Here is a 49,214-nt window from a genome sequence, read left to right on the forward strand (position 1 = left end):
CGTGATCACCTCCCCCATGTTCGAGAAGGTCGAGATCCGGCCCGAGCATGGGCGCAGGATCGCCATCGAGGCTCCCGGCGCCGACGCGTCGAAGCTCCAGTACGTGGCTTCCGTGCGCACGGGGAAGGGCGCGCTGCGCCAGAGCTGGCTGTCCCACAAGGACCTCCTCCACGCCGACACGATCAACATCAAGCTCTCTGATCAGCCGACGAGTTGGGGCGTCGACGCTGCCCCGCCCGCGATGAACCAGGGCTGAGGTTGTTGTCCTGCGGTCCCCTCATCGAGGGGACCGCAGGACACTATCGCTGTCGCGCGCACGTCGGCCGCCCCGCCACCTCTCACGGCTTCAGACCGAAGAGCGCGGCGACCCGCTCGGTCAGTTCGTCCTCGCTGAGCGACCCGTCGACCTCGATGCCCTGGAGCCCGAGTTGCTCGACCTCCTCGGCCACTCGCTCGGTGAACAGCCGATCGCGCTCCAGCAGATTGGCCAGGGCCCGCTGTGGATCACTGGTGTGCTGAGCGATGCTCCAGGTCGATCCGCGGCTCTCAAGGGCGGCGACGCGGAACTCGGGTGTGGGCAACAGCCATACGGCATGGCCGGGGGCGTCCAGCAGCGGCTTGACCAGGTGCGGCAGCAGCCGGAACCCTTCGGCCACCAGCGGCGGCCTCGGATCCGGCTGCAGCAGGTCGTCCGCGATGAGGTGGAACCCCTCGCCGCGAAACCAGTGGAAGGTCTCGAGCATGGTCCGTGGGTCGCGGTCGAGCCACCGCTCGTCCATGTCCATCGCCATGAACCGGTGCAGGAACGGGCTGTCCTGCGGTGTGCTGCGCCTGGTGTGGTCGGACATGGCGGCATCGGTGTCGTAGATCCGCAGCCCGTAGCGGTGATGCAGGTGGCGGGCGATGGTGGACTTGCCGCCCCCGCTCCCCCCGGCGATCCAGTAGACCTGGCTCAAGCTTCGTCCGCCGCCTGGCATGTGGGTTCCGCCCCTCCTGATATTGCCCGGTGACCAAGGCGGACAGGTTCTGACCTCGATGCGAGTTAGCGTCGTGGCATGCCGACACGCATCGTGAGCTGGTCCGGGGCGAACGCCCGCCGTATCGAGCGCCAGGGTCTGGCCACACCTGTCGCCCTCTCTCCTTCTGCTGTCCCTGAACTCGCCGGCGTCATGCTGGGCGCGCACGCCCAGGTGCTGTCGGCGGCCGAACTCTCCCTCGGGCTGCGTACCGAGGGAGGGACGCGTGTCGACGTGCGTCGTGCGCTGTGGGAGGAACGGTCGCTGGTCAAGACGTTCGGCCCGCGCGGCACGGTACACCTGCTGGCTGCTGTCGACGTACCGATGTGGACCGGCGCGTTCTCCGCCATGCCGGCACGAGTCGGTCAGCAGGCCAAGGAGATCCGACTCACCGCCGCACAGACGGACGCGGTCGTCGCGGCCGCCGGGGAGGCCCTGTCCGGTGCGGAGTTGACCGCAGACGAGCTGACGGAGGCGATCGTGGCGCGTACCGGGGCGTGGGCCGGCGACCTCGTCGTCCCCGCCTTCCAGGGAATGTGGCCTCGCTGGCGGCAGGCACTGCACACGGCGGCGCATCGCGGTGTGCTGTCCTTCGGACCGAACCGCGGGCAGAAGGTGACCTATACGAATCCCGGTGTGGTGCCGATGGAGCAGGACGCGGCGCTCTCCGAACTCGTACGCCGCTACCTCTACGCCTACGGCCCGGCCACACCCCAGCATTTCGCCAAGTGGCTTGCGGTGAACAATGGTTGGACGACCGCACTGTTCGGGGAACTGGCCGCGGGCGGGGAGATCGAGCAGGTCGAATTCGAGGAGGTCGGGGCGGCATGGGTGGCAGCCGGGGACACCGATTTCCCGGCTCCAGGAGCGCAGGCTGAAGGAGTGCGGCTCCTTCCCTACTTCGACGCGTTCGGAATCGCTTCTCAGGCGCGCGAACTGCTCTTTCCGGGGCGGGCCTTCGAGCGCGCTCTGGCTGGCGGCCAGGCCGGGAACTTTCCGTTGCTGCTCATGGACGGGGTGGTGGCCGGGGTATGGCACCAGCGCCGCTCGGGAAAGCGCATCGCGGTCACGGTCGAACCGCTGGAGAAGTTGTCGGGAGGGCAGCTGAAGGAGCTGGAGCGGCAGGCGGAACGCATCGGTGAAGTGGGCGAAGGAGTCGCGGAGTTGACGGTCGGCACGGTGACGGTGGGGGCGCACGCCTAGGCATTGATGCGTTGGTCGGCGGACGAGCCCGCTACTTCTCAGAGCCGAGCAGACTGGCGGGACCGGATGTGGCCTGTCCCAGGCCCCGGCGCATCGTGATCTCCACGGGTGAGTACACGCCGTCGGCCCGCTCCAGTTCGTACGGCGCGGCCGGCATCAGCGGCGGCTGGGCCATGAAGCGCGGGCGCGCCCCGTGGTGCGGCTGCGCTGCGTGCACCACGAACGGATGGCACAGGAAGACGTCGCCCGGGGAACCGGTGGCGAGGGCGAGCGGCCGGTGGGCGGATGCCGCTACGAGGTCCGGCGCGATGGCCAGGCCGCTCGCGCCCTCCTCCCCGTACGGCTCCAGCACCTTAGGCACGTCGAGGTGGGAGCCGACCCTGATCCGGGTCGGGACGTCTTCCTCCCCCACGTCGCTGAAGAGAAAGAGCATCAGCAGGGCCCGGCCGCGTGAGCGGAGATTGGTGAAGGGCCAGGCCTCGCCCTCCACCGCATAGCTGCCCTCGATGTGCCAGCCCGCGTCGTCCGGCTCTTCCGCGTGCGGAAAGCGCAGCGGGAAGGTGCCGAGCGAGTAGCGCGGCTCCCAGCGTCCAGGGCCGGCCAGCAGGTCGTACGCCCTGTGCAAGGCCGGGGAGTTGGGTGCGGCGGCGAACGGGCCCTGGGCCATCCCGCCGACCCAGTGCACGGGCTGCGTCCAGGTCTCCGGGTCGCAGCCCGTCTCCTGCCACAGCAACCGCGCACAGCTCGCGGCCACGCGGGGCGCTACGGCACCTTCCAGCTTGACGAAGCCGTCGCGGAGGAAGCGGGAAACCAAGGTCGTGTCGTCCATGCCTCCATCGTGCGGCGCCGCACGTCCCGGTCACCCGACACTTGCCGCACCGCTTTTCTCGGGTGCGGTGTTCAGGGCCGCAGCTGATTGAATCGATGGACTGGATCTTGGAGGCGAGCGTGCTGGACCGGCTCAATCTGGCCATGGAGCACATCGAGCGGCAGCTCGACAGCTCCGTCGACGTGGGCGAGCTGGCGCAGGTCGCGGCCACGTCGGAGTATCACCTGCGGCGGATGTTCTCGGCGCTCGCAGGGATGCCGCTGTCGGAGTACATCAGGCGCCGGCGGCTGACCGTGGCGGGCGCGGAGGTACTGGCCGACGAGCGGACGCTGCTGGAGATCGCGGTGCGGTACGGATACGGCTCGGGAGAGGCGTTCGCGCGGGCGTTCCGCGCGGTGCACGGCGTGGGGCCCGGCGAGGCGCGGCGCACCAGAGCGGCGCTCAATTCCCAGCCCCGGATGACCTTCCGTCTCATCGTCGACGGGAGCAGCAGCATGCGCTACCGCGTCGTGCGCAAGCCGGAGTTCAGCGTCGTCGGGGCGAAAGCCCGGGTGCCGCTCGTGCACTCGGGGCCGAACCAGGCGATCATCGATTTCGTCCGCGGGACCGGTGAGCGGACAAGGAAGGTGCTGGAGAAGCTGTCCGACCAGGAGCCGCACGGCATCGTCGCGGTCTGCGACGACCTGGATCCCAGCCGGGCCGAGGGCACCGAACTCGACTACTACTACGGGGTCGTCACCTCGGAGTCCGCGCCGGAGAACATGGCCACGCTGCCCGTGCCGGCCGGGACGTGGGCGGTCTTCACCACCTCGGGACCTGCGCCGGAGGCGATCCAGGTGTTGTGGCGTGATGTGTTCACCGAGTGGTTCCCGTCGAACCCGTACCGAAGCCGCCCCGGGCCGGAGATCTTGCGCATGCGCATGTCGGCGGACGGCAGCGAGGCCGATGCCGAGCTGTGGCTGCCGGTGGAACGGGAGACGTCGAGCCGGACGGCACGTCACGCGGGCAGTGCCCCGGCCAGGTGACCGTGTTCCCGGCCGCATGCCCACCGGGCTCTTCTCGCGGTCTCAGGTGCCCCCTTGTTCCACGCGAGTGCAGTGGTGGCTGCACCGGGTGCGGCGCAGCCACCACCGTGTCGTGGCGTCGGTCAGGACGGGCAGCCGGAGTCGGCGACCACGAGGTAACCGGGTGAGGTTTCCTCCAGGGTGTGGGTGACGAAGAGGTTGTACAGGCCCATGTTCTGGTTGGAGCCGTTGGCGTAGACCGTCCCGAGGCTCTGATGGGCTCGTCCGGCGGCCACTTGGTTGTAGTTGTTGTCGGTGTAGCACTGGTGGGCGGCGCCTGTGGTCGCCGCCTGCACCGCCGCCGAGGGCGCCCCGACCGCTCCGGAACCGTCCACGGCGGCAACGGTGTAGCTGTAGGTCGTACCCGAGGCGAGCCCGCTGTCGGTGAAGGTGGTCGCGGTCGGCGAGCCGACCTCGGTGCCACCGCGGTGGACCCGGTACGACGCGGCACCGGCGACGGCGTTCCAGGAGAGGGACACCGATGTGCCGGTGGAAGCGGTGGCGGCGAGGCCGGTCGGGGCGGGCAGCGAGCCGCCGCCGTCGGTGGAGGTCAGGCCCCAGTCCTGGCCGATCTGGTACGAGGCGCAGATGTTCGCGTCCGGCAGGTACTGGCTCGCCGTGCCGCACTGGGCCGGGCCTGTCCCCGGATCCACCGGCTGGCCGTGGCTCATGCCCGTGATGCTGTACGACTCGACCGCCGGGTGGCCGGCGGAGTCCTGGTAGACCTTGTGCGGGTAGCCCTGCACGGAGTCGCTGACATCGGCCGCGGCGTCCGTACCGTGGACGTCGGTCCATTGCTGTACGAGCTCGGTCATGTTCATCGGGGCCACCGTGGTGTCCTGCGAGCCCTGCCACACGGACACGGTCGGATACGAGCCGCTGTAGCCCGAGTCGGCCGCGCGGACCTTGTCGCCCCACTGCTTGGGGGTGAGGTCCTTGCCGGGGCTCATACAGCTGAGCGCGTCGGTGACGGAGCGCGCGCAGTCGAAGGGAAGGCCCGCGACGACCGCGGCCCCGGAGAACACCTCCGGATAGGCGGCGGCCATCGCGGAGGTCATCGCACCGCCGGCGGACAGGCCGGTGACGTAGACGCGCGAGGGGGCCGTTCCGTAGTCCGCCGCCATCTTGTCGACCATCTGTTTGATGGACAGCGCCTCGCCCTGTCCGCGCGAGAAGTCGGACGCCTGGAACCAGTTGAAGCACGCGTTCGCGTTGTTGGCGCTCTTCTGCTGGGGCAGCACCAGGGCGAAGCCCCAGGCGGATGCCCACTTGGTCCAGCCGGTCTCGTCGTCGAACGCGGACGCCGACTGGGTGCATCCGTGCAGCGCGACGACAAGGGGGCGCCCGGTGGGCAGTCCGTCGGGAACGTAGCGGAACATCTGGAGGTTGCCCGGGTTCGAGCCGAAGCCTGTCACCTCCTGCAGGGTCGCGGCCGACGCCGGGGTCGGGGTCAGCAGCCCCAGAGCCAGGGCGATCAGCGACAGGACCAGCGCTATGGAGGCCCCGGAACGGCGCCTTGGGGAGAGGGAAGAAGCAGGATGCATCGTGCCACCTTGGCGATCGCGAGGGGTGGGGGAAGAGATCGCACCCGGCACGCTTCGCACCAGCACCGATGCATGGCCCGGGAGTTACGGGGAAGTTTCGTGCGACCGTCCGGCGGCGGTAATGGTGACGGGCCCCACCCCGACGGGGCGTCCCCTGTGCGTCGTCACCGTTGTGACACGGAGGGAGGCGCTCCGTGGGCCCGTCGGTGCAGGTGCGAAAAGAGCTTGAGCGGCTCAAGCCCCCGCTGATAGCTTCCAGTTCGCCGTGACACCGTCCGAGGAGGTGAGACCCATGAACGCTGTATCGATGTGGGTGCTCCCCCTCGCCGTCACGGCCGGGCGACTGATGTAAGCGTCGCCGGGGGCGCCTCGACCACAAGGCACTCCCGAAGGGCACCATCATGCATTCCTTGAATTTCACCTCCGAGTCGTCGTCGCATGGCATCACCGAGCGCGACTTCACCGTCGGCGACGTCCCCGGAGTTCTCTGGTCACCGGCTTCCGGCGCCGGCCGTGCACCTCTGATCCTGATGGGCCACGGTGGCGGCAACCACAAGAAACATCCCGCGATGGCCGGCCGCGCCCGCCTGCTCGTGAACGGCTGCGGCTTCCATGTCGCCGTCATCGACGCGCCCGGTCACGGCGACCGGCCTCGCTCCCCGTATGACGAGCAGGAGATCGCCGAGTTGTTCCGGGCGAGAGCGGCGGGTGAGCCGGAGGGCCCGATCGTCGTCCGCTACAACGCGCACCTGGCCGAGCTTGCCGTCCCCGAGTGGCGGGCGACCCTGGACGCGCTCCAGCGGCTCCCGCAGATCGGCGCCGACGGTCCGGTCGGTTACTACGGCATCAACATGGGCACTGCGATCGGTGTGCCGTTCGTGGCGGGCGAGCCCAGGATCGCCGCCGCGGTCTTCGGCCAGCACTGGCCGGAGGTCCTGGCCGGGCAGGCGAGCCGGATCACCATCCCGATCGAGTTCGACATGCAGTGGGACGACGAGCACATCCCGCGCGCGTCCGGTCTCGCGCTGTTCGACGCCTTCGCCTCGAAGGAGAAGACGTTGCATGCGAACTCGGGCAGGCACAAGGAGCTGCCCAGGTTCGAAGCCGACAGTGCGGTTCTGTTCTTCGCCCGGCACTTCGGCCGGGCGGTCACCGCTCAGATCTGACAGGGGCGGTGGTGTAACTCAGGTCGTTCGCGATCAGCGAGTCCGGGGTCAGCCGCAGCCAGGTCGTGCCGCGTTCGGTCGCGTCGTCGTGCAGATAGTGGGTGAAGCGCGCATCCCAGTGGCTCTCGTCCGGGCCCAGGTATCGGGCGAGCTTGCGTCGGCCACGGGGGACGTCGAAGGTGACGAGCTCGGCGCGTCCACGCGCGATGACCTGTTGGACCACGCCTGTTGCGATGTCGCACACGTCGACCACGACCGCCACCTGCGGATCGGCTGTGACCCGGTCGAAGAGTTTGGCCCACGGCCCGGTCAGGATCCAGAAGGCTCCCTCCTCCCACAGGAACCAGACCGGGCGCACGGTCGGCCCGGCCGTCGCGATGCGGGCGGTGAGCGGCTCGGCGAGGAAGGCGTCGATGTCGAAGGCAGGCGAGGTCATGCAGCGATTGTCGTTCGCGCGGGCGCCGCCGGACAGCGACTCTTGATCTAGGACCTGCGGCCTACGTCTGTCCTGTCGGGGCTTGTGGCTCCGGTGAGTTCCAGGCTCATGCGCCACAGATGCAGCCGGGCTTCGTCCTCGTACGCCTGGGAGTGGGCGCGCGTCTCGCGCGTCCGGTCGTAGAAGCGTCCGGTGGTGCGGGCGAGTTCCGGAGCGGTGATCAGCCGGTGGGTGGCGGCCACTCCTTCCTCCAGGGTGTCGATGCTGTGCCCGACCTCGGCGAGGACGATCTTGGTGGGCATGTAGGTGGCGGGGTGCAGGCTGTTGACCGTGATCTCGTCGGCGGGAAGGCGTGCGGCGAGTTCGAAGCCGGATGTGATCTGGGCGAGTTTGCTCTGGCCGTACGCCCGGACACCGGTGTAGCCGCGCTCGATCATCAGGTCGTCGAAGTCGAGCGGGTGCTGGCCGATGGAGGCGACGTTCACGATGCGGGCCGGAGCCGACGCACGCAGCAGGGGCAGCAGTTCGAGGGTGAGCAGGAAGCCGGCGAGGTAGTTGACGGCAAAGCGCAGCTCGTGGCCCTGCGCGCTGGTACGGCGGCTGCGGCCGTCCGGTTCGCCGGCGCCGATGCCCGCGTTGTTCACCAGTACGTCCAGGCTGTCGGTCGCCGTGCGAAGGTCGTCGGCCATGCGGCGGACCTGGTCGAGGTCGGCGAGGTCCGCCGTCACGGTGCGGGGCTTGGTGGCGCCCCGGGCCGCGAGATCGTCCGCGAGACGGTCGAGTTTGGCCTGGTCGCGGCCGTGCAGGATCACGTCGGCGCCTTCGGCCGCCAGGCGTTCGGCGAGCGCCCGGCCGAGGCCGTCCGTGGCGCCGGTGATGAGGATGGTGCGGTGGCTGGTCATCGCTGGTCTCCTGAGTCGCTCGAAGTGTCGGGTGCAGGGGGCGGGGTCCGGGTGAGGGTCGTCGTGAGCTCGTCGACGAGCTCGGCGTCGACGGGTTGCCGGGTGGCCAGGAGGCGGTACCAAAGTGTGCCGAACACGATGTCCAGGACGGTGGCCGCGGTGGGGTGGCGCGGTAGGTCGCCCCGGCTCCGGGCCCGGTCGAGTACGACGTGGAGCGCATCGCGCCGGCCCTGCAGGAACGCGGTGCGGAAGAGCTGTCCGAAGTCGGTGTTGATCTGAGCCTCTGCCATAAGCGCGCACAGGATCTCGGCGATGAGCGGCCGCCGGCCGAGGCGGAAGGTGTCTTCGAGGAATGCCCGTAGGTCGTGCGCGTAGGAGCCGTGGTCGGCGTTCGTGACGTTCAGCTCGGCTTTGAGCGCGAGCGCCTCGAGGAGGACGTGAGCCTTGGAGGGCCACCAGCGGTAGATCGTCTGCTTGCCGCATCGGGCACGGTGGGCGATTCCTTCGATCGTCAGGGCCGCGTAGCCGACTTCGCCGATCAGCTCGAATGCAGCGGCCAGGATCGCGGCGCGGCTCTCCTCGCTGCGTTTGCGTCCCGGGCGCACCAACTCGTCCTGGTGAGAACGCGGTTGCCTGTCCATGACGATGCAGGCTAGCTCAATCCGAGACGCTGCGGTTCGAAATAGGAGGATGCGCTTGCCGTACCTCGTGATCACCGAAGCGTCCGGATACGGTACGAAGTACTTTGTGAACGAACAGATTCGGCCTGCGACCACTCGCGTGTTCATCGCGCTGGCCCCGCCCGACGACGCGAAGGAAGAACTGGCGCAGGCGCTGAGACCGGCCTACGACACGTACCCGCGTATGCGGTGGAATCGCATCGAGGACTGGCACATCACGCTGGCGTTCCTCGGGGAGCTCCCCGTCGCAACCGTTCCGCTGCTGTGTCCGCCGCTGGCGGACCTCGCCTCCGCCCGTCGGCCCCTGGCGCTGGAGTTGCGCGGCGGCGGGCACTTCGACGAGCGGGTGGTGTGGAGCGGGGTCGACGGCGAGCTGGAAGGTCTGCAGCTGCTGGCCGCCGAGGTACGTACCGTGGTCAGGGCCTGCGGTGTCCCGTTCGAGGACCGGCCGTTGCGGCCCCATCTGACGCTGGCCCGCGCCCGCCGGGACGCCCCCGCATCGGCGGTCGACGTGGCCGCCGGGCTGGCGGGGTTCACCGGCCGCCGCTGGCGGGCGGAGCGTCTTCATCTGGTCGGCAGCAACTTCGGCCGCGGGCCGGGGCCGATCCGCTATCGCGACATCGACGCGTGGAATTTCAGCGGGATCTAGTGCCGGATCAGGAAACTTTGGCCTTGCTCCGGATGAGATGCTCACTCGGTCGTCGGTGGGCTGATGGTTTCGGACCGGACGGGGAGGTACCGAGATGACCGCTGGTGGGCCTTGGACCGGCGATGATCGAGAGCACAACGATGACTGCCATGCGCGGTGGCACGCGTCATTGCATCGCTCCACCGCGCAGCACGACTACCAGGACGACTGGTACGACGCGCAGTGCGGAGGCTGCCGCTTCTGGATCGCTCTGATCAGACCGTCCGGTGTCGCCCAGCACAGCAACTGGGCGACACGTCACGACAGGGCGAACGTTGCCCGATGCGGCATCAGGGGGTGGCCAGGGCCGGTTCAGGTTGCCGCACCGGTGCGAGTTTCGGGTCCCACGACTTGGTGGTCCATACGTAACCCTGGATCACCGAGGCCAACGCCAGGATGAGCAGGGGCCCGAATATCCACGGGTGGCCGGCCATCTCCACCGAGAGGTAGCGGTACATCAGCAGGAGCAGGGTGAAGACCGTCGTGCCGTAGACGACCAGCCGGGTCGCCGACGCGTCCCAGCCGCGGTCCAGCGCGCGCATCCCTGCCTCGATGGTGACCGCGAACACCACACCGGCGACGAGATCCGCCCCGTAGTGGTAGCCGAATCCCAGCGTGGCGACGAGGGTGGCGACGAGCCAGAACGTGCCGGCGAAGCGCAGCACCCGTGAACCCTTGCGGGAGTGGATGAAGATCGTGGTAGCCCACGCCGTGTGCAGGCTGGGCATGCAGTTGCGCGGGGTGATCACGTCGAACGGCATGGTGTGCGGGGAGTTGACCGGGGTGAACGTCTCCGGCCACAGGTTGGCCACCGCCCAGTGACTGCCGTCGGCTCCGTAGGCGAAGATCGGTCCGACCACCGGGAAGATCATGTAGATGGCCGGTCCCAGCAGACCGATGACCAGGAAAGTGCGCACCAGGTGGTGGCCGGGGAAGCGGCGCTCGATGGCGACGTTACGGAGCTGGTAGAGCGCGACGAGGGCGGCCGCCAGCGGGAGCTGGCCGTAGACGAAGTGGAGTATGTGGGAGCCGGTCGCGCCGGTGGCGTTGACGACCTGGCCTACGAGCCATGACGGGTTGCCCAGGGCGTGGTCGGCGGTCGCCACGTACTGGTCGTAGACCATTGGGCGGGTCTTGGACGTGATGAGCAGCCAGGTGTCGCCGGTCTTGTGGCCGGCCACCAGGAGCAGGCCGAGCCCGACGCCCTTCAGCAGGAGCATGCGCTCCTTGCCGACGCGGCGCGTGAGGGCAATGACCGTGCAGCCGATCATGACCCACAGTGCGCCGTTGCCGAAGGTCAGCCTGGCGTCGGCCAACCAGCGGAAGAACAGGAAGACGAGGTCGATGCCGATCGCGGTACCGAGCGCGATGAACCGCTGGCGCCAGGTGAGCACCACCATCATCAGCGCCAGGCCGGCGTAGAGCAGCGGTCCTGTGCGCGGGGCGAAGATGACCTCGCGCGCCTGGTTGACGATCGGTCCCGGCAGGCCGTAGTGGCGTGCGGAGATCTCCAGCGCGATGAGGAATCCGAGTGTCGCCACACCGGCCGTGGCCCACAGCATCGCGCGCGGCCGGCGCGCAACGGACGTGAGCCTGTGGCGTATTCGGGGAAATATTCGCGACATTACAGATATCAATTTTCTGACCGATTTGTTAGTTTTTGATTAAGCACCTCCCCCTTCGCACTAGATGAGATTAATTTCTAGTGAAGGATGGCGATCGGAACGACCCCCATGGGTTCGATCATGTTATAGGAGGCCGCCGTCGAACTGGCACCTTCAGTCGATCTGGGGCATCGGACTGGAACCAAACTGACAAAAATCGGTCGAAGTCGCCCTGCGGGGACGGGCGCTGTCGTCGCGCGCCCGTCCCCGCCGTCCCTCACGCCCCAGCCTTGACGGGCACGCCCGCCGGCGCCTGCTCTCCCACGACGCGGCGGCGCCGGGTCGGCATCGCGAGCATCGGGTTGGCGACGGCCCAGGCCGCGCCCTTGCAGACCAGCTCCTTGTAGAGCGCGGCGCACCTGCCGGTCAGCGCCGCGCTGACGGCTCGGTCGTCGGCGGTCACGTACTGGATCACACCCTCCTTGCGGCCCAGCGAGATGCACTGGTTGAAGTAGCGGATCGACACCGCGGGGAGCTTGCCGCCGGTCAGGCGTGCCGCGATCGAGTCGGCGGCCTGCCAGGCGGTGGGGGTGCCCGAGGCGCACGACATACGAAGCGGCTTGTCGCCGGGGCCCATCACCATGGCCGCGTCACCGATCGCGTACACGTCGGGGTGCGAGAGCGAGCACATCGTCTTGTCGACCACGATCTGCCCGGCCCCCGTGACCTCCAGGCCGGTGGCCTCCGCGATCGGGTGGACCGCGAAGCCTGTGGTCCACACGGTGACCGCCGCCGGGATGCGCACGCCCTCGGCGGTGATGACGTGGTCCGCCTCCACGCCGGTGATCGCGGCACCTTCATGCACGGTGATGCCCAGGTTGCCGAAGACCTTCCTCAGGTGGCTGCCGCCCTTGTCCGAGAGCCAGTCGCCGAGCCCGCCGCGGGCGGCGAGCGCCACGTCGAGGTCCGGGCGGGCTTCGGCGATCTCGGTCGCGGCCTCGACGCCGGTCAGGCCGCCTCCGACGATCACCACGGACTCACCGGCGTCGAGGCCGGCCAGCCGCTCGCGCAGCCGGAGCGCTCCGGGACGGCTTGCGATCTCGTGGGCGTGCTCGGCGGTGCCGGCGACACCCTGGTCGTTCCAGGCGCTGCCGAGGGCGTAGACCAGGCTGTCGTACTCCAGCTCCGCGGCACCGTTCGCGTCCAGGACGGCGACGGTCTTGCGGTCGACGTCGATGCCGGTGACCTTCCCCAGCTTCAGCTCCACGCCGGTGCCCGCGAACATCTCGCGGAACGGGCGGGGCCTGAGCTCCTGGCCGACCGCCAGCTGGTGCATCCGGACGCGCTCGACGAAGTCGGGCTCGGCGTTGACGAGGGTGATGGTGACGTCTTCGCGGCGCAGCCGCTTGGCGAGGCGTCCGGCGGCGATGGCGCCTGCGTAGCCGGCTCCGAGGACGACGATTCGGTGCTGCATGTCCTTGCTCCTGTCTCGCTGGTCTGCGGTTTCGCTACTTGAACCGGGCAGCCCGGCGTTTCCTGACAGGGGTGGGGTGTGATGCACGTCACATAGGCATCAGAAGGCGATGAGCAGGGGTTCTCCGTGGTCCGAGGCCGCCCACTGCTGCGTTGCACGCTCCAATTTGTCGGGATTGACCTGGTTACGGAACGAGGCGATGCCCTCGGCGGTGACTTCCAGGCACAGGATGCCGATGACATGGCCGTCGAGGACCGCAACGATGGCGGGGTCGCCGTTGGCGGTCGTTGCGTAGACCCCGGGTGAACCGCCGACCAGCACGCGCTTGGCCTGGCTGGGCTTGAACAGACCCCGCATGAACTTCGCCACCGCGACGGCGCCCTCGAACGCCTTCGTCCGGGCCGGGATCTTCCCACCTCCGTCGCCGATCGCCGTGGCGTCCGCGGTGAGCAGCCGTACGAGCGGCTCGGTTCGGCCCGTGGTGGCGGCCGCCAGGAACTCCTCGACGATCCGCTTGGCCTCGGCCTCGTCGATCTCGGTGCGTGCCTTGCCGTCCGCGATGTGCTTCTTGGCGCGGTGGAAGATCTGCTGGCAGGCCGACTCGGTGATGTCGAGGATCTCGGCGATCTCCCGGTGCCCGTAGGCGAAGGCCTCCCGCAGGACGTACACCGCCCGCTCGTTGGGGGACAGCCGCTCCATGAGGGTGAGGACCGCGTACGAGACCGATTCGCGCTGCTCGGCTGTGCCGGCGGGGCCGAGCATCGGATCCCCGGCGAGCAGCGGTTCCGGGAGCCACTGCCCCACATACGTCTCGCGCCGGGCGCGGGCCGAGGTGAGCTGGTTGAGGCACAGGTTCGTGAGGACCTTCGTCAGCCAGGCCACCGGGACCTCGATGCCGTCCACATCCGCGGCCTGCCAGCGCAGGTACGTGTCCTGCACCGCGTCCTCGGCCTCGCTCGCCGAGCCGAGGAGGCGATAGGCGATGGCCTCCAGGCGGGGCCTGGAGGCCTCGAACAGGTCCACGTCGTCCATGGTCAGGGGCATGGACCGGATCCTATCCGGCGCTGTGCGCCGGGGAGTTGGGTGCCAACCCGCTCAGTGGCCCAGTTCCGCCCGCAGTTCAGGCGGCAGGAGGTCGCCGTGGGCGCGTACGAGGTCGTCGCACAGGTCCCAGATCCGCTCCACCGGCAGGGCCGCGGCCGTCGCGGGGTCGGTCATGGCGGCGTGCCGGATGTGGCGCGGCTCGCCGTCCGTGGCCGCGCGTACGACCAGGTCGTTCACGCTGGTGTACGTACGGTTGAGGGCGGCGCACTGCGGCGGGAGCGCCCCGACGCGGGTGGGCTGGACGCCCAGGGAGTCGGCCAGGCAGGGCACTTCGACGACCGCGTCGGCGGGCAGGTTGTCGATCAGGCCCCGGTTGGGGACGTTGCCGTAGACCGTGCGCGGGGTGCCCGTGACGATGCTGTGGATGATCTGCGGGGCGTATTCCATGCTGGCGTCGACGGGCAGCGGGGCGCCCGCTGTCAGGGCCTCGCGGGTCTTCTCGTAACTGGCCACGTTCTCCTCGATGATGTCCAGGTACGCCCCGACCGGCAGGCGCAGCCGCTCGATCTCGCTGTCGTGGTGCAGATACCAGGGGACGTATTCGGAGGAGTGCTCGCTGGTCTCGGTGGGGTAGTGCCCGAGCCTGCGGTACATGTCCACGCGTACGCGGCGCAGCAGTTCGGGGTCCTTGGCGATGGCCTCGTCGAGGAGCGGATAGAGGCTTTTGCCGGCGCGTTCGAAGCGCAGGACCCAGGCCTGGTGGTTGACGCCCGCGGCGAGGTAGGAGACCTCGTCGAAGGGGACGCCGACCAGCTCGGCGAGGTCGTGCATGGTCCAGTAGACCGAGTGGCACAGGCCGACGGTGCGCAGCTGGGGTGCGATGCGGCTCAGGTAGAGGACGTTCATCGCCATGGGGTTGGTGTAGTTCAACAGCCAGGCGTCCGGGCAGAGTTCGGTCATGTCGTCGGCGAGGGACCGCAGCAGCGGGAAGGTGCGCAGTGCGCGGAAGATGCCGCCGATTCCCAGGGTGTCGCCAATGGTCTGGCGCAGGCCGTAGCGGGCGGGGACGGCGAAGTCCGTACGGGTGGCCTCGTTCATGCCGACCTGGACCATGTTGATGACGAAGGTGGCGCCCTCCAGTGCGCTGCGCCGGTCGGGGTGCGCCGTGATCGTCGGTTCTGCTCCGCGCTCGGCCGCGATCCGGCGGGCAGCGCCTTCGGCGGTGGCCAGCCGTTCGGCGTCGATGTCGTGCAGGGCGATATGTACGCGGGTGAGCTCGGGGAAGGCGAACAGGTCGGCCAGGAGTCCCTGGGTGAAGACGACGCTGCCTGCGCCGACGAACACGATCTTCGTAAGGGTCATGAGGAAACCTCCTGGTTCAAGGTGGCGGCTCGGGCCTCGTCCCAGGTGGGCTGGGTCGCGGTGCCGCCGTGGCCGCGGGTGGACAGCGAGCCGCAGGTCGCGGCGACGGCCAGGGCGGCCTCGGTGTCCAGGCCGCGCAGGATCGCGGTGATGAATCCGGCGTCGAAGCTGTCGCCCGCGCCAACGGTGTCGAGCGGCTCGACCGGCACTGCCGCGGTGCGCAGGGGCGGGTGGGCGCCGTCGTGGGCGAGGGCGCCTTCGGCCCCGTCCTTGACGACGACGAGCGGGCCGCGTCGGGCCAACTCGGCGGCCGCGTCCAGCAGTTCGGCCGTGCCTGCGAGTGCGCGGGCCTCGGACGCGTTCGGCAGCAGAATGTCGGTGCCCCGCAGGGCCGGGTCGAGCAGTCCGCGGTCCCACCGCCCGCTCGGATCGTCATTCGTGTCGAGCGAGGTGCTCGCGCCATGGGAGCGCGCCGCGGCGAATATCCGGGGAAGCGACCGGGCCAGCTGAGGCATCAGGAAGAAGGAGGCCGCGTGTACGTGCCGTACCGAGGCGAGCAGCGCTTCGGGCACATCGTCGAGGCCGGTCGCGGCAAGGCATCCGGGCGCGGTGAGGATGGTCCGGTCCCCGTCGTCGGTCGTGAGGATCGCCGTGAGGGGTGTGGGCAGGTGGGGATCGGTGACCAGGGCGGTGAGATCGACACCGCGCCCGGCCAGTGCGGAGCGTACGAAGTCGCCCGCAGGATCGTCGCCGACCCGGCCGGCGAAGGCCACGCGCAGTCCCAGGCGCGCGGCCCCGCAGGCCATGATCGCGGCGGAGCCGCCGAGTACCAGCCCTGCGTGGCCGACGAGTTGTTCGCGCTGGCCGAAGGCGAGGCGGTGCGGCACGGGGCCGAGGACCACATCGGGATTGGCGTCGCCGATCACGAGCAGGTCGAAGGGGGGAGACATGGTGGTTCCTTGCATTCGGATGCGTACGGGAAGAACGGATCTAGCCCTTGAGTCCGCTCGAAGTCAGCGACTGGATGAAGGTCTTCTGGGCGAAGAGGAAGGCCAACAGGACCGGCAGGACGGTGATGAGATTGCCCGCCATCACCGCCGACCACCTGGTGTGATGCAGGCCCTGGAAGGTGGTCAGCCCCAGCTGCAGCGTGTACTGGGTGTCGTGGTTGATCGCGATGAGCGGCCACGACAGGTCGTTCCAGGTGGCCAGGAACGTCAGGACGGCCACGGTGGCGAGCGCGGGTCGCGCCAGCGGCATGACGATGGAGAACAGCACCCGCAGCCGTGAACAGCCGTCGATCCAGGCCGCCTCCTCGATCTCCCTGGGCAGTGCGAGAAAGAACTGCCGGAACAGGAAGACGGCGAACGGTGTGACCAGCGAGGGCACGATCAGCGCGCCCAGCGTGTCGATGAGCCCGAGCTCCTTCATCACCAGGAACGTCGGGATCATGGTCAGTTGGAACGGGATGACCATCGTCGCCAGCATCAGCGCGAGCAGCAGCCGCGACCCGGCGAAGCGCATGCGGGCGAAGGCGTAGCCGCCCAGCGCCCCGAGCAGCAGGTTCGAGAGCACCGATACGCCCGCCACGATGAGGGAGTTGGCGAACCAGCGCGGGAACATGGCGTTGCCCAGGACGTATCGGTATCCCCCGAGGTCGATGCCGTGCGGCCACAGCGCGGGCGGGAACCGGTTGATCTCGGCATTGCTCATCACCGAGCTGAGCACCAGCCACAGCAGGGGCAGCGCGAAGCCCAGCGACAGGGGCGCGAGCAGCAGGTGCCAGGCGCTGAAGGGCAGCCGCCGGCGTCGCAGTCGGCCCGCCGCGGCGGGGGCGGCGGTCCGGTGCACCTCGCGCGCAGCCGTGGATGTGGTCGCGGTCATCGGGCGACTCCTTCCGTACGGTTGTGGCTGCGCCGGTACAGGTGGAGCACGGCGCCGGCCAGGAGCAGGGCGAGCGCGAGCACGTAGGCGGCCGATGCCCCGTATCCGGCGGTGAACATCTGGAAGGCCTGTTCCCAGACGAAGTAGACGATGACGGTGGTCGATCCGAGCGGACCGCCCTTTGTGGTGACGTAGACCAGGTCGAAGACCTGCAGGGCGGCGATCAGCTGCCACAGCAGCAGAAAGACCGTGACCGGGGTGAGCGTCGGCAGGGTGATGTGGCGCAGCACCATCCAGCGGCCCGCGCCGTCGAGGCGGGCGGACTCGACGAGTTCGGGCGGTACGTCCTGCAGCGCGGCGAGATAGACGATGACGCAGAAGCCGACGCCGCTCCACAGCGAGATGATCACGAGCAGGTAGAGCGCCTGGCCAGGGTCGGACAGAAAGCCCTGCGGGGAGATGCCGAGCTTGTGCAACAGCGAGTTGGCGACGCCGAATTCGGGGTCGAGGATGAAGGAGAAGAGCACGCCCTGGGCCGCGGCCGAGACCACGAACGGGATGAAGATCAGGGTGCGGTAGATGCCGATGAATTTGATCCGGCGGTTCAGCGCCAGTGCCAGGGCCAGTCCGCCCACCAGGCTCAGCGGCACATAGAGCGCCGCGTACAGGAGCGTATTGCCCACGGCGGTATGGAAGTTGGGGTCCTGCGCGAGTGCGCGGTAGTTGTCCAGGCCGACCCAGCGGCCCGGGGTGACCAGGTCGTCGGCCCGGAACGACAGCAGCAGGGACCAGATGACGGGGACGATGCTCAGTCCGAGGATGACGATCACCGACGGGCTGATGAAGGCCCAGGCGGTGGCGGATTCCCGGCGCGCCCGGCGGCGGCTCGCCCTGGGGCGGGCCACCTTGATGCGGTCGGCCGGAGCGAGGGTGAGCGCTCGCGGGGTCTGCGACATGTCGGCCTTCCTCATCTGGGTATCAGCAGGGCCGCGTTGGCCTTGTCGGCACAGGTGCGCAGGGCTTGCGCCGGGGATCGGCGGCCCAGGAGTACGGAGACGATGGCCTCGCCCAGCGCCATCGAGATCTGCGGGTACGCCGCGTGGATGGGTCTGACCCGGGCGGAGTCGAGCGCGTCGGTGAACACCTTGAGTCCGGCCGTCGCCGCCGAGTGCTGCTTCCATTCCGGGCGCTGCGCGGTGGCGGAGCTCAGCGGGAGGCTGCCGGCCTGGATGTCCCAGCGCACGTCGTGTTCGGGCTGGATCATCCAGCTGACGAACTCGACGGCGGCGCGGGAGCGTGCCGAGCCGTTGTCGAAGACCGTCCAGGTATCGGGGCCTGAGATGGTGACGGGGTGCCCGTGGTAGGTGGGCAGCGGCACCACGCCGTAGTCGATCTTCGCGTCGATGACGTCGGGGAGCTGCCAGGGTCCGGTGGCCACCATGCCCATCCGGCCGCTCAGAAAGACCTTGTAGAGCTGCTCGCTGCCTGGCTTGAAGTCGATGTAGACGCTCTTGTCCTCGGCCAGTTGCGCGAGGGTGCCCAGCGCCTGCTCGCCCTGGTCCGCGAAGCCGATGCTGTGCCCGTTGTCGGCGACGACATCGCCGCCCAGGTCCCAGATCATCGGCCACAGCCGCCAGGTGGTGTCCTCGTCGCCGACTCCGGGCCAGCCCGTCCCGAAGACCCCACGGCCCTTGTCGGTCAACTTGGCCGCGGTGTCCAGGAATTCGTCCCAGCTCCAGCCCGCCTCGGGAAACGGGATGCCGGCCCGGCGGAACAACTCCTTGTTGTAGACGACGGCCAGCGAGTCGAGCACCGCAGGGGCGGCTCGCACCTTGCCGTTGAGGGTGAGTGCCTGGCGCACCGGAGCCCAGTAGTTCGTCCACGGTGTCGCGCCGCCGCGCAGTTGCGACGTCAGGTCGACGACGCGGGGACTGCGGGCGACGCTGGCCAGGTCGGAGCCGAAGATGTAGGCGATGTCCGGGTAGGAGCCCGAGGCCAGCGCGGCCGTCACCTTCTGCAGCATGGCGTCCGCGAGCACCCCGCCGCCGCCCGCGTCCACCCGTATCTTCGGATGGGTGCGGTTGAACTCCGCGACCAGCGCCTCGATCGCCTTCCTGCCGGTGTCGCTCTGGCCGTGCCAGAGCTCGACCGTGACCGTGCCGTCGGCGCTCACGCCGCCGGCTTCGGAGTCCGCGCAGCCTCCGACGAGGGCCGCACCCGCGGTGCCTGCGGCCAACGCCGCCCCGCCGCGCAGCAGCCTGCGGCGGGCCAGTGGTGTGGGGGCACCGCGGATACGGGTCATGACGTACTCCTTGCAGACGTGCGGGAAAGGGAGCGGACGAACAGCGGCGCGGGTGCCGGAGGGAGTGGAGCGTCAGCAGGTCTTGCGGACGTATCCGGAGCTGCCCGGGGTGGTCACGTCCACGTCGCGGCGCACGATGCTGAGCTTGCTGCCCCAGCCCGCGCAGGCCTTCTTCAGACCGCCGGCCGTGTACTCGATGACGATGACGTGATCGCCGAAGGCGGCGGTGTAGTCGCCGCACTCGTCGTACTGCCCGCATTCCTCGGCGACCGCGAAGTCGAGGCCCGTCTGGGTTCTGCTGCCCGCGAGTTCCGAGGTGTTCTTCTGGCCGATGGCCAGGTTCCTGGAGTGTGCGTGCGCGGAGAGGAGCGTGATGAAGGCTTTGGCGTTGCTCGCGGTGAGCAGGCCCTTCGAGCGGGTGTAACTGTCGTAGTTGTCGGGCTCGATGGCGTTGAAGCCCTTGTCGGCGCAGCCGTCGGTCCACTGGTTGACCTGGGCGGCGACCCGGTCGCGCTTGGCCGACGTACGGATGTCGAGCAGCGCCTCGCCCCAGTCCGGGTCCATCACGACGTCGCCGTTGGCGTCCCGCAGCAGGAGGTCGGAGGGCCACTGACTCTGCTCGCCGGGCTGGACCTGGAAGGCGTTGACGTAACAGATGTTGTACAGGCCTGCCGCAGGGGAGGCAGTGCGGTCACGGCTGACGACCTTGACGCCGGAGGGCGGGGTGTAGGCGCCGCCGATCTGGTAGTCGAAGCCCGCGTGGGCCGGGGGCAGGTTCACGGTGGCGGCACCGGCCTGCGGGGCGGCGCCTGCCGTGAGCGCGGCGGCCGCGCTCACGGTGGCCAGGGCGGCGGCCGCCCACCGGAGGCGGATACGGGAAACGGTATTGACGGGCATGGGGAGCTCCATCAATCGCGGGTACGACCCCGCCTCGGACGCTTCAGCGATCCTGGCGACTTTGGCCGGGCTTCGGACTCGCATCCGCTACCGGCTGGGCGCACCTCTGGGTGCCGGGCTGCACGCCCGGGGCACTTGGCAGGATCAAATCGCGTGAGAATGCTCGCGTCAAGGGCACGAGCTGCGCTGAAATTGCAGTTCTGCGCAGAACTGCTCAGATATACGCTGGACTTATGCTCAAGTCGGACCGGCTGAACCGCATCATCGATCACGTCTCCGCCGCGGGCAGCGCGGACATCCACGCACTGGTGGAACTGCTCGGCGTATCCGGCGCCACCGTACGCCGTGACCTGCAACTCCTGCATGAACAAGGGCTCTTGCAGCGCACCCACGGCGGCGCGGTGACGGCCGAGCGGGAACTGCCGCTGCGCCACCGGGCCGGCAGGCAGCAGGACCAGAAGCGGCGCATCGCCGCCGCGGCGGCGGCACTGGTGCCCGACGGCGCCGTGGTGGGAATGACGGGTGGCACCACGGTCACCGAGGTCGCCCGGGTGCTCGCGGGGCGCGGCGGCCTCACGGTGGTGACCAACGCGGTCAACATCGCGGCGGATCTGGTCGTACGGCCCGCCGTCCAGCTCGTCGTCATCGGGGGCAACGCCCGCTCCGAGAGCTACGAACTGGTCGGTCCTGGCGCCGAGCGGATGCTGGACGAGTACCACCTGGACATCAGCTTCATCGGCGTCGACGGCCTCATGGTCGGGCACGGCTGCAGTACGCACGACCAGATGGAGGCGCACACCGACCGGGCCTTCCTCCGCAACAGCACCCGGACCGTCGTGGTCGCGGACGGCACCAAGATCGGCAAGGTCACGTTCGCCAAGATCTGCCCGCTCGCGGAGATCAGCGCGGTGGTGACCGACATTGGCGCGGACGAGGCGGAGCTCGCTGCCGTACGCGCGCTGGGGATCGAGGTCCTCACCGTATGACCTGCGCCCCGCTCGCCGGGGAAAACGGACCAGCGATCAGCGGGCGGAGCGGATCGCTCGCGGGGACGCACCCAGCTCGCGTCGGCACGCCTTGTTGAACGCCTGCAGATCGGCGATGCCGACCGAGGCCGCGACGGCCGGGATCGACAGCGTCGACTCGCGGAGCAGGTGGCGGGCCTGCTCCATCCTGCGACGCCGGATGTACGCGACCACCGTGACCCCCTGCTCCGCCCGGAACAGCCGGATGAGGTGGTTGTGCGAAACCCCCGCGGCACGAGCCACCTCGGGGACCGACAGCTGCTCCGCCAGATGCCCTTCGACGTGCGCCACGGCTGCGGCGACGGGACCGGCGCCGCGATCGGCGTCCTCACCGGGCACCGACAGCTCGGCCACCCGCCACAGCGCGGCCCAGACCTCCGCCGATGCCTGGGCGTGGCTGCGTGGCGCCGCCGCGACGGCCCGCCGCAGCAGCTCGGTCAGCATCGGCTCCCGGGCGCCCGCGTTCTGCATGACGGGGACGTTCAGCTGCTCGCCGGAGCGCGGAAGGTCGAGGTGCGCGTAGAGATGCTCGGAGCGGCCGCGGTAGCGGTATTGCACCCGCGCTCCGGGTGGAGCCAGGCTCACGTGCCCCGGTCTGATCGCGTGCACCGTTCCGTCGACGGTGAGCTCGCCCTCGTACCGGTACAGATGCAGCTGCCACAGATCCGGCAGGCAGAACTCCTCGCGCAGACGCGAGGTCCCGTGCACGCCGATGCCCACGCTCGCCACCCGGGGCGGCTCGTCCAGGCAGATCCGGACGAAGGAATCGGTGATGTCGGCTTCCGTGCTCACGTCGAAAATTTACCAGTGAGGTCAGGGCTGCCGTCCCCTTCCAGGCGCGCCCTCCCGCCTGACCACGGAAGGGCGATATAGCCCTGTTCATGGTCTTCTGTTACTTATGAGTGAAGCCCGAGAGCCCGCCGCTGCCGCCATTCCCGCAGGTCAGGCAGGGGAGCCGGACAGCCGACGGTGGTGGGGCCTCGCCGTCATCGCACTCGCCCAGCTCATGGTGGTCCTCGACGCGACCATCGTGAACATCGCCCTGCCGTCCGCGCAGAAGGATCTGGGCCTCACCGACGGCAACCGCCAGTGGGTCATCACCGCCTACACCCTGGCCTTCGGCGGGCTCCTGCTGCTGGGCGGCCGCATCGCCGACATGGTCGGACGCAAGCGGACCTTCATCATCGGGCTCATCGGCTTCGCGGGCGCCTCCGCGATCGGCGGCGCCGCCACCGGCCCCGAAATGCTCTTCGCGTCCCGCGCCCTGCAAGGCGTCTTCGCCGCCGTACTCGCGCCCTCCGCGCTGTCGCTCCTCACCACCACCTTCACCATCGGCAAGGAACGTGCGAAGGCTTTCGGCATCTACGGGGCCATCGCGGGCGCGGGCGGCGCGCTCGGCCTGCTGCTCGGCGGAATCCTCACCCAGTACCTCGACTGGCGCTGGTGCCTCTACGTCAACGTGCCCATCGCGGTGATCGCCGTCTTCGGCGCCGTCTCGCTGCTCCACGACCGCGCCGGCCACAAGGAGGCCCGTCTGGACATTCCCGGCGTGCTCCTCGGCTGCGGCGGGCTCGTCGCCGTCGTGTACGGACTCAGCGAGGCCGAGTCGAGGGGCTGGACATCGCCCATGGTGCTCGGTCTGCTCATCGGCGGACTGGTCCTGCTGGCCGCGTTCACCTGGTGGCAGTCCCGGGCGGCGAACCCTCTGCTGCCCCTGCACATCGTCAAGAACCGCAATCGCGGCGGCTCGATGCTCACCATGGGGCTGGCGACCATCGGCATGTTCGGTCTTTTCCTGTTCATGACGTACTACCTCCAGAACATCCTGGGCTACACCCCCCTGAAGACCGGATTCGCGTTCCTCCCGATGTCCGTGGCGATCATCATCGGCTCCACACAGATCTCCGCCCGGCTGCTCCACCACGTACCGCCGCGGCTCCTGATGGGTCCCGGGCTGCTGCTCGGTGCGGCCGGGCTCTTCACACTGACCTTCCTCGACACGCACTCCAGTTACGCCGCGCATGTCATGCCGGGGATGCTGATGCTGGGCCTGGGCATGGGTCTCACCTTCATGCCGGTGATGGCGACGGCGACGGCAGGCGTCGCCCCGCAGGACGCGGGCGTCACTTCGGCGACCGTCAACACCGCCCAGCAGGTGGGCGGTTCCGTCGGTACGGCGCTGCTCAACACCATCGCGACGACGACCACCGCCACCTACCTCACCAGCCACCTCGGAGCCGCGGCGCGCACCGGGGAGCTCACCCCGGCGAGCAAGGCCGCGATCACCGACACCGGCGTGGTGCACGGTTTCACGGTCGCCACGGGCTGGGCCGCACTGATCATGCTCGCCGCCTCGGTGGTCGCCATGCTGCTGGTCACCGCCCCTGCGCCCCGTGACCACGAGGAGAGCGCTGCCGCAGTCCCGGAAGTCACGTCGATCTGAGACACCCTCAGCCACACCTCATGAACGGGCATCTCTACAGGTGGGCGTCAACTCCGCTTGTCTCTTGAAGAGTTGAAGCCATGAGTGATCGGACGAGGTAGGGCGTCGAGATCCGGCCACAAACCCCTACAGGACCTTTAAGCATTCCCTGCACGACCCTTGACCCCGGCAGTCCGCGCGCGTCAGCATCTGGCCACTGGAGAGCGCTCTCCAGGTATGTTCCTCCCCCAACTGAGGAGAACAGGCCCATGCGCCCCGCTCCCGCACAGCTCGCGCCCTCGCCCCACGGACGCCACAGACCCTCCCCCACCCCGCGCCGGGGCATCGCCGGCGCCATGGTCACCGCACTGGTCGCCGCACTCCTGCTCTTCGTCCCCGCCGCCGCGTCGCACGCGGCGGCTCCCGCCCTCCTCTCCCAGGGCAAGACCGCCACCGCCTCGTCCCTGGAGGGCGCGGGCTACCCCGCCTCCGCGGCCGTCGACGGCAACCTCACGGGCACCCGCTGGGCCAGCGCCTTCTCCGACCCGCAGTGGATCCAGATCGACCTCGGCGCCTCTGCCGACGTGAGCCAGATCGTGCTCCGCTGGGAGGCCGCCTACGCGAAGGCCTACCGCATCGAGTTCTCCGCCAACGGCACCTCCTGGACCACCGCGTACTCGACGACCACAGGCGCCGGCGGCACCGAGACCCTGAACGTCTCGGGCTCCGCCCGCTACGTCCGCATGTACGGCACGGCGCGCGCGACCGGATACGGGTACTCCCTGTGGGAGTTCCAGGTGTACGGCACCGCCGGCGACGGCGGCGGACCGACCATTCCCGGCGGCGGCGACCTCGGCCCGAACGTCCTGGTCTTCGATCCCTCGACGCCCAACATCCAGGCCACCGTGGACGACGTCTTCCACCAGCAGGAGTCGGCCCAGTTCGGCACAGCCCGCAAGGCGCTGCTCTTCAAGCCGGGCACGTACAACAACATCAATGCCCAGATCGGCTTCTACACCTCCATCGCCGGTCTCGGCCTCAACCCCGACGACACGACCTTCAACGGTGATGTGACCGTCGACGCGGGCTGGTTCAACGGCAACGCCACCCAGAACTTCTGGCGCTCCGCCGAGAACCTGGCGCTCAACCCGGTCAGCGGGACCGACCGCTGGGCCGTCTCCCAGGCCGCCCCCTTCCGCCGTATGCACGTCAAGGGCGGACTGAACCTGGCGCCCGACGGATACGGCTGGGCGAGCGGCGGCTACATCGCCGACAGCAAGATCGACGGCTACGTCGGCAACTACTCGCAGCAGCAGTGGTACACCCGCGACAGCTCGATCGGCGGCTTCTCCAACGGCGTCTGGAACCAGGTGTTCTCCGGCGTCCAGGGCGCACCCGCCCAGGCCTTCCCGAACCCGCCTTACACGACACTCGACTCCACCCCGGTCTCCCGCGAGAAGCCGTTCCTGTACCTGGACGGCAACGACTACAAGGTGTTCGTCCCCGCCAAGCGCACGAACGCGCGCGGCGTCTCGTGGGGCGGCACACCGCAGGGCACGTCGATCCCGCTGAGCCAGTTCTACGTCGTCAAGGCGGGCGCCACCGCGGCCACCATCAACGCCGCACTGGCCCAGGGCCTCAACCTGCTCTTCACGCCCGGTGTCTACCACGTCGACCAGACGATCAATGTGAACCGCGCCAACACCGTCGTCCTGGGCCTCGGCCTCGCGACGATCGTCCCGGACAATGGCGTGACGGCCATGAAGGTCGCCGACGTCGACGGTGTGAAGCTGGCCGGTTTCCTCATCGACGCCGGCCCGGTCAACTCCACCACCCTGCTCCAGGTCGGCCCCGCGGGTTCGTCCGCAAGCCACGCCGACAACCCGACCACCGTGCAGGACGTCTTCGTCCGCATCGGCGGCGCGGGCGCGGGCAAGGCCACCACGAGCATGGAGATCAACAGCAACAACACGATCATCGACCACACCTGGCTGTGGCGCGCCGACCACGGCACCGGCGTCGGCTGGGACACCAACCGCGCGGACTACGGACTCACCGTGAACGGCAACGACGTCCTGGCCACCGGCCTGTTCGTCGAGCACTTCAACAAGTACGACGTCCAGTGGAACGGTGAGCGCGGCCGCACGATCTTCTTCCAGAACGAGAAGTCGTACGACGCCCCGAACCAGGCGGCCGTCCAGAACGGCGGCACCCGTGGCTTCGCCGCCTACAAGGTCGCCGACTCGGTCACCACCCATGAGGGCTGGGGCCTTGGCAGTTACTGCTACTACAACGTGGCCCCCGGCATCATCCAGGACCACGGCTTCGAGGCGCCGGTCAAGGCCGGGGTGAAGTTCCACGACCTGCTCGTGGTCTCGCTCGGCGGCAACGGACAGTACGCGCACGTCATCAACAACACCGGTGCGCCCACCTCGGGCACCGGGACGACCCCGTCGAACGTGGTCTCTTTCCCCTGACCGCCCGCCGCTGACGGCGCACCACGCCCTTCCGCACATCCACGGAACACCTTCGTCTCCCCACGGGGGAGAGCGCTCTCCCGCCGCTCGGCGCGAGGGTGCCTCTCCCCCGCTTCTCCGCCAGGAGTCCTTGTGTACAGACCACCCGCACTGCTTTCCGCACGTCCACGGACCGTCCCTCTGATGCTCGCCCTCGGCGCCCTGCTGGCATCGATGCTCACGTTCATGGCCGCTCCCCGCGCGGCAGCGGCCGACGCGCTGATCTCCCAGGGCAGGCCCGCCACCGCCTCCTCGACGGAAGGCGCGGGCTACGCGGCGTCGGCCGCCGTCGACGGCAATCTCACCGGCACCCGCTGGGCCAGCGCCTGGTCGGACCCGCAGTGGATCCAGATCGACCTCGGCCAGAGCTTCAATCTCAGCCGTACCGTGCTCACTTGGGAGGGCGCCTACGGCAAGGGCTACCAGATCCAGGCCTCCGACAACGGCACGGACTGGCGCACGCTGACCACCGTGACCAACGGCGACGGCGGCACCGACGACCTCGCCCTCTCCGGCTCCGGACGCTATGTGCGGATGTACGGGACCGCCCGCCCCGGCGGATACGGCTACTCCCTCTGGGAGTTCCAGGTCTACGGCTCCGCCGGCGGCACCACTCCCCCGCCCACCGGCGCGGTCGCCGTCACCGGCACCCAGGGCAACTGGCAGCTCAAGGTGGGCGGACAGCCGTACACCGTCAAGGGCCTCACCTGGGGTCCCTCGGTCTACGACGCCCCGAACTACATGCCTGACGTGAAGTCGATGGGCGCCAACACCATCCGCACCTGGGGCACCGACGGTTCCACCAAGCCCCTGCTCGACACGGCGGCCGCCAACGGCATCAAGGTCATCAACGGCTTCTGGCTGCAGCCCGGCGGCGGCCCCGGCAGCGGCGGCTGCGTCAACTACGTCACGGACACCACGTACAAGAACAACTCGCTGACCGAGTTCGCCAAGTGGGTCGACGCCTACAAGAGCCACACCGCGACGCTGATGTGGAACGTCGGCAACGAGTCGGTCCTCGGCCTCCAGAACTGCTACAGCGGAACCGAGCTGGAGAACCAGCGCAACGCCTACACCTCCTTCGTCAACGACGTCGCGAAGAAGATCCACTCGATCGACCCCGACCACCCGGTCACCTCGACCGACGCCTGGACGGGCGCCTGGCCGTACTACAAGCGCAACGCCCCGGACCTCGACCTGTACTCGATGAACTCCTACAACAAGGTCTGCGACGTCCAGAACGACTGGAAGGCGGGCGGCTACACCAAGCCGTACATCATCACCGAGACCGGTCCTCCCGGTGAGTGGGAGGTGCCCAACGACGTCAACGGCATCCCCGACGAGCCGACCGACGTCCAGAAGGCCGCCGGCTACACCAAGGCGTGGAACTGCATCACCGCTCATGCCGGTGTCGCACTGGGCGGGACGCTCTTCCACTACGGCACCGAGCACGACTTCGGCGGCGTCTGGTTCAACCTCGTCTCCGGCAACGTGCGCCGGCTGTCGTACTACGCGGTGAAGAAGGCCTACACGGGCTCGAACGCCGGCGACAACACCCCGCCGGTGATCTCCAACATGACGGTCTCGCCCGCCACTTCGGCCCCGGCCGGCAAGGAGTTCACGGTCCAGGCGAACATCAGCGACCCCAACAACGACACGATCACCAACAAGATCTTCCTCAGCGGCAACTACGCCACCGGCGACAAGGCACTGGTTCCCGCCACCTACCGCTCCACCGGCAACGGCACCTTCGCGGTGACCGCACCGGAGAAGCTGGGCGTCTGGAAGGTCTACATCCAGTCGGAGGACGGACACGGCAACGCCGGCATCGAGACGAAGTCGGTGAAGGTCGTCGCACCTCCCGTGTCGGGCACCGATCTCGCGCTCGGCCGCCCGACCACCGCGTCCTCGTACCAGACGGATCCCACGGGCGGCTGCCCGTGCACTCCGGCGATGGCCACGGACGGCAGCGGCTCCACCCGCTGGGCCAGCGACTGGAGCGACCCGCAGTGGATCCAGGTCGACCTCGGCTCCTCCAAGCCGATCAGACAGCTCCAACTGGTCTGGGATCCGGCCTACGCCAAGTCGTACGAAGTGCAGGTCTCGGACGACGGAACCACCTGGCGCTCCGCCTACACCACCACGACCGGCAACGGTGACGTCGACTCGCTCGCCGTCAACGCCACGGGACGGTATGTACGGCTGAACCTCACAGCACGCGGCACCGCATGGGGCTATTCGCTCTATCAGTTCGGTGTCTACAGCTGACGCACCGGACCTCCGGTGCGCAGACGGAGCCGTCGCCCGGCGGCGACGGCTCCGTACCCGCGCAGGCGGTCAGGCCTCGACCGTGGCCTGCTCGGGGGCGGGGCTGGTGTCCCCCTTCTCGCCGGCGGCCGCGGCGCGGCGCACGGCCGGAATGCCGGCCGCGATCGCCGCGGCGACCAGGGCGACGCCGCAGCCGATCATCAGTCCCGTTCGGAAGCCCTTCTCGGAGGTGAAGCTGAATCCGCCGACGGTGGTGTTCATATGGGAGAGGACCACCCCGATCACCGCGGCGCCGATCGACGTACCGAGCGCACGCATCAGGGTGTTGAAGCCGTTGGCCGCGGCGGTCTCCGAGATCGGGACCGCGCTCATGATGAGTGCGGGCATCGCGCCGTAGGCCAGCCCGACACCGCCGCTGATCACCATGGTGACCAGCATCAGGCCCCACGCCGAACCCATCAGCCCCAGCGACAGGCCGTAGCCGCCCGCGATGACGAGGACGCCTGCGATCAGGGTGAACTTCGGGCCGCGGGCGTCGGTGAGCTTCCCGCCGAGCGGGGAGATGATCATCATCATGAGCCCGCCGGGCGCCATCCAGAGGCCGGCCGCGAGCATCGACTGGCCCAGGCCGTAGCCGGTCGCGGCGGGGAACTGCAGCAGCTGAGGCGTGATCAGCATGCTGGCGTACATACCGAAGCCGACGAAGACCGAGGCGAGGTTGGTCATCAGTACGCGGGGGCGGGCGGTGGTGCGCAGGTCCACCAGGGGGTCACGGGTCCGCAGTTCCCACACGCCCCAGGCGGCCAGCACCAGGACCGCGGCGGCGAAGAGACCGAGCGTGGTGGCCGAACCCCAGCCCCAGTCGGCGCCCTTGGAGACCGCGAGCAGCAGACAGACCAGACCCGCGCCGAGGCCGAGCGCCCCGAGCAGGTCGAAGCGCTGCCCCTTGGCACCGGCCGGCACGTCGGGGACCACGAACCAGATCAGCAGCGCGACCACCACCGCCAGACCCGCCGAGCCCCAGAACAGCACCCGCCAGCTCGCGTACTGGGCGACCGCCGCGGCGATCGGCAGGCCGAGCGCGCCCCCGATGCCCATGGAGGCGCTGACCAGTGCGATGGAAGAGCTGAGCTTCTCCGCCGGGACCACGTCGCGCAGCAGGGCGATGCCCAGGGGAACCATCCCCATGCCCATCCCCTGCAGGCCGCGCCCGACGATCATGGGGACGACCGAGGAGGAGAGCGCACACACCACAGAACCGGCCACCAGCGGGACGGCGCACACCAGAAGCATGCGGCGCTTGCCGAGCATGTCGCCGAGCCGTCCGGAGACGGGCACGCAGACGGCCGACACCAGCAGCGTCGCGGTGATCACCCACGCCGCGTTCGAGGACGAGGTGTTCAGGAGCTGTGGCAGCTCCGCGATGAGCGGGGTGACCAGGGTCTGCATGATCGCCGCCGTGGTGCCGGCGAATGCCAGCACCGCGACTATGCGTCCTGAACTGGCTGATAGCTGGGGGGTTCCCATCCGGGACTCCTCGGGTGTTCGTCGGAACAAGCTCATGCATCGTACATGTCGTGTGCATAGCGCACATCACATGTCCGTTACACAACCTTGTGAGAGGATCAGGCCAGGCCGGAGCGATGCAGGGCGAAGGACCGAACGGACGGCAGGAGACGGCAGGCGCATGATCAGGCCCACGCATGAGGTCGAGTACGAACAGATGCTCCTCAGCCGCCACGGCCTGCTGCAGAACAAGGGCGGGCGCCGCAAGGACGGCCTGATGGACCGCAGCGCCTACATCCTGCTGAGCCGCGTACGCGTCCAGGGGCCGATGTCGATCGGCGAACTCAGCGACGCTTTCGGCCTGGACGCCTCCACCCTCAACCGGCAGACCGCGGCGGCCATGCGCGCCGGGCTCGTGGAGCGCATCCCCGACCCGGAAGGCGGCATGGCACGGAAGTTCCGGATCACCGGCGAGGGTGCGCGGATGCTCGACGAGGAGCGCGAGGGCCTCGTCCGCTCCCTGGAGGACGTCATGGCCCACTGGTCGGACGAGGACATCGCCGGCTTCGCCTCCTACCTGAGGCGCTTCAACACCGACATCGAACGGCTCGGCGGCCGGCCCTGGCCGCGCCCGTAGCTCCGTGCGCACGCCCGCGCAGCCACGTCCAGATGCGTGCTCCCGGTCGACACGAAAAGGTGGTTTGACCCATGCACGCCACCCGGCCGGTCACACGTCCCTCAGGAACGTGGCAAGGAGCTGAACCATGAGCGAGCGATGCGAAGGCGTCGTGGAGTACTTCAACCGTGAAGAGGGCTACGGATTCATCGTCCCCTTCGAGCGCGAGGACGCGCTGTATGTGAGACGCGAGGACATCGAAGGGTCCACGAAAACCCTCTCCGAGGGGCAGCACGTCTCGTTCACCGTGGAGCTGGGCCCGGGGCGCTGGGAAGCACGCATCGTACGCACATGAATGCCGGCAACCCGACTATTCTGCTTGCTACTTGAGGTGGCACCAGACGTTGGGCGGGGGCGCCATGGCGCAGGAAGCGCAGCACGGGCAGCTCATCGGAGGCCGCTACCGCCTCGTCCGCACGCTGGGGACCGGCGGCATGGGACGCGTCTGGAGGGCGCACGACGAACAGCTCGACACCCAGGTCGCCATCAAGGAGCTGTTTCTGCCACCGGTGATGTCGTCCGCCGACCGCTCCGACCGGCTGGAGCGCGCCTTACGGGAGGCCCGCAACGCGGCGCGGCTGCGCGACCACCCGAACATCGTCACCGTCCATGACGTCCTCACCGTCGACGGGATGCCGTGGATCGTGATGCAGCTCGTCACCGGAGTCACGCTGCAGGAACATCTGCGCAAGCACGGCAGGCTGTCCGTGGACGCCACCGCGGAGGTCGCCGACGCGCTCCTGCGGGCACTTCAGGCCGCCCACCGGGAAGGCATCGTGCACCGCGACGTCAAACCGGCCAATGTGATGGTGACCGAGGACCACAGAATCCTGCTCACCGACTTCGGGATCGCGGTCAACGAGGCCGATGCGGGACTGACAGGTGCGGGGGTCGTCATCGGGTCGCCGTCGTATCTGGCACCGGAGCGGGCACGTGGCGGGAAGGGCGACGCGTCGAGCGATCTGTTCTCCCTGGGAACGACGTTGTACGAGGCCGTGGAAGGCGTCTCCCCCTTCCGCCGGGCGACGCAGGCAGGTTCGCAGTACGCCGTGGTGCACGAGCCCGCCCCTCCGGTGCGCCACGCGGGCCGGCTCGCGCCCCTGATCGCCGAATTGCTGAGCAAGGAGCCGGGCGACCGCCCGACGATCCCCCGGGCCCTGGGCCTGCTCGTGCCCGTATCCCCTCCGCCGATGCCCCGGTTCGCACCGGAGCCGAGCACCGTGCAACCCGCTCCTGCCGCCGGGCCGGCCACCACGGCCCCCGTGCCACTACCGCCCGCGACCGCCGGCGGACGCCGCCGCCCGAGGCCCGCCGTGGCGGTGGTGGTCGCCGCCGTGCTGGCCTTCGTGGTCGCCGGCGGCTTGTACGGCGGCTACCGGTGGACCCAGACGCAGTACTACGTCGGAGCCAGCGGTGCGCATGTCGCCCTGTACGGGGGTGTGAAGCAGAAACCCCTCGGGATCTCGCTCTCGAAGGTGCGGAGGGACCACCCCGAGATCGAGCTCAAGTACCTGCCGCCGTACCAGCAGAAGCAGGTCAGGGCGACCATCGCCTCGGACGGCCTCGGCGAGGCACAGTCGAAGATCGAGCTGCTCGGCGCGCAGGCGTCGGCCTGCAAGAAGGCCGAGCAGCGCAGATCGACGGAGGGCGACGGCACGGCCGCGCCGCGCCTTTCCTTGCAGGAACAGAGGTTGGTCTCGCTGTGTGCGTCCCCGTAGGCGCTCACGGAACAAGGGTTTTCCCCGATGCCGTGCATGACGGGTGAGGGCCACTCTGTCGGGCACGCCGGTGCTTCTCCGGCGCACCCCCGCGAAAGGGTCTCCTCCCCATGATCCGTACAGTCGGCTCCCGGCTCCCCTGGATGCGCTGGCGCCCGTTGGCCGCAGGTGCTGCCGCAGCGCTGGTGCTCGGCGGGCCCGCCACGTCCGTTGCCGGTGCCTCACAGAGCGATGGCTCCTCCCCTGGGCCTGCCCCGCTCGTCGCCGCCATGCAGATTGACATGCACCTGACCCACAAGCAGGCGCAGGCCAGGCTCGCGCTCGAAGACCGGGCGACGCGGGTCGCCGCCGCGCTGGACGGGTCCCTCGGCCACCGCGTCACCAGCATGTGGTTCGACGCCGGCAGCGGAAAGCTCAACGCCGCGGTGACCACCGCGGCCGACGCCCGCGCGGCCGAGAAGGCGGGCGCCGAAGCCCACCGGGTGCCGTACAGCAGATCCGATCTCGAGGCGGTCGCCCGGACCGTGGGCGTGCAGGCGCACACCGTGCCGGGGGTGGTCGGCTGGGGCGTCCAGGCGCGTACGAGCCGCGTGGAAGTGGTCATCGACCAGGCGCGGCGCACCGGAGCCACCGACGAATTCATACGCCGCATCCGCGAGTTGGGCGACCGTGTGACCATCACGAGCACGTCCGACGCGCCGGTGCAGCAGCAGGGCGATGTGGTCGGCGGCGAGAAGTGGACACCGGGCAGCGAGAGCCCCTGCTCCGTGGGCTTCTCGGTCAACGCGGCAGGCGGGGCGAAGGGTTTCCTCACCGCCGGGCACTGCACCAATGACGTGAACCAGCCCGCGTACGGGAAGGACGGAACCCGCCTGGGCACCTCCAACCAGGGTGGTACGCACAGCATCAACGCCCGTGAGGGCGACTTCGGGCTCGTCTCCGTCGACCAGGCCGGCTGGAACGTGGCTCCCAGGGTCTCCGGCTACGGCAGCGGCGATGTGACCGTGACCGGCTCGGCGGACGGTCTCGTCGGCCAGACGGTCTGCCGTTCCGGCCAGACCAGCGGCTGGCACTGCGGTGAGATCACCAAGGTCGACCAGAGCGTCGACTACGGCAATGTGGTCATCGACGGACTCTCGTGGACCAACACCTGTTCGTCCGGCGGGGATTCGGGCGGCTCCTACGTCTCCGCGACCGGCGGCAAAGCGGTGGGCGTCCACTCCGGGGGCGGCAGTGTCGTCTGCGGACAGAGCGGCGAGACCAACACCATCTTCCAGCCCGTCGGCGAAGCGCTCCAGAAGTGGGGTCTGAGTCTGGCGACGAGCTCCCCGCAGCCGGGTGAGGTGACGGTCACCGCCGTCGCCGCGCAGAGCAGCACCGTGGGCCAGAAGGTCACGCTCGCCAACAGCGCCCAAGGCGGCACGGCCCCCTACAAGTGGAGTGCGACAGGCCTGCCTTCGGGGCTCACCATCGACAGCGCCTCGGGCACCGTCAGCGGCACGACCACCACCGGGGGCGCCAACTCGGTGACCGTCACGGCCACCGACGCCGCCGGCAAGACCGGCTCCACCACCTTCGCCTGGACCGTCGGTGACAGCGGCGGCGGAACGCTGTCCCTGGCCAACCCCGGCGGGCAGACCGTCTACACCGGTCGCCCCTTCACCCTGGCGCTGAAGGCGACCGGCGGAACCGGCGCCCGTACATTCACCGCCACAGGGCTGCCCGCCGGACTGTCCGTCGACCGGACCACGGGCGTGATCGCCGGCACTCCCACCACCTGGGGTCTGGCCAACAGCCGCATCACCGTGACCGACGGTGCCGGCAAGAGCACCTCGATTTCCCTCTCCTGGAGCGTGTTCAGCTGACGCCCCGGGCGGCATGACGGGGGCGATGGGGGAGGCAGCCGCAGGACGGCGTCCTCCCCCATCGGCCGTCGAAGCCGTGCTCGACGATGCGGTTGCGGAGAAGCGGGGCCGGCTGGGCTGTTGACGCGGATCAGGCCTGTACGCGCAGCCATGTGTCGCCTGTACGGAGCCAGAGGGAGCCGTCGCGTCCTTGGCCGCAGCGCAGGACGACGCGGCCGGGCACCCGGAGGCGGCGTCGGCTCGTCACCGCCCAGGTGGTGCCGGTGAGTTCGGCACGTATGAGCTCGACGGACCGCTGGTTGTGGTGCCGGCGGGTGAGGACGGCCCGGTTGTCGCGGACCGCGAGTCCGTCCGGTCCGGGGACGGGACTGGGGTAGCTGGTCACATCGCCGGTGGAGGGGGTGATCCGGGTCAGGAAGGTGGCGCCTCCGCTGCCGCCCGAGGACCAGGCGAACCAGGTCCGGTCGTTCTCGGTCGCGGCGGTACAGCCGTGCAGCGGGTGGTCGGGCAGCCGCCCCTCGGGCGTCCAGATCGGTTCACCCCGGGTGTTCCAGCCCGCGATACCCGCTGCCGACTCGGGGTGGCCGCCGTAGATCCCTTCATCTCCGTAAGCGGTCCAGATGTTTCCGTCGACGTCGGTGATCAATGCAGGGATGTCGTCGCCGATACAGAACTCGGCTTCCGGTACGCCCGATGCGGAGAACACCACAGCGTTGTCCGTCCAGAGGTCCTCGGCACCGTTTCGGAACGTGCGGCCACTCACCGGTGAAAGGGATGCCCGGCCGCGGCCCGACCCACCCCCTGGGATAACGCTGGCGGTCCAGGTAACGCCGGTGGACCAGCAGTACCGCGAGCTCCCCGGCGGGGCCGACGCTCCACCACAGAGCTCGATACCCCCGCACGGAGTCGACAGCGGGAAGCCGCCACACGTGATGTATCGCGGAGTCGGAACGAGCAGTCGCGGAGCGGGGATTCATCGGCAGTCGCCTTTGGGACTCCGGGAAGCGGGCTGCCCGAAGATTCCTACCCTACCGGCCGCCGGCGTGGGACGGATCAGCGGTTGAAGGGGTGCAGAACCGGCTCAGGCGGGACGGAGCACCGCGGCCAACTGGCTCCTGGAGCGCACGTCGAGTTTGCGGTAGACGCGGCTGAGGGTGGCCTCGACGGTCTTGACCGACAGGAAGAGGCGTTGCGCGGCTTCCTTGTTGGAGGCGCCGGAGATGACCACGTCCGCGACTCTGCGTTCCGTGACCGTGAGCGCGGCAGGCCCGCCCTGCGGGGCGCCGATCTCCTCGGCGGCGTACAGAAACGTGTGGACCAGGGCGGTCCAGGGACGGGCACCCGCGTCCTCGAACAGGGTCATCGCCCGTTCCCCGGCACTGCGCGCCGCCGCACCTCTGCGACGGCCGCGCTCGATGCGCCCGCGCGTCAGATGGGTGCGACCCTCTTCGAGGCGCAGCCCGAGTTCATGGAAGTGCTCTCCCGCGCGTTCAAGGAGTACGACCGCCTCCTGTCTCCTGTTCAGGTGCGCGAGAAGGACGGCCTCGGACCGGTCCAGGCCCGCACCCCATCCGGTCGCCAGGGCCTGGGCGGAGGCGGTGCGGCGCAGTGCGTTCAGCAGGTGCGCGGCCGGCTCCTGTTGGCCGGTGGCCGCAAGCGCCTCCACGCGCTCGGGCTGCCAGCGCAGCATCGTCACATCGCGTACGTGCTGCAGCTGTTCGAGGTCCGCCACCTTGCCGAGGTTCGCCGCCGCCCGGCCGGGCTCGCCCGTGACCAGTTCGACGGTGCCCAGGGCCAGCAGATTGCGCGAGGTGAAGACCAGGTCCCGCGCTTCACGGGAGACCAGCACGCCCAGGCGTGCGAAGCGAGCGGCTTCGTCGAAGGAGCTGCCGGCCATCGCCGTCATCGCGCACGTGTACCAGGCAGGGCCGAGCGACAGGCCCGCGGCGCGGCCCACGGAGAGGGCGCGCTCGCTCCACTGCAGGGCGCGGGCGCAGTTTCCGCTGCGTATCTCCAGCTCCGCCAGGCTGCGCAGTATCTCTTGAAGGTCCTCGGCCGAGCCGGACGCCTCGGCCAGGGGAAGCAGGCCTGTCAGAGCCGTGCGCGCTTCGTCGAGGCGGTCGTCGAACAGCGCGTGCCGGACGGCCAGGTACTGCGGGGTGTCGCGCAAGGGCAGCGGGAGGCCCGACTGGGGTACGGCGAGGGCGAGTTGGAGCGTACGTCCCGCGCCGGGGTGCGCGGTGATCCGCTCGATGCGCGCCTGCATCGTCAGCGCTGCGGCCTTCAAGGCGGGCAGTCGTGCGGTGGACGCCTCCCGGACCGCGCTCAGGGCCGCCTGACGTGCCTCGCCCGGGCGGCCGCCGAGGTTGTGGCGGATGGCGCTGCGCATGTCGACGGCCGCGAGCAGTGCGGCATCGCCCCGGGCGAGCCGACGGGCGCGCAGCAGGAGTTGGTCCAGGTCGGCCAGTTCCTGTCCGCTGGCGTCGACAACGGCCAGGAGCGCGACAGCCTCGGCCGCCCCGGCACGGGTCGCGGACAGTGCGTCGGCCGCCCGCAGGGCCAGATCGGCGCGGCCCGCCGCGCCCGCGTCCTCGGCTGCGGCGACCAGGCGGCGCAACCGGGTGGGGCGTTGGCCGTTCGAGGTGCGAGCCGCCGCTGCGAGCAGGATGTCGGCGGCCAGGGCCCGGTCACCCCCGGCCCGCGCCTGCGCGGCCGCCTCGTCGGCCCGGTCGAGTACGTCCGGTGAAGGCCGGTCCTCGCCGAGGAGTTGGTGGCGAGCGGCGCGGACAGGGTCGGGGGTGGTCCCGGCGAGTGCCCGGTGTGCGGCAGCGATGCGGAAAGCTGTTCCGCTGCCGGCCGCTTCGGACTGGAGCGCCCGGGCGGCGAAGACGATGCGGTCGCCGGCGAGCGGCTTGAGGATCCCTGCCTCCAGAGCCGCCGCCAGGTGCGCGTCGGTGCGGTCCGGCCACGTTCGGCGCACCTGGAGTCGGGTGGGGTCGTGCGCGAGCGCGAGTAGCGCCAGGGTCTCCCGTACCTCCTCGTCCACGGTGGCGAGCCAGGAAGCGGCGAGTTCCCGTGCCGTACGGCCCGGCGCATCAGGTGTCGGCGGGGCGGCCAACGCCTGGACGAGCAGGGGATGTCCACCGCTGTCGCGGTGTACGGGCACGGCGGTGGCGGCCCGCTCTCCCATGCTCTCCAGATAGTGGACCGTTTCCTCCAGGGTGAGCATGCCGATGCCGATCCGCGGCGCGTGTTCGGTCATGGCCCGGTGGCCGGACGCCGGTTGGTGGGCTGTCCGTACGGTGACGGCAGTACGGAACCGGCCCGGCGCGAGCGCGCCCGCGAGATGCTGGACGACGTCGGCGCTCGCGGCGTCCAGCCACTGCGCGTCGTCCACGGCGAGCAGCCACCGGGTGTCGTCGTCGGAGGCCAGCAGCGCGGTGGTGGCCAGCCGTACGGCCAGGACGTCGTGCGGGAATGCCGGTGCCAGGTCCCCTTGCATGACGTGGTGCAGCACCGACTGCTGCGCCGGGTGCAGGGACGCCGGCAGGTTCCGCGGCAGGGTGGCCAGCATGTGGGCCAGTCCGCTCATGGCTCGTCGCTCGTCCCCCGGGCCGGGCGACAGCCGGATGACCGACGCACCCTGCCCTGCGAGCGTGTGCGCCAGCGCGCGAAGGAGAGTGGTGCGCCCGCTGCCCCATACTCCGTCGACGAGCACGCCGTGGTGGTGCTCCAGGGCTTCCAGGCCCGCGCGCAGATGCGTGTCGAACGCCGGCCACAGCCCCGTGCGCCCTCCCTCGTGGAGCGCGGAAGTTGATCCTTCGGGCGTCACCCGATGACCGTACGAAGCACGGTGCGGGTGTTCAACCCCCTGGCAGGCCCGGTGCGGCTGGAGCAGAGCCGCAGCGGTAGCTGTGCGTGACTCTTCAGCGCGCGTGGAGTGACGGGCGGGCCTATTGTTGTCGGCGGTGCCGCTCTCCGTCCCTGACGGGCCGGCGTACGACACCGCCGCCAGCACACCCTTCAAGGGGATCGAGGCGACCATGCCCCTGCACCTTCCGCTGTTGCTGATACTCGGCTGCGGTATCTGGTTTCTGGGCCGCAAGGGGGGCGTGAAAATCTCCCACGTCCTCATCTGCGCGGCCTTCGGTTTCTTCCTCGCCGACACCTCGGCCTCTGCTTCGGTCCACTCCGTGGTGAGCAGTGCGATGACCGCTCTGCACATCGCGGGCTGACCCCCTGTCCGGCGGTCCGGACCGGGGGGTGATCCTGTTGCAATGACTGATCACCTCTCTTCCCCCTTGCCGGTCGCGGTGCGGCTCGCCGAGTACACGGCGGCCGATCAGAGTGAAATCCTGGGCGCCGGCGCCGATCCTTTCGGTGTCGCGGAAGCCGGAATGACGTGGCTGCCCAAGGAGGACCATTTCGGGATCCGCCTGGAGAGCCGTCTCGTCGCCCATGCCGGGCTGCTGCGGCTGCCGTTGACGATCGATGGCGTCGATATTCCCGTGGTGGGCATGGGCGGGGTGGCCGTCGCCCCCGATGTACGCGGTCGCGGACTCGCGCGCCGGGTCGTGGAGGCCGCGATCGAGCACGCTCGGACATTGGGGCCTTCGTACGGGATTCTCTTCTGCCGCCCTCCGCTTGTGTCCCTCTACGAACGACTCGGCTGGCACGCTCTCGACGTGGACGTACGCGTCGAACAGCCTGCCGGGCCCGTGGTGATGCCGCTGCGCACGATGTGGACGCCGCTGCACGACGGCGCGCAGTGGCCTCAGGGGGCGGTTCACCTGCGCTCGCTTCCCATGTGATCCGCCCTGTCGCGACGCCCCCGTACTCCCCTGCCGGTTGCCGGCCGTGCCATGCTGAGTCGATCCGGATCATGACGGGCGGCAGGAGAGTACGGCAGCGTGAGGGCAGTTGCACGGCACGGCGGACCCGGCGTCTGGGATCGGTTCGCAGCGTCCGACCCGGGACTCCTGCGGCTGATGGCGGGGCTGCGGACGGTGGCGTCGATCGCGCTGACGCTCCTCGTCCTGGCCCTCCTGGGCACGGACGTCACACACTTGGTGACGGGCGCGATGGCCGCGATGGTCTCCACCTTCGCGATCAAGGAGAAGCAGGTCCGGGGGCAGGCGGTGACGCTCGCGCTGGGCCTGCCGGTCGCTCTGACGGCGATCTCCCTCGGAGCGCTCCTCAACTCCAGGGTGGTGCTGGGGGACGCCTTCTTCGTCGTGCTCATCTTCGGCGCCGTCTACAGCCGCCGGTTCGGCGAACGCGGTACGGCCCTGGGGCTGATCGGCTTCCAGATCTATTTCGTCTCGCTGTTCGTGCACGCCACGACGTCGGGGCTGCCCCGGCTGTATCTGGCGCTCGCCGTCGCGTTCGCGTGCAGCGCGGTCGTACGGTTCGCCGTCGTGCCGGAGACGCCGCAGCGCATTCTGACGCGCCTGCGTGACGCTTTCCGGGCGCGGCTCGCGCAGCTCCTCACCAGCCAGATCGCCCTTCTGGACACTCCTGGGCAGCAGTTGGAGAAGGTGCTCGACGAGCTGCGTCGGGGTACCGCCAGGCTGCACGAGGCGGCGCTGATGATCCAGGGCCGGCTGGAGGAGGGCACCCCCGACGAGGCCACCGGCGCCCTGCTGCAGCGCCGCGTCGCGGATGCGGAGATCGCCACCGAACGCCTGGGCATGCTGCTGCTGAACGCCCGCAGCGCCGAGGGCGCCAACACCCTGACGCTCCATCTGCCGCACGCTCCCCTGCCGTCCACGGGAAACCTGATCCCGGCGGAGGACCCCGCGACCGCGACCCTGCGCAGAGAGCTGAACGCACTGCACCTGCTGGTCACGAGGACCGGGACGGACGACCGCACGGCGGTGGCGCACGTACGCAACCGGCTCCTCGGCTACCGCGACGAGGAGAAGCTGCCGCGCGCCTCCGAGCCCGTGCAGGACGTCTTCCGCGGAATCGGCGAGGCGGCCCGCGCGGTGCTGGGTCTGCGGCTCGCCCTCGACGGACCGCAGGACGAGTCCAACGACTCGCCGGCCACGACCCGTTCGCGCGAGGAGTTCGACGCCGAGGACATCGCACTCGCCACGGCCGATACGGACGACGAGGCGGACCCCGCGGGGCTGGACCGCCCCACCACCCGGGCCGCCTTCCAGGTCGCGGCCGGCTCGGTCCTGGCCATCATCGGCGGGGAGTTCCTCTCCTCGCAACGCTGGTACTGGGCGGTCCTGACCTGCTGGGTGGTCTTCCTCAACACCTCGTCGACGGGCGAGATCCTCGTCAAGGGCTATCGCCGGCTGGTCGGGACGGTGCTGGGTGTGTTCGCCGGTGTGCTGCTGGCCGGGGCGGTGGGCAACCACACCTGGCTGGCCTTCGCTCTCGTGCTCTTCTTCATCTTCGCCATGTTCTTCAGCGCCCCGCTGTCGTATGCGCTGATGTCGTTCTTCGTCACCGCGATGCTGGGACTGCTCTACACCCTGCTCAACACCTACAGCGTCTCTGTCCTGGTGCTGCGCATAGAGGAGACGGCGCTCGGCGCGGCCTGCGGGATCATCGCGGCCGTGCTGGTCCTGCCGGTGCACACCGACCGGCGTACCGACGAACTGCTCGGCACGGTCCTGGACAAGCTGGGCGACGTCGTGTCCGCCGCGGTGGAACAGCTCAGCGGCGGTCCCGCGTCCGATCTGCTGAGCAGGGCACGGGACTTGGACACGGCCCTGGACGACCTGCGCGCCTCGGTCCAGCCGCTGACGCATCCCATCACCCCGCTGCGGGGACGCAGGCAGACGGCCCGCTATCTCGTGGCGCTGCTGGAGACCTGTGCGTACCACGCACGGTCCCTGGCGGCGACCGCCGAGCTCGTGCCGTACAGCAAGAACGTCGCGGCCGATCCCCGGCTGGAGCGTGCCGGTCTGCGGATCGCCCGCAATCTCGCCGTCCTCTCGTCGTACGTCCAGGACGAGAGGACCGGCGAGATCGAGTCCGGGGCGAGCATCGCCTCCCTGCTGAAGGCCGACGGGGCCGGAATGCAGCCCACCCGGACGGTCGCCTCCCGTGTGCTGCGCCATCTGCAGCGGCTCGACGAGGGGGTGGTCGGGCTCGCCCGTCCGCTCGATGTGCCGGTGGCCGACCGCGCGGAGCCGAAGGCCGTCCGGAACTGACGGATCCTCATGCGCGGGCGGCGGCGATCCGTTTGGCATACGTAGACCTGCAGGCGCGGGCGTTGCCTCTTAGCGTGACGTCATGCGACATGTGCCGACACTTCGTCATATCTGCCCCATCGCAGCTGCGCTGACGGTTGCTCTGGCCCTGCCGGCGCCCGGCGTCGCGTGGGCCGACTCACCGCCGACCGTCATGCGCCCGCCGAGCGGTCTGTCAGCTCTCTCATGGATGGTGGCCGACGCGTCCACGGGACAGATCCTCGCCGAGCACGACGCGCACCGCAGACTGCCGCCGGCCAGCACGCTCAAGACGCTCTTCGCGGTGACCGTGCTCCCCCACCTCTCCGCGCACAAGGTCCACCTGGTCAAGGAAAGCGACCTGTACGGGATGGGGGAAGGCAGCAGCCAGGTCGGCGTGGTCCCCGGTCTGCGGTACGCCGCGGACGATCTGTGGCGCGGCGTCTTCCTGCGCTCCGGCAACGACGCGGTGCACGTCCTGGCCGCGATGAACGGCGGCTGGCAGCACACCACCCGGCAGATGCAGGCCACCGCGAAGCGGCTGGGCGCACGGGACACCCATGTGGTCTCGCCCGACGGCTACGACGCCGAGGGCCAGGTCTCCTCGGCCCAGGACCTGGTGCTCTTCGCCCGTGCGGGACTGACCAACCGGGCCTTCGCCCGATACTGCTCCACCGCGGTGGCGAAGTTCCCCGCCGGCATGGACAGCCACGGCCGCTCCGGAGCACCGTTCGAGATCCAGAACACGAACCGCCTCCTGACCGGCACCCCGGACGTCGCGCCCTACCCCGGGCTGATCGGGGTGAAGAACGGCTACACCACGAATGCCGGGAACACCCTGGTCACCGCCGCGCACCGGAAGCGGCACACGCTGATCGTCTCCGTGATGAACCCTCAGGCGGGCAGCGTGTACGAGGAGTCGCGGGCGCTGCTCGACTGGGGATTCTCCGCCGTGGGCCATGTGAAGCCGGTCGGCTTCCTGCCCCGGTCGAGGACGAGGAGTATCTCGGCCGCCGGTGCCGCCCACCGTCCCGCGGCCGCGCGTGCGGTCGCACCGGCAGTCGCGCCTGCGGTCGCGCCGGCCGGCCCGCCGGCTCAACGGCCTGCGGAGAAGGACAATCCGGTGCCGGGCATCGCCATCGCCGGCGCGCTCCTGGTTCCGCTGATCGCATCGCTGTGGCTGCTGCGGCGCCGCCCCAAGAGCTGACGGAGGACCTCGGGCGGGGGCGTCAGGCGTCGGTGATCGGCCGGGAGTACGTGACGAACTCCCGGTCCGCGGTGAAGCCGAGGCGCTCGTACAGACCCAGGGCGCCCGACGGATTGTCGGCGTCGACGGTGAGCGAGGCGGTGTCGTACCCCTCGGCCAGTGCCGCATCCAGCGTGGCGGCCATCAGCGCGGGGGCCGCACCGATGCCGCGGTGCGAGCGGCGGGTGGCGAGGTATCCGACATGGCAGTCCCTGGTGCCGTCCGCCGCGGTCTCGGCCACGTACTCCTCAGCGATGAGATACGCGGCGACGATGTCGCCGTCGAGCAGCAGACGGGACATGGACCGGCGCAGCGAGCGCGCCCCCGTCACTACGGTCTGCCAGTCGGTCCGGTCCATCTCCGTGAAGTTCCAGTGGTCGCGGAACGCGTCGTTGTGCGCGAGCCGGGTCGCCTCGTCGTAGGCCTCGTCCAGTGCGACCAGTCGCAGTCCGTCGGGGACGACACCGGGCGTCGGCCGGTCGCTGTGCAGGGGGTGCGTCATCTCGAACCACCAGCGGGTGGGTGCGAAGCCCAGGTTCCCGGTGAGCGCGAGCAGGTCCTTGTCACCGGATTTCCCGGTGACCGTCAGCTCGCCGGGCAGGTGGGAGAAGCGCGCTGCGTGCAGGGCCCGGGCGCGCGGGTCCATCCACGCGACGAGACGGTCCCCGACGCCGCGGCGCCGCCAGTCGGGGTGGACCGCGCCTTCGCCGCCGAACCGGGCCGCGTCGACGGCGCCGTCGGGCGCGTGCACCACGGCGTACGCCACCATGTGCGGGCCGTCCCAGAGCGTGAGCGTGTCCTGGCCGAGGTCGAGCTTGGGATCCTCCAGTTCCTGGGCGAGATCGGCCGCGTCGACGTGGTGTCCGGTGCGGTCGACGCTTTCCACGGCCTGGCGCAGGTTCAGCCAGGCAGGGGCGTCGTCCGGGCTGAGCGGCCGGGCCACGAGGCCGCCGCTTTCTGAGGCCATCGGCGTAGTGTCCACCGCTCCATGGTCGTACGGAGGGGGAATCCTCGCCTTTCGAGGCGCTATGCGGCGGGCTCGGCCGTCCAGACGATGCGCGGGGGCTCCACCCGCGCGCACAGGGGATTCCCGCTCCCGTCGGTGAGGCCGAGGCGCCCGACCAGCAGGCCGTCGCGGGCGGCGGCTGCGAGGGTTTCCGCGGGGATGGAGTCGATCATGAGCTTGGCGCGGCGGAACATGGTGAAGACGCCTGAGGCGTCGACCGTGCCCCACGACAGGTAGATGAAACGGCGGCCCAGGCGGTCCTGTACGTAAGGCCCCTTGACCTCGGTGCCTTCCGGCGAGGTGGTCGTCGTGCACTCCAGAGTCCAGGTCGCGGACGTCGCGTCGCCGGGATGCGGTGCCAGGAGTTCGGCGGGGCGGTCGCGGCGCTGCACGGCGACGTGCACATTGCGGTACGTGGGGGCGTCTGCGTCGGAGGTGGCCGTGCAGATCAGTCCGGGCAGGTCGACGGCGTCGATTCGGATGTGCATGCCAGCCATCATCCCGGTCGCGGGGAGCGGTGGCAGCCGGTGTCGTACCCCGGCTGCCACCGCTCTTCGGTGCGCCCGCCGCTACGGCAGGTTGTTGATCTTGAAGGTGGAGGTGGTGTTCTTGATGTCCTGAGCGTTGCCGCTCATCTTCAGGTTGTGGAACGTCACCTCGCCGACCGCCGGGCCCTGACCCGTCTCGGGCAGCTCGTTGGCCCACAGACCGAAGCCCGACTTGGCGTCATACGCGTCGCCGCTCTTCTTGGCGCCGGTGATCGTGATGTCGGTGAGGATGGTGTCCTTGATGGGGAACTGCGGCTGGCCTCCCACGTAGTTGGTCTGGAACATGATTCCGCTGTACGTCGGATCGACGATGTCCACGTCGTTGATCCGGATTCCCTGGAACACCTTGGAGGCGGAGAACAGCCAGATACCCGGGAAGGTCTGCCCGTTCCAGAAGTGTCCGCCGGAGCGTTCGATCGTGATGTTCTCCAGGGTCGTCGGTTCGGTGCCGAAGCCGTTCATCGGGTAACCGAAGTCCAGCGAACTGACCGTGATCCCGGAGTAGACGAGGGTGTCCGCGATGCGGATGTTGCGGAAGGTGTTGCTGTAGCCGCCGTAGACGGCTACTCCCGCGGCACGCCAGGTCAGGAGTGAGGTGAGGTTCTCGAAGACGTTGTTCTTCTCGTCCGCGCCGCCGGCGTCGATCGCCGAGAACAGGGCGAAGCTGTCGTCGCCCGTGGCACGCGACTCGTTGTTGGTCACATGGTTGTCCGTGCTGCCGTTCGTCATGTTGATGCCGTCGGCGAAGGTGTCACGGATGCGGGAGTTCTTGATGGTGATGCTGTCGGTGTTCGCGCCCCAGTAGAGGCAGACGGTGTGTTCGTTCCAGACGTTGTCGATCGTGATGTTGGCGACGTTGGAGAAGTCGAAGACCTTCCCGGGGCCGTCGATGCGCGAGGTGTAGTTGCCGAAGAACGAGAAGTTCGCGAACGTCGAACCGTTGGCCGTCGCCTCGGCGCGGAAGCCGTTGTCGGTGTTGTCCTGCGAGGACGGGGCGTGGAAGCGGGTGAACCACGGGCCCGCCCCGACGACCTTCACAGCCTTTCCGTAGACCTGGAACTTGCTGGACGTCTCGTAGTCACCGGCCGGCAGGTACACGCCGACCAGCTTGCCCGTGGTGTCCATCCGGACCTTGTCCAGGGCGTTCTGCACGTCCTGATGGGCAAATCCGGCCGGCACGGTGTAGGTGGCCGGGTCGGGGTTGTCGATCGCCGTGGCCTGCTCGGTGTCGACGAAGTCGATCGCGTACTTGGAGGTGTTGGCGGCGTCCTTCTGCAGCTTGATCTTGCTGCCCGCGGGGACCGTCTTGCCGAGCAGTACGTTCGCCTCGTCGTAGATGTGGCGCGGTGCGCCGGAGCCGGGGTCGTTGCCGGGGCCGGTCTCGGCTCCGTACAGCCAGGCGTACTTCGAGGTGAGGTCGATGGCCTTGAGGAACGTGCCGTCGACGTAGATGTTCAGCGTCGACGTGGTGCCGCCGCCGCTCGCGGAGTCGGGGATGGAGAAGCGGGTGACCAGGGTGTTCGTGCTGGCCTTGGTGGTGAACTCGACGGACTCGCCCGTGTTGTCGAGCGTGACGGCCTTGCGGCCCGATGCCTCGCCCGCGAGGTCGCCGACGGTGCGGTTGGGGCCGATGACCTTGGCGCCGCCCGCGACGACTCCGTCCTCGGCCTCGTAGGTGTCGTACGGCATGTCCGCGCCGCGCCCGATGAACAGCGACTGCGTCGTGGTGTTGTTGTCGCGCTTGACCGGGAGCTCATTGGCGTCGGCCGCGATCACGGTCTTGACCTGGTAGGTGCCGTTGACCGCTGTCCAGGTGCCGAGGTCCACCGGGGAGGCGGTGGCGCCCGCCGCGATGGCTCCGTTGGAGCCGCCCGTCAGGGTCGTGAGCGTGGCGCCCTTGGAGTCGGTCACCGTCAGGGTGACGGCGTGCGCACCGGCGGCCGAGGCCACGGAGCCCTGGTTCTTGATCGCCACGGAGAACTTCACCGTGTCGCCCGCGCTCGCCGAACTAGGCGACCAGCTGACGGGGGACGCCACGAGGTCGGAACTGGAGACGGGTTTGACGACGAGCGGTGAGGCGCTGGTGTAGGTGTTGTTCGCCTCGTTCTGCTCGATGACGGTGTTCGCCGGGTCGACGACCGCGCTCAGCGGGTAACTGCCCGCGTCGCGTGCGCCGATGGAGGCCGTGACGGTCTTCGTCTCGCCCGCCGCGAGCGCGGGCACCTGAGCGGTGCCTGCCTTGGTCGAGGCGAGGCTGAAGTCGAGCGTGGTCGCCGCCGACGCCTGGGGACCGCTGTTGGTGACGGTCGCGGAGAGGCTGATCGTGTCGGACTCCACGGGCGCGGCCGGGGACGAGGTGATCCCGGTGACCTGCAGGTCCGGGTTGGGGGCCGGTACGCCCATCACCTGGAACTCCGCTATCTGGCCCGCGGACGAACCGGTGTTGGAGGTGATCTTCAGCTGTACGTCGGCGATCCGGCCGCTCACCGGGATGGTGACGGTGTTCTGGCTCGCCGGGTTGAAGGTGTAGTCCTTGCCCGCCGCCAGGCTGGTGAACGCGGTCGCGGACTGCTCACGGCCGAGGACCTGGATGTTCTGGGTGCGGGTGGACCAGGCGCTGTCCGGGTTCAGTTTCAGTACGACCGAGTTCACATCGGCGTTGGCGCCCAGCTTCACGGTCAGCGTGTTCGGGTAGCTTCCGCCGGCACCCTCCCAATAGGTGCTCGTCAGACCGTCGTTGGCGTTCTCGGCGAGAAAGGTGAAGACCGAGGAGGAGGCGCTGATCGGCTTGGACTGGGCGAGGTTGGAGCCGGGGCCCGTCGTGCCGGGGCGGGTGACAGTGTTGCTGTTGACGGAGGTGTTGCCCGCCGCGTCCTTGGCCCGTACGTAGTACGAGACCGTGGTGTCGGCCGGCTGGGTGTCGGTGTAGGTCGTGGCGTCGCCGGCGACGGAGGTGCGCAGGCTGCCGTTGGCGTAGATGTCGTAGCCGGTGACCTTCACATTGTCGGTGGAGGCCCCCCAGGTCAGCTTGATGTCCGTGCCGGACGGCTGGGTGAACGCGAGGTTCGACGGGGCGGTGGGTGCCTGCGTGTCCCCCGTGTCGCCCTTGCGGGTGACGGTGTTGCTGTTGCCCGACTGATTGCCCGCGGCGTCGTGGGCCCGTACGTAGTACGCGACCGTGGCGCTGCCCGGCTGGCTGTCGGTGTACGTCGTGACATTGCCCGCGACGGTGGTGCGCAGCTCGCCGTTGGCGTAGACGTCGTAGCCGCTCACGCCGACCGCGTCGGTCGAGGCGGACCAGGTGAGCTTGATCTGGCCGGTGGCCGGTTCGGTGTAGGCGAGGTTCTGCGGGGTGGAGGGCGGCGTGACGTCGCCGGACGTCGGGCCGTAGACCTCGAGCTCCGAGAGCTGGCCTGCGGGCTGTTCGGTGTTGGCGGTGATCAGTACGCGTACGTAGCGGGTGATGGTGGCGTCGAAGGCGATCGTCGCCGACTGGTCCCCGGCCGCGTTGAACGCGTACCCCTTGGATGCGGTGAGGTCCGTGAAGTCCGTGTTGTTGGTGCTGCCCTGGATCTTCAGCGTCTGGGTTCTGGCCCCCCAGCCCGACGGCAGCCGCAGCACGACCTGGTCGACCCGTACCGAGGATCCGAGGTCGGCCTGGATCCACTGCGGGAGCGCGTTGTTCTTGCTCTCCCAGTAGCTGGCGCGGTTACCGTCGTTGGCGTTGCCGGCGGGATACACGTCGGTGTAGCTGCTGGCGGTCAGGGTCTTGCCGAGTGCCAGATTGCCCGAGGTGCCCGACGCGTCCGCCGCGTGCACCTGCAGCTCGGAGAGCTGGGCCTTGGGCCATCCGGTGTTGGCGGTGATGTTGATCCGTACGAAACGAGTCTGGGCGGCCGGGAAGTTCACCGTCACCGTGTTGCTGTTGCCGGGGCCGAAGGTGTACGAGGCTGCGGCGGAGAGGGTGTTGTAGCCGGTGCCGTCCGCGCTGCCCTGTACGGCGAGGGTCTCGTTGCGGCTCTCCCAGCCGACGGGGAGCTTCAGCACGACCTGGTCGACCTTGGCGGTGGAGCCGAGGTCCGTCTCCACCCACTGCGGGAAGTTGCCCGACGAACTCTCCCAGTAGGTGGCCTGGTTGCCGTCGGTGATGTTCCCCGCGCCGTAGCCGGCGCCCGCCTCGCTGGCTCTGGTGGGCTTGCCCACGGCGAGGTCGGGGCCCCCGGCGGCTTCCGCGGCGAGCGCGGGGAGGCCTAGCAGTAACAGGGTCGTCGCGAGAGCGGCCGTGAGGGCTCGCCATCTGTGCCGGATGTGTGGCATGAGTGTCCCTAGTCTCTCGGAGTTCATGTTCTTGCGTTCAATTGTTGGAATATTGCAGAGAGATGTAGAGAGGTCTACTGTCGCGGCACAGGCAATTGCCAAGTCCATGCCAAGCAGGGGGGTGGAATGGCCCGTCGTGCACAGTTGGCGCTGTTCGTACCGCGGCGAACGCGGCTTCCGGAACCGGAGATGTACGCCGACCGAGGCGCCCCGAGCCGACCCGGTGGCGCACGAGAGCCTCCGGGTCCGGCAAGATGGTTCTCATGACGAGCAATGTTTTCTTCAACATCAGCATCGACGACCAGCCCGCCGGGCAGATCGTCTTCAAGCTGTACGACGACGTCGTGCCCAAGACCGCCCAGAACTTCCGTGAGCTCGCCACCGGCGAGCACGGCTTCGGCTACGCCGGTTCGCCCTTCCACCGTGTCATCCCGGAGTTCATGCTCCAGGGCGGCGACTTCACCCGCGGCGACGGCACGGGCGGCAAGAGCATCTACGGCGAGAAGTTCGCGGACGAGAACTTCACCCACAAGCACACCCGCCCGGGCCTGCTGTCGATGGCCAACGCCGGCCGGAACACCAACGGCTCGCAGTTCTTCATCACCACCGTGGTGACGCCGTGGCTCGACGGCAAGCACGTCGTGTTCGGCGAGGTCGTCGAGGGCATGGACCTGGTCCAGCAGATCGAGAAGCTCGGCTCGCGCTCGGGTTCCACGAAGTCGAAGATCGTCGTCGCCGAGTCCGGCGTCGTCGAGGCCTGACACCTCGCGGGAAACCGCTGAACGACCGAGCGGGGTCGCCGTCCGGAAGGACGGCGAC

At 69.4% G+C, this 49,214-nt stretch carries 40 protein-coding genes (1 of these 40 running past the window's edge); 18 read left to right on the plus strand and 22 right to left on the minus strand.

The window, feature by feature from the left end; translation table 11 throughout:
- Nucleotides 1–256 carry the final stretch of a GH92 family glycosyl hydrolase gene (locus AB0H78_RS35695; protein WP_363238980.1) on the plus strand. It extends 2,105 nt beyond the left edge of the window, so 256 of the gene's 2,361 nt are visible here — the last part of the coding sequence; the start codon falls outside the window, past its left edge; it ends in the stop codon at nt 254–256.
- Nucleotides 257–338: 82 nt separating this feature from the next.
- Here AB0H78_RS35695 and AB0H78_RS35700 read toward each other — a convergent pair whose 3' ends face one another.
- Nucleotides 339–956 carry a hypothetical protein gene (locus AB0H78_RS35700; protein WP_363238981.1) on the minus strand — a complete coding sequence of 206 codons (618 nt, stop codon included), beginning with the start codon at nt 954–956 and terminating at the stop codon, nt 339–341.
- A gap of 99 nt (nt 957–1,055) precedes the next feature.
- Here AB0H78_RS35700 and AB0H78_RS35705 point away from each other — a divergent pair, with 99 nt between their 5' ends.
- Nucleotides 1,056–2,219 (plus strand): winged helix DNA-binding domain-containing protein, encoded by a 1,164-nt coding sequence (locus AB0H78_RS35705; protein WP_363238982.1) that lies wholly within the window; start codon nt 1,056–1,058, stop codon nt 2,217–2,219.
- Nucleotides 2,220–2,250: 31 nt separating this feature from the next.
- Here the strand turns inward: AB0H78_RS35705 and AB0H78_RS35710 are convergent, their stop codons facing one another.
- Nucleotides 2,251–3,048: a phytanoyl-CoA dioxygenase family protein gene (locus AB0H78_RS35710; protein ID WP_363238983.1), complete on the minus strand. Its 798-nt coding sequence runs from the start codon at nt 3,046–3,048 to the stop codon at nt 2,251–2,253.
- A gap of 119 nt (nt 3,049–3,167) precedes the next feature.
- On the opposite strand from AB0H78_RS35710, the gene AB0H78_RS35715 reads away from it, so the two are divergent.
- The gene (locus tag AB0H78_RS35715) at nt 3,168–4,073 is read left to right on the plus strand and encodes an AraC family transcriptional regulator (protein ID WP_363239018.1); all 906 of its coding nucleotides are present in this window, start codon (nt 3,168–3,170) and stop codon (nt 4,071–4,073) included.
- Nucleotides 4,074–4,195: 122 nt separating this feature from the next.
- Here the strand turns inward: AB0H78_RS35715 and AB0H78_RS35720 are convergent, their stop codons facing one another.
- Nucleotides 4,196–5,656: a PHB depolymerase family esterase gene (locus AB0H78_RS35720; RefSeq protein WP_363238984.1), complete on the minus strand. Its 1,461-nt coding sequence runs from the start codon at nt 5,654–5,656 to the stop codon at nt 4,196–4,198.
- A 401-nt stretch (nt 5,657–6,057) separates the two neighbouring features.
- Here AB0H78_RS35720 and AB0H78_RS35725 point away from each other — a divergent pair, with 401 nt between their 5' ends.
- Nucleotides 6,058–6,822, plus strand: coding sequence for an alpha/beta hydrolase (locus AB0H78_RS35725; protein ID WP_363238985.1), 765 nt, complete (start codon nt 6,058–6,060; stop codon nt 6,820–6,822).
- On the opposite strand, the gene AB0H78_RS35730 is transcribed toward AB0H78_RS35725, so the two are convergent.
- Genes AB0H78_RS35730 through AB0H78_RS35740 form a run of 3 tightly spaced genes read right to left on the minus strand, consistent with a single transcriptional unit; the run spans nt 6,806 to nt 8,801 of the window.
- Complete coding sequence (locus tag AB0H78_RS35730) at nt 6,806–7,258, minus strand: pyridoxamine 5'-phosphate oxidase family protein (RefSeq protein WP_363238986.1); 453 nt, start codon at nt 7,256–7,258, stop codon at nt 6,806–6,808. The genes AB0H78_RS35725 and AB0H78_RS35730 overlap by 17 nt on opposite strands.
- 47 nt (nt 7,259–7,305) lie before the next feature.
- Nucleotides 7,306–8,160, minus strand: coding sequence for an SDR family NAD(P)-dependent oxidoreductase (locus AB0H78_RS35735; RefSeq protein WP_363238987.1), 855 nt, complete (start codon nt 8,158–8,160; stop codon nt 7,306–7,308).
- Nucleotides 8,157–8,801: a TetR/AcrR family transcriptional regulator gene (locus tag AB0H78_RS35740; protein WP_363238988.1), complete on the minus strand. Its 645-nt coding sequence runs from the start codon at nt 8,799–8,801 to the stop codon at nt 8,157–8,159. The genes AB0H78_RS35735 and AB0H78_RS35740 overlap by 4 nt, the downstream gene beginning before the upstream one ends.
- Nucleotides 8,802–8,907: 106 nt before the next feature.
- On the opposite strand from AB0H78_RS35740, the gene thpR reads away from it, so the two are divergent.
- On the plus strand, nt 8,908–9,489 hold the full coding sequence (thpR, locus tag AB0H78_RS35745) for an RNA 2',3'-cyclic phosphodiesterase (RefSeq protein ID WP_363238989.1): 582 nt from the start codon (nt 8,908–8,910) through the stop codon (nt 9,487–9,489).
- Nucleotides 9,490–9,818: 329 nt separating this feature from the next.
- Here the strand turns inward: thpR and AB0H78_RS35750 are convergent, their stop codons facing one another.
- The 9 genes from AB0H78_RS35750 to AB0H78_RS35790 all read right to left on the minus strand — a co-directional run bounded on the left by AB0H78_RS35750 (nt 9,819) and on the right by AB0H78_RS35790 (nt 20,095).
- A complete protein-coding gene (locus AB0H78_RS35750) occupies nt 9,819–11,090 on the minus strand; it encodes a phosphatase PAP2 family protein (protein WP_363239019.1) in 1,272 nt (423 codons plus the stop codon).
- Between the two features lie 319 nt (nt 11,091–11,409).
- Nucleotides 11,410–12,606, minus strand: a complete 1,197-nt coding sequence (locus AB0H78_RS35755) for an FAD-dependent oxidoreductase (protein ID WP_363238990.1) — start codon at nt 12,604–12,606, stop codon at nt 11,410–11,412.
- A 99-nt stretch (nt 12,607–12,705) separates the two neighbouring features.
- Entirely contained in the window at nt 12,706–13,650 is a 945-nt protein-coding gene (gene sigJ / locus AB0H78_RS35760; protein ID WP_363238991.1) for an RNA polymerase sigma factor SigJ, read from the minus strand.
- A gap of 51 nt (nt 13,651–13,701) precedes the next feature.
- On the minus strand, nt 13,702–15,012 hold the full coding sequence (locus AB0H78_RS35765) for an alpha-glucosidase/alpha-galactosidase (RefSeq protein ID WP_363238992.1): 1,311 nt from the start codon (nt 15,010–15,012) through the stop codon (nt 13,702–13,704).
- Nucleotides 15,009–15,962 (minus strand): carbohydrate kinase family protein, encoded by a 954-nt coding sequence (locus AB0H78_RS35770; protein ID WP_363238993.1) that lies wholly within the window; start codon nt 15,960–15,962, stop codon nt 15,009–15,011. The genes AB0H78_RS35765 and AB0H78_RS35770 overlap by 4 nt, the downstream gene beginning before the upstream one ends.
- A 40-nt stretch (nt 15,963–16,002) precedes the next feature.
- Entirely contained in the window at nt 16,003–16,896 is an 894-nt protein-coding gene (locus tag AB0H78_RS35775) for a carbohydrate ABC transporter permease (RefSeq protein WP_363238994.1), read from the minus strand.
- The gene (locus AB0H78_RS35780) at nt 16,893–17,852 is read right to left on the minus strand and encodes a sugar ABC transporter permease (protein ID WP_363238995.1); all 960 of its coding nucleotides are present in this window, start codon (nt 17,850–17,852) and stop codon (nt 16,893–16,895) included. The genes AB0H78_RS35775 and AB0H78_RS35780 overlap by 4 nt, the downstream gene beginning before the upstream one ends.
- 11 nt (nt 17,853–17,863) lie before the next feature.
- Entirely contained in the window at nt 17,864–19,198 is a 1,335-nt protein-coding gene (locus tag AB0H78_RS35785) for an ABC transporter substrate-binding protein (RefSeq protein ID WP_363238996.1), read from the minus strand.
- A 72-nt stretch (nt 19,199–19,270) separates the two neighbouring features.
- The gene (locus tag AB0H78_RS35790; RefSeq protein WP_363238997.1) at nt 19,271–20,095 is read right to left on the minus strand and encodes an endo alpha-1,4 polygalactosaminidase; all 825 of its coding nucleotides are present in this window, start codon (nt 20,093–20,095) and stop codon (nt 19,271–19,273) included.
- Between the two features lie 233 nt (nt 20,096–20,328).
- Between AB0H78_RS35790 and AB0H78_RS35795 the strand changes: the two genes are divergently transcribed.
- Nucleotides 20,329–21,081 (plus strand): DeoR/GlpR family DNA-binding transcription regulator, encoded by a 753-nt coding sequence (locus AB0H78_RS35795; RefSeq protein ID WP_363238998.1) that lies wholly within the window; start codon nt 20,329–20,331, stop codon nt 21,079–21,081.
- 36 nt (nt 21,082–21,117) lie between these two features.
- Here the strand turns inward: AB0H78_RS35795 and AB0H78_RS35800 are convergent, their stop codons facing one another.
- A complete protein-coding gene (locus tag AB0H78_RS35800) occupies nt 21,118–21,912 on the minus strand; it encodes a helix-turn-helix transcriptional regulator (RefSeq protein WP_363238999.1) in 795 nt (264 codons plus the stop codon).
- A 106-nt stretch (nt 21,913–22,018) separates the two neighbouring features.
- On the opposite strand from AB0H78_RS35800, the gene AB0H78_RS35805 reads away from it, so the two are divergent.
- The 3 genes from AB0H78_RS35805 to AB0H78_RS35815 all read left to right on the plus strand — a co-directional run bounded on the left by AB0H78_RS35805 (nt 22,019) and on the right by AB0H78_RS35815 (nt 28,326).
- Nucleotides 22,019–23,563 carry an MFS transporter gene (locus AB0H78_RS35805; protein ID WP_363239000.1) on the plus strand — a complete coding sequence of 515 codons (1,545 nt, stop codon included), beginning with the start codon at nt 22,019–22,021 and terminating at the stop codon, nt 23,561–23,563.
- A 335-nt stretch (nt 23,564–23,898) separates the two neighbouring features.
- On the plus strand, nt 23,899–26,019 hold the full coding sequence (locus tag AB0H78_RS35810; protein ID WP_363239020.1) for a discoidin domain-containing protein: 2,121 nt from the start codon (nt 23,899–23,901) through the stop codon (nt 26,017–26,019).
- A gap of 183 nt (nt 26,020–26,202) precedes the next feature.
- Complete coding sequence (locus AB0H78_RS35815; protein WP_363239001.1) at nt 26,203–28,326, plus strand: discoidin domain-containing protein; 2,124 nt, start codon at nt 26,203–26,205, stop codon at nt 28,324–28,326.
- A 69-nt stretch (nt 28,327–28,395) separates the two neighbouring features.
- Here the strand turns inward: AB0H78_RS35815 and AB0H78_RS35820 are convergent, their stop codons facing one another.
- On the minus strand, nt 28,396–29,853 hold the full coding sequence (locus AB0H78_RS35820; RefSeq protein ID WP_363239002.1) for an MFS transporter: 1,458 nt from the start codon (nt 29,851–29,853) through the stop codon (nt 28,396–28,398).
- Between the two features lie 160 nt (nt 29,854–30,013).
- On the opposite strand from AB0H78_RS35820, the gene AB0H78_RS35825 reads away from it, so the two are divergent.
- The 4 genes from AB0H78_RS35825 to AB0H78_RS35840 all read left to right on the plus strand — a co-directional run bounded on the left by AB0H78_RS35825 (nt 30,014) and on the right by AB0H78_RS35840 (nt 34,091).
- On the plus strand, nt 30,014–30,469 hold the full coding sequence (locus AB0H78_RS35825) for a MarR family transcriptional regulator (protein WP_363239003.1): 456 nt from the start codon (nt 30,014–30,016) through the stop codon (nt 30,467–30,469).
- Between the two features lie 127 nt (nt 30,470–30,596).
- Nucleotides 30,597–30,803, plus strand: a complete 207-nt coding sequence (locus AB0H78_RS35830) for a cold shock domain-containing protein (protein WP_363239004.1) — start codon at nt 30,597–30,599, stop codon at nt 30,801–30,803.
- A 64-nt stretch (nt 30,804–30,867) separates the two neighbouring features.
- Nucleotides 30,868–32,226, plus strand: a complete 1,359-nt coding sequence (locus tag AB0H78_RS35835; protein WP_363239005.1) for a serine/threonine-protein kinase — start codon at nt 30,868–30,870, stop codon at nt 32,224–32,226.
- 110 nt (nt 32,227–32,336) lie between these two features.
- On the plus strand, nt 32,337–34,091 hold the full coding sequence (locus tag AB0H78_RS35840) for a putative Ig domain-containing protein (protein ID WP_363239006.1): 1,755 nt from the start codon (nt 32,337–32,339) through the stop codon (nt 34,089–34,091).
- Between the two features lie 130 nt (nt 34,092–34,221).
- Here AB0H78_RS35840 and AB0H78_RS35845 read toward each other — a convergent pair whose 3' ends face one another.
- Both AB0H78_RS35845 and AB0H78_RS35850 read right to left on the minus strand, forming a co-directional pair.
- A complete protein-coding gene (locus AB0H78_RS35845) occupies nt 34,222–34,854 on the minus strand; it encodes a hypothetical protein (protein WP_363239007.1) in 633 nt (210 codons plus the stop codon).
- 318 nt (nt 34,855–35,172) lie between these two features.
- Nucleotides 35,173–37,923: a LuxR family transcriptional regulator gene (locus AB0H78_RS35850; RefSeq protein ID WP_363239008.1), complete on the minus strand. Its 2,751-nt coding sequence runs from the start codon at nt 37,921–37,923 to the stop codon at nt 35,173–35,175.
- 136 nt (nt 37,924–38,059) lie between these two features.
- Between AB0H78_RS35850 and AB0H78_RS35855 the strand changes: the two genes are divergently transcribed.
- The 4 genes from AB0H78_RS35855 (at nt 38,060) to AB0H78_RS35870 (ending at nt 42,485) form a co-directional block, all read left to right on the plus strand.
- Nucleotides 38,060–38,326 (plus strand): hypothetical protein, encoded by a 267-nt coding sequence (locus tag AB0H78_RS35855; RefSeq protein WP_363239009.1) that lies wholly within the window; start codon nt 38,060–38,062, stop codon nt 38,324–38,326.
- A gap of 42 nt (nt 38,327–38,368) precedes the next feature.
- A complete protein-coding gene (locus tag AB0H78_RS35860) occupies nt 38,369–38,902 on the plus strand; it encodes a GNAT family N-acetyltransferase (protein WP_363239010.1) in 534 nt (177 codons plus the stop codon).
- A gap of 177 nt (nt 38,903–39,079) precedes the next feature.
- Nucleotides 39,080–41,260, plus strand: coding sequence for an FUSC family protein (locus tag AB0H78_RS35865; protein WP_363239021.1), 2,181 nt, complete (start codon nt 39,080–39,082; stop codon nt 41,258–41,260).
- An 82-nt stretch (nt 41,261–41,342) separates the two neighbouring features.
- A complete protein-coding gene (locus AB0H78_RS35870; protein ID WP_363239011.1) occupies nt 41,343–42,485 on the plus strand; it encodes a serine hydrolase in 1,143 nt (380 codons plus the stop codon).
- Between the two features lie 22 nt (nt 42,486–42,507).
- On the opposite strand, the gene AB0H78_RS35875 is transcribed toward AB0H78_RS35870, so the two are convergent.
- From AB0H78_RS35875 to AB0H78_RS35885, 3 genes are all read right to left on the minus strand, one after another.
- Complete coding sequence (locus tag AB0H78_RS35875) at nt 42,508–43,491, minus strand: GNAT family N-acetyltransferase (RefSeq protein ID WP_363239012.1); 984 nt, start codon at nt 43,489–43,491, stop codon at nt 42,508–42,510.
- 59 nt (nt 43,492–43,550) lie between these two features.
- Nucleotides 43,551–44,018 (minus strand): DUF5990 family protein, encoded by a 468-nt coding sequence (locus tag AB0H78_RS35880; protein WP_363239013.1) that lies wholly within the window; start codon nt 44,016–44,018, stop codon nt 43,551–43,553.
- Nucleotides 44,019–44,099: 81 nt separating this feature from the next.
- Nucleotides 44,100–48,395 carry a discoidin domain-containing protein gene (locus AB0H78_RS35885; RefSeq protein ID WP_363239014.1) on the minus strand — a complete coding sequence of 1,432 codons (4,296 nt, stop codon included), beginning with the start codon at nt 48,393–48,395 and terminating at the stop codon, nt 44,100–44,102.
- A gap of 263 nt (nt 48,396–48,658) precedes the next feature.
- On the opposite strand from AB0H78_RS35885, the gene AB0H78_RS35890 reads away from it, so the two are divergent.
- The gene (locus AB0H78_RS35890; RefSeq protein WP_363239015.1) at nt 48,659–49,156 is read left to right on the plus strand and encodes a peptidylprolyl isomerase; all 498 of its coding nucleotides are present in this window, start codon (nt 48,659–48,661) and stop codon (nt 49,154–49,156) included.
- Nucleotides 49,157–49,214: the final 58 nt, after the last annotated feature.

It is taken from the genome of Streptomyces sp. NPDC050738, from assembly GCF_040654175.1.
In the GTDB taxonomy this organism is placed as follows: domain Bacteria; phylum Actinomycetota; class Actinomycetes; order Streptomycetales; family Streptomycetaceae; genus Streptomyces.

What these genes read in the sequence shown, in the direction of transcription:
- AB0H78_RS35820 (WP_363239002.1), bottom strand. Translation starts at nt 29,853, where the DNA reads ATGGGAACCCCCCAGCTATCAGCCAGTTCAGGACGCATAGTCGCGGTG.
- AB0H78_RS35775 (WP_363238994.1), bottom strand. Translation starts at nt 16,896, where the DNA reads ATGACCGCGACCACATCCACGGCTGCGCGCGAGGTGCACCGGACCGCC.
- AB0H78_RS35835 (WP_363239005.1), top strand. Translation starts at nt 30,868, where the DNA reads ATGGCGCAGGAAGCGCAGCACGGGCAGCTCATCGGAGGCCGCTACCGC.
- AB0H78_RS35740 (WP_363238988.1), bottom strand. Translation starts at nt 8,801, where the DNA reads ATGGACAGGCAACCGCGTTCTCACCAGGACGAGTTGGTGCGCCCGGGA.
- sigJ (WP_363238991.1), bottom strand. Translation starts at nt 13,650, where the DNA reads ATGCCCCTGACCATGGACGACGTGGACCTGTTCGAGGCCTCCAGGCCC.
- AB0H78_RS35705 (WP_363238982.1), top strand. Translation starts at nt 1,056, where the DNA reads ATGCCGACACGCATCGTGAGCTGGTCCGGGGCGAACGCCCGCCGTATC.
- AB0H78_RS35830 (WP_363239004.1), top strand. Translation starts at nt 30,597, where the DNA reads ATGAGCGAGCGATGCGAAGGCGTCGTGGAGTACTTCAACCGTGAAGAG.
- AB0H78_RS35765 (WP_363238992.1), bottom strand. Translation starts at nt 15,012, where the DNA reads ATGACCCTTACGAAGATCGTGTTCGTCGGCGCAGGCAGCGTCGTCTTC.
- AB0H78_RS35805 (WP_363239000.1), top strand. Translation starts at nt 22,019, where the DNA reads ATGAGTGAAGCCCGAGAGCCCGCCGCTGCCGCCATTCCCGCAGGTCAG.
- AB0H78_RS35840 (WP_363239006.1), top strand. Translation starts at nt 32,337, where the DNA reads ATGATCCGTACAGTCGGCTCCCGGCTCCCCTGGATGCGCTGGCGCCCG.
- AB0H78_RS35870 (WP_363239011.1), top strand. Translation starts at nt 41,343, where the DNA reads ATGCGACATGTGCCGACACTTCGTCATATCTGCCCCATCGCAGCTGCG.
- AB0H78_RS35720 (WP_363238984.1), bottom strand. Translation starts at nt 5,656, where the DNA reads ATGCATCCTGCTTCTTCCCTCTCCCCAAGGCGCCGTTCCGGGGCCTCC.
- AB0H78_RS35770 (WP_363238993.1), bottom strand. Translation starts at nt 15,962, where the DNA reads ATGTCTCCCCCCTTCGACCTGCTCGTGATCGGCGACGCCAATCCCGAT.
- AB0H78_RS35750 (WP_363239019.1), bottom strand. Translation starts at nt 11,090, where the DNA reads ATGCTGTGGGCCACGGCCGGTGTGGCGACACTCGGATTCCTCATCGCG.
- AB0H78_RS35860 (WP_363239010.1), top strand. Translation starts at nt 38,369, where the DNA reads ATGACTGATCACCTCTCTTCCCCCTTGCCGGTCGCGGTGCGGCTCGCC.
- AB0H78_RS35785 (WP_363238996.1), bottom strand. Translation starts at nt 19,198, where the DNA reads ATGACCCGTATCCGCGGTGCCCCCACACCACTGGCCCGCCGCAGGCTG.
- AB0H78_RS35730 (WP_363238986.1), bottom strand. Translation starts at nt 7,258, where the DNA reads ATGACCTCGCCTGCCTTCGACATCGACGCCTTCCTCGCCGAGCCGCTC.
- AB0H78_RS35865 (WP_363239021.1), top strand. Translation starts at nt 39,080, where the DNA reads ATGGCGGGGCTGCGGACGGTGGCGTCGATCGCGCTGACGCTCCTCGTC.
- AB0H78_RS35795 (WP_363238998.1), top strand. Translation starts at nt 20,329, where the DNA reads ATGCTCAAGTCGGACCGGCTGAACCGCATCATCGATCACGTCTCCGCC.
- AB0H78_RS35875 (WP_363239012.1), bottom strand. Translation starts at nt 43,491, where the DNA reads ATGGCCTCAGAAAGCGGCGGCCTCGTGGCCCGGCCGCTCAGCCCGGAC.
- AB0H78_RS35735 (WP_363238987.1), bottom strand. Translation starts at nt 8,160, where the DNA reads ATGACCAGCCACCGCACCATCCTCATCACCGGCGCCACGGACGGCCTC.
- AB0H78_RS35885 (WP_363239014.1), bottom strand. Translation starts at nt 48,395, where the DNA reads ATGCCACACATCCGGCACAGATGGCGAGCCCTCACGGCCGCTCTCGCG.
- AB0H78_RS35815 (WP_363239001.1), top strand. Translation starts at nt 26,203, where the DNA reads ATGCTCGCCCTCGGCGCCCTGCTGGCATCGATGCTCACGTTCATGGCC.
- AB0H78_RS35755 (WP_363238990.1), bottom strand. Translation starts at nt 12,606, where the DNA reads ATGCAGCACCGAATCGTCGTCCTCGGAGCCGGCTACGCAGGCGCCATC.
- AB0H78_RS35810 (WP_363239020.1), top strand. Translation starts at nt 23,899, where the DNA reads ATGGTCACCGCACTGGTCGCCGCACTCCTGCTCTTCGTCCCCGCCGCC.
- AB0H78_RS35890 (WP_363239015.1), top strand. Translation starts at nt 48,659, where the DNA reads ATGACGAGCAATGTTTTCTTCAACATCAGCATCGACGACCAGCCCGCC.
- AB0H78_RS35825 (WP_363239003.1), top strand. Translation starts at nt 30,014, where the DNA reads ATGATCAGGCCCACGCATGAGGTCGAGTACGAACAGATGCTCCTCAGC.
- AB0H78_RS35725 (WP_363238985.1), top strand. Translation starts at nt 6,058, where the DNA reads ATGCATTCCTTGAATTTCACCTCCGAGTCGTCGTCGCATGGCATCACC.
- AB0H78_RS35710 (WP_363238983.1), bottom strand. Translation starts at nt 3,048, where the DNA reads ATGGACGACACGACCTTGGTTTCCCGCTTCCTCCGCGACGGCTTCGTC.
- AB0H78_RS35880 (WP_363239013.1), bottom strand. Translation starts at nt 44,018, where the DNA reads ATGCACATCCGAATCGACGCCGTCGACCTGCCCGGACTGATCTGCACG.
- AB0H78_RS35780 (WP_363238995.1), bottom strand. Translation starts at nt 17,852, where the DNA reads ATGTCGCAGACCCCGCGAGCGCTCACCCTCGCTCCGGCCGACCGCATC.
- AB0H78_RS35790 (WP_363238997.1), bottom strand. Translation starts at nt 20,095, where the DNA reads ATGCCCGTCAATACCGTTTCCCGTATCCGCCTCCGGTGGGCGGCCGCC.